This is a genomic window from Actinoplanes sp. NPDC051405 (assembly GCF_055586185.1).
The window spans coordinates 15,639-68,895 of record NZ_JBVJIR010000006.1 but is presented as its reverse complement, the minus strand read 5'-3'; the positions used below and the strand labels follow the sequence as shown (position 1 = coordinate 68,895).

The 53,257-nt window shown below is 73.2% G+C and carries 56 protein-coding genes and 2 pseudogenes (1 of these 58 running past the window's edge); 32 read left to right on the top strand and 26 right to left on the bottom strand.

What is annotated here, in order from left to right:
- Window positions 1-1,097, top strand: the 3' portion of a protein-coding gene (locus tag ACZ6S4_RS15020) for an ADP-dependent glucokinase/phosphofructokinase (RefSeq protein ID WP_465475476.1). Its footprint begins 106 nt before the window's first position; only the last 1,097 of its 1,203 coding nucleotides appear in the window; its start codon lies beyond the left edge, outside the window; its stop codon occupies window positions 1,095-1,097.
- Window positions 1,094-2,053, top strand: coding sequence for a class I mannose-6-phosphate isomerase (locus ACZ6S4_RS15015; protein WP_465475475.1), 960 nt, complete (start codon window positions 1,094-1,096; stop codon window positions 2,051-2,053). Before ACZ6S4_RS15020 ends, ACZ6S4_RS15015 begins: the two co-directional genes overlap by 4 nt.
- On the opposite strand, the gene ACZ6S4_RS15010 is transcribed toward ACZ6S4_RS15015, so the two are convergent.
- Entirely contained in the window at window positions 2,005-3,465 is a 1,461-nt protein-coding gene (locus ACZ6S4_RS15010; protein WP_465475474.1) for an MFS transporter, read from the bottom strand. The genes ACZ6S4_RS15015 and ACZ6S4_RS15010 overlap by 49 nt on opposite strands.
- Window positions 3,466-3,532: 67 nt before the next feature.
- Here ACZ6S4_RS15010 and ACZ6S4_RS15005 point away from each other — a divergent pair, with 67 nt between their 5' ends.
- Complete coding sequence (locus tag ACZ6S4_RS15005) at window positions 3,533-4,168, top strand: TetR/AcrR family transcriptional regulator (RefSeq protein ID WP_465475473.1); 636 nt, start codon at window positions 3,533-3,535, stop codon at window positions 4,166-4,168.
- A gap of 546 nt (window positions 4,169-4,714) precedes the next feature.
- Here ACZ6S4_RS15005 and ACZ6S4_RS15000 read toward each other — a convergent pair.
- Window positions 4,715-5,764, bottom strand: a complete 1,050-nt coding sequence (locus tag ACZ6S4_RS15000; protein WP_465475472.1) for a hypothetical protein — start codon at window positions 5,762-5,764, stop codon at window positions 4,715-4,717.
- A gap of 91 nt (window positions 5,765-5,855) precedes the next feature.
- Between ACZ6S4_RS15000 and ACZ6S4_RS14995 the strand changes: the two genes are divergently transcribed.
- From ACZ6S4_RS14995 to ACZ6S4_RS14975, 5 genes and pseudogenes are all read left to right on the top strand, one after another.
- Complete coding sequence (locus ACZ6S4_RS14995) at window positions 5,856-6,470, top strand: TetR/AcrR family transcriptional regulator (RefSeq protein WP_465475471.1); 615 nt, start codon at window positions 5,856-5,858, stop codon at window positions 6,468-6,470.
- Between the two features lie 55 nt (window positions 6,471-6,525).
- Window positions 6,526-7,464 (top strand): GlxA family transcriptional regulator, encoded by a 939-nt coding sequence (locus ACZ6S4_RS14990; RefSeq protein WP_433729357.1) that lies wholly within the window; start codon window positions 6,526-6,528, stop codon window positions 7,462-7,464.
- A gap of 77 nt (window positions 7,465-7,541) precedes the next feature.
- Window positions 7,542-8,546: a type I glyceraldehyde-3-phosphate dehydrogenase gene (gap, locus tag ACZ6S4_RS14985; RefSeq protein WP_465475470.1), complete on the top strand. Its 1,005-nt coding sequence runs from the start codon at window positions 7,542-7,544 to the stop codon at window positions 8,544-8,546.
- Window positions 8,547-8,559: 13 nt separating this feature from the next.
- Window positions 8,560-8,886, top strand: a complete 327-nt coding sequence (locus tag ACZ6S4_RS14980) for a hypothetical protein (protein WP_465475758.1) — start codon at window positions 8,560-8,562, stop codon at window positions 8,884-8,886.
- A pseudogene (locus ACZ6S4_RS14975) lies at window positions 8,808-9,319 on the top strand (MmyB family transcriptional regulator). Before ACZ6S4_RS14980 ends, ACZ6S4_RS14975 begins: the two are co-directional and overlap by 79 nt.
- Before the next feature lie 54 nt (window positions 9,320-9,373).
- Here the strand turns inward: ACZ6S4_RS14975 and ACZ6S4_RS14970 are convergent.
- Window positions 9,374-10,007, bottom strand: a pseudogene (locus ACZ6S4_RS14970) (alpha/beta hydrolase).
- Between the two features lie 165 nt (window positions 10,008-10,172).
- Here ACZ6S4_RS14970 and ACZ6S4_RS14965 point away from each other — a divergent pair.
- The gene (locus tag ACZ6S4_RS14965) at window positions 10,173-11,054 is read left to right on the top strand and encodes a hypothetical protein (protein WP_465475469.1); all 882 of its coding nucleotides are present in this window, start codon (window positions 10,173-10,175) and stop codon (window positions 11,052-11,054) included.
- Window positions 11,055-11,105: 51 nt separating this feature from the next.
- Here ACZ6S4_RS14965 and ACZ6S4_RS14960 read toward each other — a convergent pair whose 3' ends face one another.
- From ACZ6S4_RS14960 to ACZ6S4_RS14950, 3 genes are all read right to left on the bottom strand, one after another.
- The gene (locus ACZ6S4_RS14960) at window positions 11,106-12,554 is read right to left on the bottom strand and encodes an alpha/beta hydrolase (protein ID WP_465475468.1); all 1,449 of its coding nucleotides are present in this window, start codon (window positions 12,552-12,554) and stop codon (window positions 11,106-11,108) included.
- An 88-nt stretch (window positions 12,555-12,642) separates the two neighbouring features.
- Entirely contained in the window at window positions 12,643-13,104 is a 462-nt protein-coding gene (locus ACZ6S4_RS14955; RefSeq protein WP_465475467.1) for a VOC family protein, read from the bottom strand.
- On the bottom strand, window positions 13,101-13,688 hold the full coding sequence (locus ACZ6S4_RS14950) for a DinB family protein (protein ID WP_465475466.1): 588 nt from the start codon (window positions 13,686-13,688) through the stop codon (window positions 13,101-13,103). The genes ACZ6S4_RS14955 and ACZ6S4_RS14950 overlap by 4 nt, the downstream gene beginning before the upstream one ends.
- Window positions 13,689-13,750: 62 nt before the next feature.
- Here ACZ6S4_RS14950 and ACZ6S4_RS14945 point away from each other — a divergent pair, with 62 nt between their 5' ends.
- The gene (locus ACZ6S4_RS14945) at window positions 13,751-14,725 is read left to right on the top strand and encodes a helix-turn-helix transcriptional regulator (RefSeq protein WP_465475465.1); all 975 of its coding nucleotides are present in this window, start codon (window positions 13,751-13,753) and stop codon (window positions 14,723-14,725) included.
- A gap of 7 nt (window positions 14,726-14,732) precedes the next feature.
- On the opposite strand, the gene ACZ6S4_RS14940 is transcribed toward ACZ6S4_RS14945, so the two are convergent.
- Complete coding sequence (locus ACZ6S4_RS14940; protein WP_465475464.1) at window positions 14,733-15,086, bottom strand: hypothetical protein; 354 nt, start codon at window positions 15,084-15,086, stop codon at window positions 14,733-14,735.
- A gap of 187 nt (window positions 15,087-15,273) precedes the next feature.
- Here ACZ6S4_RS14940 and ACZ6S4_RS14935 point away from each other — a divergent pair, with 187 nt between their 5' ends.
- Genes ACZ6S4_RS14935 through ACZ6S4_RS14920 form a run of 4 tightly spaced genes read left to right on the top strand, consistent with a single transcriptional unit; the run spans window position 15,274 to window position 18,337 of the window.
- Window positions 15,274-16,080, top strand: a complete 807-nt coding sequence (locus ACZ6S4_RS14935) for a class I SAM-dependent methyltransferase (protein ID WP_465475463.1) — start codon at window positions 15,274-15,276, stop codon at window positions 16,078-16,080.
- A complete protein-coding gene (locus ACZ6S4_RS14930; protein ID WP_465475462.1) occupies window positions 16,080-17,084 on the top strand; it encodes an ABC transporter substrate-binding protein in 1,005 nt (334 codons plus the stop codon). The genes ACZ6S4_RS14935 and ACZ6S4_RS14930 overlap by 1 nt, the downstream gene beginning before the upstream one ends.
- Before the next feature lie 22 nt (window positions 17,085-17,106).
- On the top strand, window positions 17,107-17,871 hold the full coding sequence (locus tag ACZ6S4_RS14925; protein ID WP_465475461.1) for an ABC transporter permease: 765 nt from the start codon (window positions 17,107-17,109) through the stop codon (window positions 17,869-17,871).
- A gap of 10 nt (window positions 17,872-17,881) precedes the next feature.
- Complete coding sequence (locus tag ACZ6S4_RS14920) at window positions 17,882-18,337, top strand: GNAT family N-acetyltransferase (protein WP_465475460.1); 456 nt, start codon at window positions 17,882-17,884, stop codon at window positions 18,335-18,337.
- A 10-nt stretch (window positions 18,338-18,347) separates the two neighbouring features.
- On the opposite strand, the gene ACZ6S4_RS14915 is transcribed toward ACZ6S4_RS14920, so the two are convergent.
- The 4 genes from ACZ6S4_RS14915 to ACZ6S4_RS14900 form a co-directional block, all read right to left on the bottom strand.
- Complete coding sequence (locus ACZ6S4_RS14915; RefSeq protein ID WP_465475459.1) at window positions 18,348-19,331, bottom strand: methyltransferase; 984 nt, start codon at window positions 19,329-19,331, stop codon at window positions 18,348-18,350.
- A gap of 126 nt (window positions 19,332-19,457) precedes the next feature.
- A complete protein-coding gene (locus ACZ6S4_RS14910; RefSeq protein WP_465475458.1) occupies window positions 19,458-20,138 on the bottom strand; it encodes a lytic polysaccharide monooxygenase auxiliary activity family 9 protein in 681 nt (226 codons plus the stop codon).
- 123 nt (window positions 20,139-20,261) lie between these two features.
- On the bottom strand, window positions 20,262-20,747 hold the full coding sequence (locus ACZ6S4_RS14905; protein WP_465475457.1) for a methyltransferase family protein: 486 nt from the start codon (window positions 20,745-20,747) through the stop codon (window positions 20,262-20,264).
- Window positions 20,678-21,637 (bottom strand): LysR family transcriptional regulator, encoded by a 960-nt coding sequence (locus ACZ6S4_RS14900; RefSeq protein WP_465475456.1) that lies wholly within the window; start codon window positions 21,635-21,637, stop codon window positions 20,678-20,680. The genes ACZ6S4_RS14905 and ACZ6S4_RS14900 overlap by 70 nt, the downstream gene beginning before the upstream one ends.
- A 98-nt stretch (window positions 21,638-21,735) precedes the next feature.
- Here ACZ6S4_RS14900 and ACZ6S4_RS14895 point away from each other — a divergent pair, with 98 nt between their 5' ends.
- Window positions 21,736-22,356: a LysE family translocator gene (locus ACZ6S4_RS14895; protein WP_465475455.1), complete on the top strand. Its 621-nt coding sequence runs from the start codon at window positions 21,736-21,738 to the stop codon at window positions 22,354-22,356.
- A 297-nt stretch (window positions 22,357-22,653) separates the two neighbouring features.
- Here ACZ6S4_RS14895 and ACZ6S4_RS14890 read toward each other — a convergent pair whose 3' ends face one another.
- Genes ACZ6S4_RS14890 through ACZ6S4_RS14875 form a run of 4 tightly spaced genes read right to left on the bottom strand, consistent with a single transcriptional unit; the run spans window position 22,654 to window position 25,288 of the window.
- A complete protein-coding gene (locus ACZ6S4_RS14890) occupies window positions 22,654-23,808 on the bottom strand; it encodes a GDSL-type esterase/lipase family protein (RefSeq protein WP_465475746.1) in 1,155 nt (384 codons plus the stop codon).
- Complete coding sequence (locus ACZ6S4_RS14885; protein ID WP_465475454.1) at window positions 23,805-24,431, bottom strand: TetR/AcrR family transcriptional regulator; 627 nt, start codon at window positions 24,429-24,431, stop codon at window positions 23,805-23,807. The genes ACZ6S4_RS14890 and ACZ6S4_RS14885 overlap by 4 nt, the downstream gene beginning before the upstream one ends.
- Before the next feature lie 60 nt (window positions 24,432-24,491).
- Window positions 24,492-24,971: a zinc-binding dehydrogenase gene (locus ACZ6S4_RS14880; protein ID WP_465475453.1), complete on the bottom strand. Its 480-nt coding sequence runs from the start codon at window positions 24,969-24,971 to the stop codon at window positions 24,492-24,494.
- Complete coding sequence (locus tag ACZ6S4_RS14875; RefSeq protein ID WP_465475452.1) at window positions 24,890-25,288, bottom strand: hypothetical protein; 399 nt, start codon at window positions 25,286-25,288, stop codon at window positions 24,890-24,892. Before ACZ6S4_RS14875 ends, ACZ6S4_RS14880 begins: the two co-directional genes overlap by 82 nt.
- On the opposite strand from ACZ6S4_RS14875, the gene ACZ6S4_RS14870 reads away from it, so the two are divergent.
- The 3 genes from ACZ6S4_RS14870 to ACZ6S4_RS14860 all read left to right on the top strand — a co-directional run bounded on the left by ACZ6S4_RS14870 (window position 25,287) and on the right by ACZ6S4_RS14860 (window position 26,838).
- Window positions 25,287-25,496, top strand: a complete 210-nt coding sequence (locus ACZ6S4_RS14870) for a hypothetical protein (RefSeq protein ID WP_465475451.1) — start codon at window positions 25,287-25,289, stop codon at window positions 25,494-25,496. The genes ACZ6S4_RS14875 and ACZ6S4_RS14870 overlap by 2 nt on opposite strands.
- A gap of 57 nt (window positions 25,497-25,553) precedes the next feature.
- Window positions 25,554-25,733, top strand: a complete 180-nt coding sequence (locus tag ACZ6S4_RS14865) for a hypothetical protein (RefSeq protein WP_465475450.1) — start codon at window positions 25,554-25,556, stop codon at window positions 25,731-25,733.
- Between the two features lie 70 nt (window positions 25,734-25,803).
- Entirely contained in the window at window positions 25,804-26,838 is a 1,035-nt protein-coding gene (locus ACZ6S4_RS14860; protein WP_465475449.1) for an aminotransferase class V-fold PLP-dependent enzyme, read from the top strand.
- Here the strand turns inward: ACZ6S4_RS14860 and ACZ6S4_RS14855 are convergent.
- The 3 genes from ACZ6S4_RS14855 to ACZ6S4_RS14845 all read right to left on the bottom strand — a co-directional run bounded on the left by ACZ6S4_RS14855 (window position 26,787) and on the right by ACZ6S4_RS14845 (window position 29,580).
- Window positions 26,787-28,226, bottom strand: coding sequence for an MATE family efflux transporter (locus tag ACZ6S4_RS14855; RefSeq protein WP_465475448.1), 1,440 nt, complete (start codon window positions 28,224-28,226; stop codon window positions 26,787-26,789). The genes ACZ6S4_RS14860 and ACZ6S4_RS14855 overlap by 52 nt on opposite strands.
- A gap of 156 nt (window positions 28,227-28,382) precedes the next feature.
- Window positions 28,383-28,823: a MarR family winged helix-turn-helix transcriptional regulator gene (locus ACZ6S4_RS14850; protein WP_465475447.1), complete on the bottom strand. Its 441-nt coding sequence runs from the start codon at window positions 28,821-28,823 to the stop codon at window positions 28,383-28,385.
- A gap of 25 nt (window positions 28,824-28,848) precedes the next feature.
- Window positions 28,849-29,580 carry a helix-turn-helix domain-containing protein gene (locus ACZ6S4_RS14845; RefSeq protein ID WP_465475446.1) on the bottom strand — a complete coding sequence of 244 codons (732 nt, stop codon included), beginning with the start codon at window positions 29,578-29,580 and terminating at the stop codon, window positions 28,849-28,851.
- Window positions 29,581-29,809: 229 nt separating this feature from the next.
- Between ACZ6S4_RS14845 and ACZ6S4_RS14840 the strand changes: the two genes are divergently transcribed.
- From ACZ6S4_RS14840 to ACZ6S4_RS14820, 5 genes are read left to right on the top strand one after another with little or no spacing between them, the layout of a single operon-like run.
- The gene (locus ACZ6S4_RS14840; RefSeq protein ID WP_465475445.1) at window positions 29,810-30,475 is read left to right on the top strand and encodes a DUF4097 family beta strand repeat-containing protein; all 666 of its coding nucleotides are present in this window, start codon (window positions 29,810-29,812) and stop codon (window positions 30,473-30,475) included.
- Complete coding sequence (locus tag ACZ6S4_RS14835; RefSeq protein ID WP_465475444.1) at window positions 30,475-31,266, top strand: alpha/beta fold hydrolase; 792 nt, start codon at window positions 30,475-30,477, stop codon at window positions 31,264-31,266. The genes ACZ6S4_RS14840 and ACZ6S4_RS14835 overlap by 1 nt, the downstream gene beginning before the upstream one ends.
- 55 nt (window positions 31,267-31,321) lie before the next feature.
- Window positions 31,322-31,699 carry a DUF2089 domain-containing protein gene (locus ACZ6S4_RS14830; RefSeq protein WP_465475443.1) on the top strand — a complete coding sequence of 126 codons (378 nt, stop codon included), beginning with the start codon at window positions 31,322-31,324 and terminating at the stop codon, window positions 31,697-31,699.
- Window positions 31,699-31,956, top strand: coding sequence for a hypothetical protein (locus ACZ6S4_RS14825; RefSeq protein ID WP_465475442.1), 258 nt, complete (start codon window positions 31,699-31,701; stop codon window positions 31,954-31,956). Before ACZ6S4_RS14830 ends, ACZ6S4_RS14825 begins: the two co-directional genes overlap by 1 nt.
- Window positions 31,957-31,967: 11 nt before the next feature.
- Window positions 31,968-32,390, top strand: coding sequence for an SHOCT-like domain-containing protein (locus tag ACZ6S4_RS14820; RefSeq protein ID WP_465475441.1), 423 nt, complete (start codon window positions 31,968-31,970; stop codon window positions 32,388-32,390).
- A gap of 8 nt (window positions 32,391-32,398) precedes the next feature.
- On the opposite strand, the gene ACZ6S4_RS14815 is transcribed toward ACZ6S4_RS14820, so the two are convergent.
- Window positions 32,399-33,031: a DedA family protein gene (locus ACZ6S4_RS14815; protein ID WP_465475440.1), complete on the bottom strand. Its 633-nt coding sequence runs from the start codon at window positions 33,029-33,031 to the stop codon at window positions 32,399-32,401.
- A 135-nt stretch (window positions 33,032-33,166) separates the two neighbouring features.
- Between ACZ6S4_RS14815 and ACZ6S4_RS14810 the strand changes: the two genes are divergently transcribed.
- Window positions 33,167-34,534, top strand: a complete 1,368-nt coding sequence (locus ACZ6S4_RS14810) for a sensor histidine kinase (RefSeq protein WP_465475745.1) — start codon at window positions 33,167-33,169, stop codon at window positions 34,532-34,534.
- A complete protein-coding gene (locus ACZ6S4_RS14805; protein ID WP_465475439.1) occupies window positions 34,531-35,205 on the top strand; it encodes a response regulator in 675 nt (224 codons plus the stop codon). The genes ACZ6S4_RS14810 and ACZ6S4_RS14805 overlap by 4 nt, the downstream gene beginning before the upstream one ends.
- Window positions 35,206-35,215: 10 nt before the next feature.
- On the opposite strand, the gene ACZ6S4_RS14800 is transcribed toward ACZ6S4_RS14805, so the two are convergent.
- Window positions 35,216-36,028, bottom strand: a complete 813-nt coding sequence (locus ACZ6S4_RS14800; RefSeq protein WP_465475438.1) for an SAM-dependent methyltransferase — start codon at window positions 36,026-36,028, stop codon at window positions 35,216-35,218.
- 96 nt (window positions 36,029-36,124) lie between these two features.
- Between ACZ6S4_RS14800 and ACZ6S4_RS14795 the strand changes: the two genes are divergently transcribed.
- Window positions 36,125-37,336, top strand: coding sequence for a PP2C family protein-serine/threonine phosphatase (locus tag ACZ6S4_RS14795; protein WP_465475437.1), 1,212 nt, complete (start codon window positions 36,125-36,127; stop codon window positions 37,334-37,336).
- An 8-nt stretch (window positions 37,337-37,344) separates the two neighbouring features.
- On the opposite strand, the gene ACZ6S4_RS14790 is transcribed toward ACZ6S4_RS14795, so the two are convergent.
- A complete protein-coding gene (locus ACZ6S4_RS14790; protein WP_465475436.1) occupies window positions 37,345-37,743 on the bottom strand; it encodes an ATP-binding protein in 399 nt (132 codons plus the stop codon).
- A gap of 361 nt (window positions 37,744-38,104) precedes the next feature.
- Here ACZ6S4_RS14790 and ACZ6S4_RS14785 point away from each other — a divergent pair, with 361 nt between their 5' ends.
- Window positions 38,105-39,526 (top strand): sugar porter family MFS transporter, encoded by a 1,422-nt coding sequence (locus ACZ6S4_RS14785; RefSeq protein ID WP_465475435.1) that lies wholly within the window; start codon window positions 38,105-38,107, stop codon window positions 39,524-39,526.
- A 25-nt stretch (window positions 39,527-39,551) separates the two neighbouring features.
- Window positions 39,552-40,898 carry a DNA polymerase IV gene (locus ACZ6S4_RS14780; RefSeq protein ID WP_465475434.1) on the top strand — a complete coding sequence of 449 codons (1,347 nt, stop codon included), beginning with the start codon at window positions 39,552-39,554 and terminating at the stop codon, window positions 40,896-40,898.
- A gap of 6 nt (window positions 40,899-40,904) precedes the next feature.
- Here the strand turns inward: ACZ6S4_RS14780 and ACZ6S4_RS14775 are convergent, their stop codons facing one another.
- The gene (locus ACZ6S4_RS14775) at window positions 40,905-44,114 is read right to left on the bottom strand and encodes a BTAD domain-containing putative transcriptional regulator (protein ID WP_465475433.1); all 3,210 of its coding nucleotides are present in this window, start codon (window positions 44,112-44,114) and stop codon (window positions 40,905-40,907) included.
- A gap of 131 nt (window positions 44,115-44,245) precedes the next feature.
- Here ACZ6S4_RS14775 and ACZ6S4_RS14770 point away from each other — a divergent pair, with 131 nt between their 5' ends.
- The 3 genes from ACZ6S4_RS14770 to ACZ6S4_RS14760 all read left to right on the top strand — a co-directional run bounded on the left by ACZ6S4_RS14770 (window position 44,246) and on the right by ACZ6S4_RS14760 (window position 47,350).
- A complete protein-coding gene (locus tag ACZ6S4_RS14770; RefSeq protein ID WP_465475432.1) occupies window positions 44,246-45,436 on the top strand; it encodes an SGNH/GDSL hydrolase family protein in 1,191 nt (396 codons plus the stop codon).
- On the top strand, window positions 45,433-46,494 hold the full coding sequence (locus tag ACZ6S4_RS14765; RefSeq protein ID WP_465475431.1) for an FAD-dependent monooxygenase: 1,062 nt from the start codon (window positions 45,433-45,435) through the stop codon (window positions 46,492-46,494). Before ACZ6S4_RS14770 ends, ACZ6S4_RS14765 begins: the two co-directional genes overlap by 4 nt.
- Before the next feature lie 67 nt (window positions 46,495-46,561).
- Window positions 46,562-47,350, top strand: a complete 789-nt coding sequence (locus ACZ6S4_RS14760) for an SAM-dependent methyltransferase (RefSeq protein ID WP_465475430.1) — start codon at window positions 46,562-46,564, stop codon at window positions 47,348-47,350.
- 10 nt (window positions 47,351-47,360) lie between these two features.
- Here ACZ6S4_RS14760 and ACZ6S4_RS14755 read toward each other — a convergent pair whose 3' ends face one another.
- The 4 genes from ACZ6S4_RS14755 to ACZ6S4_RS14740 all read right to left on the bottom strand — a co-directional run bounded on the left by ACZ6S4_RS14755 (window position 47,361) and on the right by ACZ6S4_RS14740 (window position 52,774).
- Entirely contained in the window at window positions 47,361-48,116 is a 756-nt protein-coding gene (locus tag ACZ6S4_RS14755; RefSeq protein ID WP_465475429.1) for a cellulose binding domain-containing protein, read from the bottom strand.
- Window positions 48,117-48,201: 85 nt separating this feature from the next.
- A complete protein-coding gene (locus ACZ6S4_RS14750) occupies window positions 48,202-48,570 on the bottom strand; it encodes a DUF742 domain-containing protein (RefSeq protein WP_465475428.1) in 369 nt (122 codons plus the stop codon).
- Entirely contained in the window at window positions 48,567-50,282 is a 1,716-nt protein-coding gene (locus tag ACZ6S4_RS14745) for a sensor histidine kinase (RefSeq protein WP_465475427.1), read from the bottom strand. The genes ACZ6S4_RS14750 and ACZ6S4_RS14745 overlap by 4 nt, the downstream gene beginning before the upstream one ends.
- Window positions 50,279-52,774, bottom strand: a complete 2,496-nt coding sequence (locus ACZ6S4_RS14740; RefSeq protein ID WP_465475426.1) for a helix-turn-helix transcriptional regulator — start codon at window positions 52,772-52,774, stop codon at window positions 50,279-50,281. Before ACZ6S4_RS14740 ends, ACZ6S4_RS14745 begins: the two co-directional genes overlap by 4 nt.
- A gap of 200 nt (window positions 52,775-52,974) precedes the next feature.
- Here ACZ6S4_RS14740 and ACZ6S4_RS14735 point away from each other — a divergent pair.
- The coding region (locus ACZ6S4_RS14735) for a hypothetical protein (protein WP_465475425.1) at window positions 52,975-53,257 on the top strand (283 nt) is incomplete at its 3' end.

The following is a 53,257-nucleotide window of genomic DNA, read 5'->3' as shown; positions in this document are numbered from 1 at the left end:
CCGCCGCGGACCTGACGCCGCCCGCCGTGGTGAGTAGCGTTCGGGACCTCGTGGTGTCGATCCTCGGTTACGTGGCCCGGGGCGGGGGCGGCGAGCACTACGTCGCCTCCGCCCCGGCGCTCGAGAGCTTCGCCGCCCGGTTCCCGTACCGGCCGGCGCTGGGCGGGACCTCGGTGCGGGCCGGGATCCTGATGAGCCGGCTGGGCGTGCCGTCGACGCTGCACCTGGTCAGCGTCAACGACACCGTACGGCGGCTGCTGCCCCCGGACAGCGAGTACATCTCCAGCGGCGCCGAGGACACCTTCTACCCGCACCTGATCGTCCAGTACGACCGGGGCCTGCGGATCCGCACCGGCGACCTGGACATCACCGCGCCGTTCCCGAACCGGCTGATCTACGTCAACGATCCGGCCAACGGCGCCATGCTGCTCACCGCCGATCTGGGTGACCGGCTGGGTAAGGCGGAGGTGTTCCTGATCTCGGGGTTCAACGCCATGCGTTCCGCGGCCGAGCTCGATCGCCGGCTCGCCGAGCTGCGCGCGCACATGCGGCAGCTGCCGCCGGCGGCGGTGACCTACTTCGAGGACGCGGCGTACCACGAGCCGGCGTTCAGCCGCCGGGTCCGCGACGCGTTGCTCGACCGGATCGACGTGTACGGGCTGAACGAGGACGAGCTGCAGGCGTACCTCGGACACCCGGTCGATCTCCTCTCGGCGCCGGCGGTGGCGGATGCCCTGACCGCGGTGCAGGCGCTCATTCCGGTGCCGGCGCTGGTGCTGCACACCAAGTACTGGGCCCTGGTCCTGGGCTCCCGTGCCGCGGCCTACGCCGACGCCCTCGACACCGGCACACTCATGGCGGCTACCCGCTACTGCCACGGCGACGACTTCACCGACGAGGACGTCGACCGCCTGCGCCGGCAACCGCGGCGGCCCGAGTCGGTGGCCTTCGCCGCCGAGCTGAGCGAGCGGATGGGCGACGTGGTCCACTGTGTTCCCGGCTTCGCGCTGGACGTCGGGAACCCCACCACCGTCGGGCTCGGCGACACGTTCGTCGGTGGCTTCCTCACCGCGGTCGCCCGGAGGGAGTCCCGATGACCGTCCAGGCCCTGCCGGCCAACCAGCCCGAGACCTTCTACCGCGGCGCCGGGCGGATCGCGGAGTTCCGCAACGGGCCGGCGCTGCCGGATCGGCCCGAGGACTGGGTCGCCTCGGTGACCACGCGCTTCGGGCTGGCCCCGTCCGGCCTGTCCACCCTGCCCGACGGCCGGGTGCTCGCCGAGGCGATCGAGGCCGACCGGCGCCACTGGCTCGGACCGGACCGGGCCGACACCGGGATCCTGGTGAAACTGCTCGATGCGGGACAGCGGCTGCCGTTGCACGTGCACCCGGACCGCCGCTTCGCGACCGCGCATCTCGCTTCGCCGTACGGGAAGACCGAAGCCTGGGTGATCGTCTCGGCCCGCCCGGACGCCCATGTCCATCTCGGCTTCGCCCGCGACGTGGCGGCCGAGGAGCTGGCCGGCTGGGTGACCGCGCAGCGGACCGGGCCGATGCTGGCGGCCACCAACCGGATCCCGGTGGCGGCCGGGGACGCCGTTCTGTGTCCGGCCGGGCTGCCGCACGCGATCGGCGACGGCATCCTGCTGGTCGAGATCCAGGAACCGACCGACTTCTCGGTGCTGCTGGAGTACGAGGGCTTCGGGCTCGCTGACGGGCACCTGGGACTCGGCTACGAGCAGGCGTTGCAGTGCGTCGACCGCGGTGCGTGGACGCCGGAACGCCTCGACACGCTGCGGGGCGGGCCGCGGCTGCTGCCCGAGGCCGCGGATGAGTTCTTCTCCGCTCGGCGTTTGCGCGGCGGTGACCGCCTGGAACAGGGCTTCAGCGTGCTGGTCGTGGTGCGCGGCGAGGGCCGGCTGACCGGCGAGAAGGACGATCTGTCGCTGCGGCGGGGGGACACGCTGCTGGTGCCGTACGCCGCCGGCCCGCTCCGGGTGGACGGTCAGGTTGAGATGATCAGGCTGGCGCCCGCCTCACTGTCCCGGGCGTAGCGGCGGGTGCGCAGGATCGCCCATCCGACCAGCACCGCCGCCACCGCCGTCAGCGTGAGGCCGGAGATGGTGGCGGCCTGCTCGAACTGGGCAGTCTGCCGGCCGGTCCAGGCCGAGACGGCGATGGTGCCGGTGAACATCGCCGCGAGGATGGTGCCGGTGACCGCGACACCGGCCCCGGAGGTGACCTCGGAAGCGGTGTCGACCAGGGCCGCGCCGATCGTGGTCCGGTCCTTCGGCAGGCCACGCAACACGTTGACGCCGGCGACCACGCCGACCACGCGCATTCCCGCCGCCACCAGCACCAGGGCGACCGCGATCCACGCGTACCCGAAGGTGCCCAGCAGGCCGTAGACGCCGAGCCCGGCCACCACCGCCGTGGCGCTGAGCCACGCGGCCCGCTCCAGGCCGGCCCACCGCACGAACGGATCGACCAGCGCGCCACCAACGACCAGCACGACGACCTGGGGCAGCATTCCGGCGGCGGCCAGCGCGGGCGACCACCCCCAGTCCAGCTGCAGTTGCAGCGTCACCAGATAACCGAGGCCGGCGGTTGCCAGCCCGGCTGCCGCTTTGTAAGCCAGGCCGCCGGCGACCAGGGGATGGGCCACGAGTCGCAGGTCGAGCAGCGGGTGCCGCGCCGCACGCTCGCGCAGCACGAAGAAGATCCCGCCCGCGACGGCCGCCGCGGTGGCCGTCCACGGCGCCCACGAGCCGCTGCCCTCGTCGACGAAGAGCGTCGGTGCGACCAGCGCGAGCACGATCGTCGCGGTGCCGAGCACCGCCCCGAGGACGTCCATCGGGTCCCGATGGAGATCGGCCGCCTCGTCCGCGGCGATGCCGGTGCGCACGCCGACGCCGGCGAGCGCGGCGATCGGCACGTTGACCAGCAGCAGCACCTGCCACGGGGCGATCGCCAGCACCAGGCCGCCGGCCGTCGGGCCGATCGCCAGCCCGATCAGGCCCACGGTCGAGATGAGGGTCATCGCCCGCACCCGCAGGCTGTCCTGCTCGAACAGCCGGAAGGCCAGCGCCATGGAGCCCGGTGTCGTCATCGCGGCCGCGACGCCCATCAGCACGCGCACGACGATCAGCTGCTCCGCGGTGGTGACGAACGCGGTGGCCAGGCTGGCCGCGCCGAGCAGCAGCAGCCCGATGAGCATGATCCGCCGGCGACCGAACCGGTCGGCTGTCGCGCCGAACAGCAGCATCAGCCCGCCGAACACCACTGCGTACGCGCCCGTCACCCACTGCAGCGCGACCGTCGAGGCGTGCAGCTCGCGGCCGATGGTGGGCAGCGCGACGTTCAGGATCGAGTTGTCCAGCATCTCGAACAGGAACACCGCGGACAGTCCGGCGAGGGCCACCCGGGCCTCCCGCAGGGACCGGGGCGCGGGTGCTGTGATCGTCATGCCCGGAACCGTAACGCTAACGGTTAGTGTTTTGCAACGGTTAGTGTTTTGCTGCTAGGCTGCGGTCGTGACCGAGCCGCCCGGACGACGTGAACGCAAGAAGGCCGCCACCCGCAAGGCCATCGCCGACACGGCGCTGCGCATGTTCCTGGAGCGCGGTTACGACGCGGTGGGGATCCGCGAGATCGCGGCGGCGGCCGATGTGGCGATCACGACGCTGTTCGCCCACTTCCCGTCCAAGGAGGCGCTGGTCTTCGACGAGGACCCCAAGCGGGAGCAGCGGCTCATCCGGGCGGTGACCGAGCGAGAGCCGGGCCGGTCGGTTCCCGATGCGTTGCGCCGGCATCTGCACGAGGCCGTCCGGGAGTCGGCCACGCCCGGCTCGGTGGCCTTCTGGCAGCTCGTCGACAGCTCACCCGCCCTGCGGGAGTACGCGACGACGATGTGGTTGCGCCACGAGGCCGCGCTGGCCACCGCGCTCGCCGCCGACCTCGGCCGGCCGGAGCCGTCGACGCTCTGCCGCGCGTTCGCCCGCTTCGTGCTCGGCGTGCATCCGCTCGCTCGTGAGGCGGCGGATCCGGCGGCCGCGGTCGACGAGATCTTCGACCTCATCACCCCGGGCTGGGACGCCGCGGTCGCCGCCGGGCCCCGCACCAGCGCCCGCGTCGTCGCGGCCGCGGCCGAGCCGGCCCGGGGGATCTGAGCGCCGGCCGCGACCGACCGGCGCTCAGTGTCCTCGGTGCCGGCCGCGACCGGCCGGCGAAGGGTCGTCACCGCCGGCCGCGACCGGCCGGCGAAAGGTCGTCAGTGCCGGCGGCCGATCCGCAGCCCCGGAACTTCACCGTCGACAAGGCGCCCGACGGCTTCTTCATCCAGAACGACGACGAGGGTGGCCTGACCATCGCGCCCGTCGCGGTCCAGCACCCCGGCCCCGGCGTCGACCCCCTCGCAGCATCCGATGTACGACCCGCGGGACCCGACCGGCAAGATCGGTATCTATCTGGAGACCGAGGAGTACCGCGGCGAGCTGACCGGCGAGAAGCTCACCGGGGCCGGCCACGAGTCCGTCGTGCGCTCGGTCGGCCGGACCCGGCAGCTCGTCATGTCGGTGTCGCGCGAGGTGTACGCCACCGTCCAGGTCGACGTGCCGCTGAGCCGCGAGCAGATCCTCGGGCTCGGCGCCGGGCTGCATGTGCACCGGGAGGCCATCGAGCGACCGGGTCGGCAGCGGCCGACCCGGTCCGGTGTCTCACACTGTCGCGGGCATCTGCGGCTGTGCCGCCGCGTCGCTGGTCGCCGGGCCGGTGGTACGGCGGGCACGCAGCCCGCTGATCAGGCACAACGCGACGCCGAGCGTGACCCACGCCGCCAGCACGACGACAGGCCGGGTGGCGCTGTGGCCGTCGAAGAAGGCGGTCGAGCGCAGCAGCTGGCTGCCGGCACCGGGCGGGAGCAACTGGCCGAGGGCGCCGGACCAGCCGGGCAGCATCTCCGGGGCGGTGGCGGTGCCGGAGAGCGGGTTGCCGACGAGCATCATGGTGGCAGCGCCGAGGCCCAGTCCGGCCGCGCCGAGCAGCGACTCCAGGCCGAGGACGGTCAAGGCGGTGGCCGCGATGGTCAGGCCGACGGCGCCCGCGTTGGCCAGGTAGGCACCGTCGAGGGAGCCGAGCCAGAACTGCAGGATCGCCGCCATGGCGAGGCCACCGGTGATCGCGAAGGCGAGCGCGCCGGCGACCCGGCGGCCGGTGCCGCGTACCAGGCTGGTGAGCAGTGCCGCGGCGAGCAGGCCGCCGATGACCAGCGGCAGGGCGCCGGCTGTCAGTCCGGCACCGCGCGGGTCGTCGGCGGGCAGCGCGACGATGTCGCGGACGGCCACCGCGGGGGTCTGTCCCTGGGCCCGCGCCTGGGCGAGCGCGGTGGCGACGCCCTGCAAGGTCTGGGCGACCGGGGTGCTGGCGGCGGAGGCGGTGATCACCTGCGGGGTGCCGGTGCTGACGTCGATGGCGCCGTAGACCTCGCGGTCGCGGATCAGCCGAACGGCTGCGGCCGTGGTGTCGACCCGGGTGATCTCGAAGGCGTCCGGGAGACGTTGGTCGAGGGCGGCGCTGACCTGGCCGGCGGCGGCGCTGGGCCCGACCACGGCGATGGGCACGTCGTGCACCGAGGACCGCACCGACGGCCAGGCGAAGGCGGTCAGCAGCACGCTGATGATGAGGGTCAGCAGGGCGACCGCCCCGGCCACCCGCGCCCACGGTGACGGTGCCGAGGTGTCTGCTGCTGAGGAGGCCCGCGTGGCCATGTCTACTCCTTAAGAGAACGGATGTTCGCTTTTTATGGTGCGCGCCGGGCGCCCGCTTGTCAAGAACGAACGTTCGCTTTACTGTCGGCTCATGCCTCGCGTCTCCGAGCAGTACCGCACCAACCGCCGCGCCGAGATCCTGGTCGCGGCGGCCCGGCTCTTCGCCACCAACGGCTTCCACAACACGTCGATGGCCGACATCATCGGTGCGTCCGGGTTGTCGGCCGGCGCGGTCTACCGGTACTTCCGGAGCAAGGAAGAACTCATCGGGGCCGTGGCGGAGCAGGCGCTGTCGGCCGCCGACGAGGTGTTCGGCGACCTGCTCGCCGACGGCGCCACGCCGTCACCCGACCGCGCCCTGACCGCGATCCTGGAAGCGATCAGCGGCCGGATAGCCGACAACCCGGCCATCGGCGCGGACATCACCCGGATCGGGGTGCAGGTCTGGGCCGAGGCGCTGCGCAACCCCGAGCTGGCCGCCCGCGCGAACACGGTGTACGAGCGGCTGCGGGGTCATTTCGCCGAGGTCGCCCGCCGCTGGCAGGCCGCGGGTCACCTGGCCGCCGACGCGGTGCCGCAGCAGGTGGGCGCCGCCCTGCTCAGCCTGGTGCAGGGTTTCGTGCTGCAACGTCTCCTGGTGAAGGGCACCGACACGGCCGGCTACCTCGCCGGCGTACGAGCCCTGCTGGCCGCCGCCACGCCGTGAGGTGAGCACGCGCGGCAGGTGGCGGGATCCTTGCGGCCGGTGCCATCGTGGCTTCATGAATCATCGGGTCGTGGTGCTCGTGCTGGAGGGCGCCAAGCCGCTGGACGTCGGCATCCCCGCGCAGGTGTTCGCCAACCGGCCGACGATGCCGTACCAGGTGTTCGTGTGCGGGGCCGCGCCCGGACCGGTGGCCGGCGGGGACGGGCTGTCGTACCACGTGGCCGAGGGGATCGACGCCTTCGCGCACGCGGACACCATCTTCATCCCGGGCTACCGGCAGCCCGCCACCACCGAACCGCCGGCCGCGGTCGTCGCGGCGCTGCAGGCCGCCCACCGGCGCGGCACCCGGCTCGCGGCGATCTCCACGGGCGCGTTCGCGCTCGCGGCGACCGGCCTGCTGGACGGCAAGCGGGCCACCACCCACTGGCACTACACGCGGGCCCTCGCGGAGAAGCACCCCCAGGTACGGGTCGACGAGAACGTGCTGTTCGTGGACGAGGGTGACGTGCTGACCTCGGCCGGCGCGGCGTCCGGCATCGACCTGTGCCTGCACCTGGTACGCCGCGACCACGGCGTCGGACTGTCCAACATCGTGGCCCGGCGGCTGGTCGCGGCGCCGTACCGCAGCGGCGGCCAGGCCCAGTACGTGCCCCGCAGCGTCCCCGAACCGCTGGGCGACGTGTTCGCCGGCACCCGCGAGTGGGCGCTGGCCCGGCTGGACGAGCCGCTCACCCTGGAAGCGCTGGCCCGCAACGCCCGGGTGTCGGCACGCACCTTCTCCCGGCGGTTCGTGGAGGACACCGGATACACACCGATGCAGTGGGTGCTGCGGGCCCGCGTCGACCTCGCCCGCGAGCTGCTCGAGGTGACCGGGCTCGGCGTGGAGCAGATCGCCGCCCGGGTCGGTCTCGGCACCGCGGCCAACCTGCGCCTGCATTTTCAGCGCATCCTCGGCACCTCCCCGACGGAGTACCGCAACACGTTCTCTTCCTGATCTTGATGGCGAGATCCTTGCGCATGGTGGCTCCCCGGCCACTGTCGCCGCGCCGGTGGGTCGCCGACGATGAAGCCATGACTCGCATCGCCGTCAATGGCTTCGGACGCATCGGACGCAACACCCTGCGGGCCCTGCTGCAGCGCGACAGCAAGCTCGAGGTGGTGGCGATCAACGACCTCGCCGCCCCGGAGACCCTCGCCCATCTGCTCAAGTACGACAGCGCGCTGGGACGCCTCGGCCGCCCGGTCGAGCTCGACGGCACCGATCTCACCGTCGACGGCCACCGCATCCGGTTGTACGCCGAACGGGACCCGGCCGCCCTGCCCTGGGCCGATCTCGACGTCGACATCGTGCTGGAGTCCACCGGCCGCTTCACCGCGGCCAAGGCGGCCCGGGCCCACCTCGAGGCCGGCGCGCGCCGGGTGCTGGTGAGTGCGCCCTCCGACGGTGCCGACGTCACTCTCGCCTTCGGCGTCAACACCGATGCGTACGACCCCGAGCGGCATCTCATCGTCTCCAACGCGTCCTGCACCACGAACGCGCTGGCCCCGCTGGCGTCGGTGCTGGACGACCTGGCCGTCATCGAGCACGGCTTCATGACGACCGTGCACGCGTACACGCAGGAGCAGAACCTGCAGGACGGGCCGCACCGTGATCTGCGCCGGGCCCGGGCGGCGGCGGTGAACATCGCCCCCACGACGACCGGTGCCGCCAAGGCGATCGGCAAGGTCCTGCCCCGCCTGGACGGCAGGCTCACCGGCGACTCGATCCGGGTGCCGGTGCCGGTGGGCTCGCTGGTGGAGCTCAACACCACGGTCGAGCGGGCGGTGAGCCGCAACGAGGTGCTGGCGGCGTACCGGGCCGCGGCCGGCGGCGCGCTGCACGGCGTCCTGGAGTACACCGACGACCCGCTGGTCTCCAGCGACATCACCGGCAACCCGGCCTCGGCGGTCTTCGACGCCGCGCTGACCCGGGTGGACGGCCGGCACGTCAAGGTGGTGGCCTGGTACGACAACGAGTGGGGTTTCGCCAACCGCGTCATCGACACGCTGGAGCTGATGGCCGGGGCGTCCCGCTGACAGGTTCCCCCGGGTGTCCATCACGACCCAGCGCACCTGGCGGCACGACCTCGGTGACTTCCTGCGCCGGCGGCGGGAGTCCATCCCGCCGGCGGCGGTCGGGCTGCCCGCGAGCGGACGGCGGCGGACGCCGGGACTGCGCCGGGACGAGATCGCGGCCCTGGCCACCATGTCCACTGTCTACTACGAGCGCCTGGAGCAGGGCAGGGGCCGCCGGCGGCACCCGAGCCGGCCGGCTACGTCGATCCCTCCCTGCTCGCCGTGCTGCAGGCGGCCGCCGCCACCGCGCCCGGGTTCATCTCCGACGAGCTGGGCACGGTCGTGGCCCGGAATCCGCTGAACATCGCGCTGTTCGGCCGGTTCGCCGGCCGGCCCGGACGTCAGGCCAACCTGATCTGGCTGTGGTTCACCTCCGCCGAGTGGCGCCGCACCCTGGAGCCGGAGAGCCAGCACGAGCAGACCGGCCGGGCGTACGTGGCCGACCTGCGCTCGGTCACCGACCCCGGGCCGCCGCGCTGGTCGCCGAGCTGCGCGCGGTCAGCCGCGAGTTCGCGGACCTGTGGGACGAGCATGAGGTGTCCGTGCTGCACTGCGCCACGAAACGGGTCGTGCACGGGGAGGTCGGTCGCTTCGACCTCGACTGCTCGGTGACGTTGAGCCCGTTGTCCCGGCAACGGATGCTGCTGCACCCGGTACCGGGCACGGGGACCGAGGAGCGGCTGGCCCAGCTCCTCGCTTCGCTGAGTGAGCCGAGCGCCGAGGTCAGGCGATGACCGGCGCCGGCCGGTGGCGCCGGTAGGCCGCGCCGAGCGACCCCGGTCCGGGGCTCAAGCCGTGACCGGCGCCGGCCGGTGGGCCCGGTAAGTCGTGGCGAGCACTTCGGCGAGCGCTTCCGGAACGGACAGGAACGGCGAGTGCGACGTCGCCAGCTCGACGACCCGGGTCGGGTGGGCCGACACGGCGTCGATCTCCGTGACGAAGCGGCGTTGCAGCGCGGGGGGCACGGCCCGGTCCCCGGTGCAGACGACGTAGGTGTGCGGCACTGATCCGTACCGTTGCGGGGTGATGCTGAGCGTCTCACCCGCGATGCCGTCCGGGCCGAGCAGCCCGATAGCCGCGTCGGCGAGGTGCTCGTCGACGTCGTGGTAGAAGGTCTCCCGCACGGAGGCGTGCCGGGACCGGTCGCCGGGGTCGAGGCGCAGCGCGCCGACCCACGCACGGCCGGCCGCCGCCGGCCCGCCGGATCTGCGCGGCGAGCGTGGCGCCGGCCGAGGAGGCGGTCACGGCGGCCGAGGGCGCGGACTCGGTGGCGAAGGCGGCCGGATCGAACGGCCGGGACCAGCGGGCCGACGGCGAGCGCCCGGCCAGGCCGTGCCCGTCCAGGTCGAAAGCAACGGAGGGTACGCCATACGCGGCCAGCGGCCCGGTCAGCAGGCTCCAGCACCAGCTGCCGTGCCACATCCCGTGCACCAGCACGATCGGGGTGAACGCGGTCATGATCAGCACCGTAGGCGGCGGTCCGGCGGCGAGCCACGCACGAACAGTACGAGGCTTGCGGCACCTCCCTACACTCCCTCCTTTGTGGACTGCTTCCGGCGGTCCCACGGGGGACGAGAGGAAGTTCAGATGAACCGCACCATCCGCCGCACGCTCGTGGCGGCCCTGCTCGGCGCGACCACCGCGCTGACCGGGGTGAGCGCAGCCGTCGCCGCACCGGCCGCCCGCACCGGGCCGCTGGCGATCACCGCCACCGACGTGGTCTACGGCCAGCCGGACCTCTCCGGCACACGCACCGGCACCAACACGGTGACCATCACCAACCGCAGTGGCGACACCATTCCGGCGCCGCTGCTGACCCTGCCCTACTCGAGTCTGCTGAACATCGACCACGGCGCCCTGAACGGGTGCCCGCAGGCCCAGCTGGGCGGAGGGACGTTCCGCTGCTGGGCGTACCCGTTGGCGCCGGGCGAGACCCGCGACTTCGAGCTCGGCTGGCTGACCCGTGACCGCGGCCCGGGCGCCACGGTGCAGACCAAGGTCGAGGTGGCCCGTGAGGTCGGTGGTGCGGCGGTTCCGCGTACCGCGGCCAGGACCAGCTGGCGGGTGTCGTTCGCGCCGCTCACCGGCACCTTCGACATCGCGGCCACCGAGCTGCGGCTCGCCCAGGAGGCCGACGGCGTGTGGCGTGGCACCGTGGGGGTCACGGTGACCAACATCAGTGCCGAGCCGGTGCCGTACCCGGTGGTGCGTTTCTTCACCCCGAGCGAGGAGACGCAGGCCTGGACCGACTGCGTGTCGGTGCTGGCCGGACCGGAGGTCCCGGCCTGCCTGCTGGCGCCGCTGGCGGCGGGGGAGACCCGTCAGGTGTCGCTGGTCTGGGCGTCGCCGTGGGGCCAGCCGGGCGTCGACCCGACCGTGCGCGTCGATGCGGCCCCGGACGCGACCGGCACCGCCGTCATCGAGGGCACCGGCGCGGGCACCGAGGTCCGCGTCGTCCCGGTGGGCTGACCACCCGGCCGGGTGGTCCTGTCCGGCGGGGACGGGACCACCCGGCCGTGTCTAGGCTCCGGGGACGCGCGGGGGTGCGGCGCACGTGGCGCCCCGGGGCGGCAGCACGAGGTCGATCAGATACCGGTCGACCACCGCCTCCGTGCACGGCGTCGTCCCGTACGCGCCGTGGCCCCAGCCCTCGTAGGTGACCAGCCGGCCGTGCCGGCCCAGCTGCGCGGCGACGTGGGTGGCCCATTCGTAGCCGGTGCGCGGGTCGTGGCGGGCGTTGAGCAGCAGCAGCGGGGTCCTGGTGTGGACCCGCGGCACGTGGATCGGGTTGCGCACCGGCGTCGGCCAGCCGAGGCACGTACCGACGGCGAGCAGGCCCGCGCCGTAGCGCACGTCGGGGGCCGCGGCCGCGGCCGTCCTGACCAGCTCGGCGTACTCGTCGTAGTCGCGTACCGGCACCGGCCAGTCGTTGCAGAACACAGCGGTGCTGATCGGCGGGATGGCGGCCGGCACCGGGGTGCCTTCGGACAGCGAGCTCACCGCCCCGGCGAAGCCGGGCCAGTCTGGGCGGGCCAGGGCGCCGACCGGGATCGCGGCGATGTCGAAGGCGGTGTACGGCCCGTACTCGCCGCGGTCGGCCCGGGCCAGCACGTCGGCCCAGATCCCGCGCACGTCCTTGCCGTGCAGCACGCACGCGGTGCTCGTGTCGCACCACGCGACGAACTCGTCGAACGAGTCCTGCGCCGCGATCGCCGCGGTACGCACGAATTCCCGTACGCCGAGGCTGTGGTCGAACACGCTCTCCAGCACGACGGCCCGGACCCGGCCGGGATACCGCTCGGCGTACTGCGCGCCGAGCAGGGTGCCGTACGAGCTGCCGTGGAAGGTCAGCTTCGGCTCACCCAGAGCACGGCGCAATGCCTCCAGGTCGCGAACAGTGCTGAGCGTGTCCGCGTGGTCGAACACCGGGCTGGTCGGGCGGCAGGCGTCCCACAGCGCCCGGTTGTAGGCGATCAACGCGTCGAAGTCGCGCTGACCGGCCGGCAGCATCGGCGGCTTGGGGACAGCGGGGTCGGGAGCGCAGCTCGGTGCACCGCTGCGGGCCACGCCACGCGGGTCGAAGCTCACCGTGTCGAACTTGTCGAGGATCTCGGGGCTGAACCGGTTGCCCTGGCGGATCCGGTTCACCCCGGAGTCGCCCGGGCCGCCCGGGCCGAACACGAGGGTGCCGGCCCGCTGCCCGGCCACGCGGGCCGGGCGGCGGGCCACCCACAGCTCGAACGTCGCCCCGTGCGGCCGTGCCCAGTCGACCGGCAGGCGCAGGGTCGCGCACCGTACCGGATCGTCCGGCTTGAGTGGCAGCTCCTTGATGTCGTCCGGGCAGGTCTGCCAGGCGAGCGCCGGTGCCGGTCGCCCGGTGCCGGCGGCCGGGGGAGCGAGCGCGAACACGGCGGCCATGGCGACGGCGGCGGTGCCGGCCACGGCTCGTACGGTGATGCTGCGGGTCATCGCACTTCCCTTCGATGGACCCACAGCATCGACGCGTGTCGACAGTGGCCGGTATCCGGAAACACCCTGAGACAGCCCTGAACTGTCCTCAGTCGAGGCAGAACTCGTTGCCCTCGGGATCGGCCATCACGATGAAGCCGAAGCTCATCGGGGGTTCGGGCTCGGAGCGGCTCACCCGGCGGGCGCCGAGCGCGACGAGCCGGTCGCACTCGGCCTCCAGCGCCGCCATCCGCTCGTCGCCCTGCAACCCCGGGGCTGCCCGGACGTCGAGATGGACCCGGTTCTTGGCCACCTTGTCCTCCGGCACCTGCTGGAAGAACAGCCGCGGCCCGCGCCCGTCCGGGTCCTCGATGGCCGACCGCGTGTTGCGCTCCTCCTTGGGCACGCCGACGCGCTCGAGGAACTCCTCCCACGCCGCCAGCGGGTCGGCGCCCTCGGGCAGCTCGACGCCGGGCGGGCCGGGGTGGACGTAGCCGAGGGCGTCGCGCCAGAAGGACGACAGCGCCGCCGGGTCGTGGGCGTCGAAGGTCACCTGGATCTCGCGGCTCATCGGGTAGCTCCATTCTGGGTGGTTGTCGTGTGCAGACAGAGGTCGCGCAGCAGGCAGACCTCGGACAGATGGTGGATCAGCTCGCGGTGGATGTGCAGCACCAGGTCGGCCATGCTCGCCTCCGGGTACGGCTCCTTCGCGCCGACCCTGGTCCGCAGCCCGGTCTCGCCGAGCTCGCGGACACCGGCCAGCCAGACGCCGAGCTGGGTCTCGAGCTGGTCGAGTGCGGTGCGCGCGTCGGCGGCGTACTCCCAGGACTCGTACGACGCCGGCGGCGCGCCGAAGTGCGCCGCGTTGCGGGCGGCCAGCACGCCGACGATGACATGACCGAGCCGCCAGGCGATCGTGGTGAACGCGGCGGGCACCGGCTCCGGGAACGCGTAGTCGATCGTGAAAGCTCCGGCGCCGACCTGCACGGGCGCCGTCGAGCTGCCGCGTGGCCGCACGCTCCAGGCGTCCGGGACCGGCGACCAGAAATACTCGTCGTCGGTGAGGCCGTCGAGCCGGGCGCGCAGCTGATGCTCCCAGTGGTGCTCCCACTGCCCCCGCAGTGTGGCATTCCAGTCGAGTTCGTCTGGTTCCATGCCGCCCACCCTGCCACCCATGGCGGACAGTATCGGTCCGCTATCTCTGACAAAGTGGTGGCATGGATCTGGTGGGCGGCGGGGAGCGGGGCACGACCGAACGGGTGCTCACCCTGCTCGGCCTGCTGCAACAGCGGCAGGTCTGGACCGGCCCCGAACTCGCCGGCCGCCTCGGAGTCACCCCGCGCACGGTGCGCCGCGACGTCGAGCGGCTGCGCGCGCTGGGCTATCCCGTGCACGCCAGCCAGGGCGTCGGCGGCGGTTACCAGCTCGGCCCCGGACAGCACCTGCCGCCGCTGCTGCTCGACGACGAGGAGGCCATCGCCACCGCCGTCTCCCTGCTCGCCGGTGCGGGCGGTGAGGTCGCGGGGGCCGGGGAGGCCGCACTGCGGGCGCTGACCAAGCTCGACCAGGTGCTGCCCCTGCGGCTGCGGCACGACGTCCGCGCGCTCGCCGGCTCGGTGGAGTCCTTCGGCGGTGGCCGTACCCCGGTCGACCCCGACGTGCTCATGACGCTGGCCCGGGCCTGCCGCGACCAGGTCGAAGCCGGCTTCGGCTATCCGTCGGGCAATGAGGTACGCCGCCGGCGGGTCGAGCCGTACCGCCTGGTCGCCTCGGACCGACGCTGGTACCTGTTCGCCTACGACCTGGACCGCGACGACTGGCGCAGCTTCCGCGCCGACCGGATGACCGAGGTGGCCGCCCGCACCTGGCACTTCCGCCCGCGCCCGGCCCCCGACGCGGCGACGCACGTGCAGGAGGGCGTGGCGAGCCGGGTCTACAAGCACCAGGCCCGGTTCCTGGTGCACGCGCCGGCCGACACCGTCCGCGCTCAGGTCCCGGCGTCCGCGGCCGTCGTCCGGCCGCGCGGGAGCCGGCGCTGCGAGGTGCTCAGCGGTGCCGGCAGCCTGGACTTCGTCCTCATGCACATGGTCCTGCTGGGCCACGACTTCGAGGTGCTCGACCCACCGGAGCTCGTGGGACGCTGCCGCGCGCTGGCCGAACGCCTGCTCTCAGCCGGCGCGGCCGCGGAGTAGCCCCCGCTCAGCCGTGCCCGAGCTCGGCGCGGAGCCGTTCCATCTTCTTGTCGAGGTTGCCCGCCACCGTCGCGGCCTCCTGCAGCTCCTCGACCAGGCCGGCCGGGATGTCACCGCGGTACTTGTAGCGGATCTTGTGCTCCAGCCCGGCCCGGAAGTCCATCGCCGCGGTCCGGATCTGCACCTCGACCGGGACCAGCTCGACCCGGTCGGAGAGGTGCTCGCGGGCTCCGGGCCGTACCCCTTGCGCAGCACCTTCTCGGCGATGCTGCCCAGCTCGGCCCCCCGCTCGAAGGGATTGGCCCGCGGCTCGCGCCGCACCGGTCGCTGGGTGAGCTGGTCTGCCTCGATCATGCTTCATGGTTGCCCGCGGCCGCGTACCGGCACATCCACCAGCCGCAGGCTTCCACGCCGGCCGCCGTACACCAGCTGCGGTATCCGGCCGGCTAGACATATCGATGGATGTCATTCCGATCAAGGGGTTCGTTCGCTAACGTCCCTTGGGCAACCGCTTTCCTCGCCCGTCGCCACGACGTCAGGAGCGACGCATGACCGCGGTCACGGAGTCTGATTCCCCGTACGCGTTCGACAACGACGAGCCCACCGCCGCCGCCCTGCTCGGCGCGCTCGCCGCCACCCTGGACCGGTTCACCACCGCACGCCTGCGTGAAGCCGGTGTCACCCCCGGCATGCGCTGCCTGGAGATCGGCGCCGGCGCGGGCACGATCGCGGTGTGGCTCGCCGAGCAGGTCGGTCCGGCCGGGTCGGTCCTCGCCACGGATCTCAAGCCGCAGCACGTGCCTTCCCGCCCGGGCCTGACCACCATCCGGCATGACGTGGTCACCGAGCCGTTGCCCGGCGGCCCCTTCGACGTCGTGCATGCCCGGGCGGTGTTGCAGCACCTGCCGCAGCGCCGGGAAGTGCTGGCCAAGCTCGCCGATGCGCTGACGCCCGGTGGTGTGCTGGTCGTGGAGGAGCTGGAAGCGGGCTGGAGCCGATCGGTACTGGCGACCCCGGACCCTCGTGCCTTCGACGTCTTCGCCGAGTACGAGAAGGCCTTGACCCGGGTGCTGGCGGCCGGCGGCAACGACCAGACGTGGAACCGCCTGAAGCACGCGGCGATGCTCGACCTCGGGCTCGAGGACGTCGACACCCAGGGCTGGCAGGGCTCGTTCGCCGGCGGCACGGGTGTGTGCCTGCTCGCCCACTCCGGTTCCACGGAGCTGCACGACCGGCTCGTCGAGGCCGGCATGCGACCCGATGACCTGGAGTTCCTGCGGCGGATCGCCCTGGATCCACGCCTGGTGCTGCGGGGCATCATGCTGCTGTCCACCGCCGGCCGCAGGCCCCGCTGATGCCGGCCCCGCTGACCCGCCTGCTCGGCGTCGTCGCAGCGGTCGCCGCCATCGTGCTGAGCGCCGGCTGCACCGGTGCCGAGCAGGACCCGGGCGCCGCCGAGAAGGTCTCGTATCTCACCGGCGCGAGCATCCTGGGGCGCGAGGCGTTCGCCTTTGTGGCGATGGACAAGGGCTATTTCCGGGAGGCCGGCTTTGATGTCGAGGTGCAGGCGGGCAAGGGCACCAACGCCAACCTGCAGCTCCTGCAGAGCGGCAAGGTGGATTTCGCGGCCCTCGACATCACCGCGGCGCTGATCGAGTACGGCAAGGGCACGTTCCGGGACTTCACCATCGTCAACGCCGTCCAGCAGCGCAACATGCAGTGCATCATGGCGCTGGCCGGCAGTGGCATCAGCGGCCCGAAGGACCTGGCCGGCAAGAAGATCGCCTATCTGCCCGGAGGCGTCGCCAAGCAGCTGTTCCCGGCCTACGCCAAGCTCGCCGGCATCGACCAGTCAGGCATCCGGTGGGTCAACATCCCGCTGGAGCAGCACCCGCAGAACCTGGGTGCGGGCACCGTCGACGCGGCCACCCAGTTCGCGGTGGGCCGGCCGGGCATCGACCGGGTGGCCAAGGGTCGCGAGGTGGTCGTGCTGCCGTACGCCGACGTGCTGCCCGACCTGTACGGCGTCGGGCTCGGCGTCACCCGGAGGGCGAAGAGCGAGGATCCCGAACGGGTCCGCCGGTTCAGCGACGCATTACTCAAGGGACTGCGGGACGCGGTGCGGGACCCGGCTGAGGCCGGCCGGATCTACGCGAAGCACCAGAAGATCCAGCCGGAGCCGGTCGCGGCCGCCGAGAACACGCTGATGGCCCCGTACGTGCAGGCCGCCGGTACGACGGTCGGCGCGCTGGACACCCAGCGCGTCGCCCGGGCGATCAACGTCCTCCGCGGCGCCGGGGCCGTCCCGTCCGCCTTCGCACCCGAGGACGTCATCTCCTTCGACCTGGCGCCGGACTGAACACGACGGACGGACGGCTCGGATGCGGGGCAGTGGTGGGCCGGTCGCGGCGACGGCGTTGGCTGTCGGCGGCGGTGCTGTCAGTGTGGGGCTCTGGTGGCTCGCCATCGTCGTGTTCGATATCGCCTCCTACACGGCGCCGACGCCGCCCGAGGTGGTCGCGGCGTTCAGCCGGATGCCGCGCTACCTCTTCGAGAGTGCCTGGATCAGTCTGCTGACGACAGTGCAGGGCTTCGCCGTCGCCGTTGTGCTCGGGGTGGCCGTCGGTGCTCTGCTGGGCAGTTCCCGCACCTTGGAGCGGGCGTTCATGCCGTCGTTGGTGGCGCTCAACGCCGTACCCAAAATGGCTTTCGGTCCTCTCCTGCTGGTGTGGCTGGGCGTCGGGCGGACGTCGAGCGTCGTGATGGCCGTGCTGCTGTGCTTCTTTCCCGTGGTGCTCTCGGTCGCGACCGGCCTGGCCCGGACACCCGCCGATCTGATCGAGCTCGCCCGGTCACTGTCGGCGGGCCGCTGGCAGACCTTCGCCCGGGTGCGGCTGCCCAGTGCGTTGCCGCAGGTCTTCGTGGGCTTGAAGGTGGGGCTGCCGCTGGCCGTGATCGGCGCGCTGCTCGGCGAACTCTTCGGCGCCGGTGCCGGGCTGGGCTACGTCATCACGACCGCCGGCTCGGACACCGGGCTGGCGTTCGCGGCCATCGCGCTGGTGGCCGCGCTGAGCATCGTCCTGTACTACCTGCTGGTCCTGGTGGAGACGCTGCTGCTGCCGTGGGTCCGGGAGACCACTGGGTAGGTTGGCGGTCATGACGGAGGTGCGGCTGGAGCCGATGACCGAGGACCAGTACAAGCCGTGGCGGGCCGAGGCCGAGGCGCACTACGCGCGCAGCGTCGCCGCGACCGGCCTGTCGCCGCAGGCCGCGGCCCGCGACGCCGCCGACACCTACGCGCGGCTGCTTCCCGACGAGTTCGCCACCCCCGACCACCACTTCTGGTACGCCCACGACGGCGAGCGCCGCGTCGGTTTCCTCTGGATCAAAGTCACCCGTGACACCGCCTTCGTCTACAACGTCGCGGTCGAGCCCGGCCTGCGCCGCCGGGGCTACGGCCGGGCGATCATGCTGGCCGCCGAGCGCTGGTGCCGGGCCCAAGGGCTGACCAGCATCGGGCTGCGCGTCTTCGCCCACAACGACGGCGCCCGGGCCCTCTACGAGCAGCTCGGCTTCGTCGAGACCAGCCGCAACATGGCCAAGGACCTCTGAACGAGGGCACTCAGTCCGGGACGGCCACCAGCACACCGGACGGCGGCGGCAACTCGGTGAGACCGGTCCATCTCCAGCCGGTCCCGGCCAGCCAGCCGGTCACCTCGTCGACCTGGTAGAGGTCACCGCCGCTGATGATGAGGAACTCGCCGGCGCCGAAGCGGGCCGACGGGTGCGGTGCCTGGTCGGTGCGCCACCAGTCGACGAGCAGCAGCGTGGCGTCGGGCGCGGCGGCTGCACGCAGGCGCCGGAACAGCTCGATGATCCGGTCCGGGGGCAGCAGGTGCACGAGGTTCGCGACCAGGATGACGTCGTGCCCGGGCGGCAACGGCGACTCGAAGACGTCGGCGCCGATCGCGGTCAGGCGGGGGATCGCCTGACCGGCGACCGCCGCGGCCACCTCGGGCAGGTCGATCAGGGTGACGCTGAGATTCTCGTACGCGGACAGGATCGGCCGGGCGAACGTGCCGTAGCCGCCGCCCACGTCGAGCAACCGCCGGTGCCGGCCGAAGTCGTACGTGCGGGCCAGGTCGGCCGCGGTCTCGGCGGTGACGAGCGCGACCGTCGACTCGTACGCATCGGTCTGGGCCTCGTCGAGCACCGGGCGCACGCCGCGCCGGGTGCGGAACGCCTCGATCGCGTTGCCCCAGGCCGGATAGCTCACCGTGGCCCAGTAGCGGGCCATCGGCCGCAGGTCGGCCGGTCCGCGTCCGGTCAGGAACGCCTCGGCGTCCGGCGCGGTGCGGAAGGCGCCACCCTGACGCTCCAGCAGGCCGGCGTCGGCGAGCAGGTCGGCCATCGCCCGCGCGCTGCGTTCCGGGATGTCGCAGCGTTCGGCCAACTGGACCGGGGTGGCGGGCTCGGGTCCGGCCGCGGCGAACAGGCCGGTCTCCACGGCCGCGAACAACGTCTGGGAGATCATGTAGCCGCAGTACAGGTCGATGATGCGCGCCGGGCCGGGCGGACCGTCCGGCGACTCGAACACTCGGGACATCGCGGCACCTCCTCGCGTTCCGGTCACATTGTTGCCCATCGATGAGATCCCGTGGGGGCGGCGTCGCCGGGAAAGAGTCCGGCCCGGGACGGTGGTGTCCCGGGCCGGGTGGTGCGGTGCTGCGGCTCAGCCGAAGTTCACGTCACTGCACCACATGTAGGCCTGGTCGAGGTGCGAGGCCTGCCAGATGACGAACAGGATGTGGTGTCCGGTGTAGCCGGAGGTCGAGATGTTGAACGTGATGTTCTGCGCCGGGGCGTACCGTCCGGTCTGCGTGAGGAAGTCGAGGTTGCCCCACCCGAGGCTCTGGGTGGCCGGGTTGAACCCGTTCCTGCTCACGTAGACGCGGAAGAAATCGGCGCCGTGGCTGGCCTGGTCGTACAGCCGGACCGAGAAGTTGTTGCTGACCCGGGTCTGCTTCCAGGCCCCGGGCTGGTTCAGGCTGTTGTTCCTGGCGAGGCCGTTGCTGCACAGCTGGCCGTCGGGCGTACGGGCCTGGTACTGCCCGCCGAGGCCGTCCCGCAGCGCGCTCATCCAGTTCCACATGGTGTCGGAGTTGGCCTGGAAGGCCTGCCAGCACATGGGGTCCTGTTGCTGCATGGCCGGGTTGGTGTGGTTGGTGCCCCAGGCCTGCCAGCACTGGTAGGCCCGGGACGCCGGGTCGACGATGGTGCCGTGGGCCTGCGCCGCGCCGGCCCACGGCAGCATGCCGGCCATGATGGCGAGGAGCAGGACGAGTGCCCGGAGAGGCTGGCGGACGGCTGAGGAGGATCGCCTGCCGGATTGCCCGAGCTTGGGGGAACTCATGGATCATCTCCGTTCATCGACGTGAGGTTCCATATGGGAGCGCTCCCAGTATTGCATCGAGCAACATGAATTTCAACAATTGGTCAGCTTTGGTGGCGCTGTGTGGCGAGTTGGCCGGAGTCGCTACCGTGCGGGCCGGCTCCCACCGAGCCTCGGCACGAATCGCGGCGTGCGCCGCGCGTACGCCTGGTAGTCCGGGAACCGCGCCCGCATCTGGCCCTCTTCCCATCCGGCTTTGACGACGAGCAAGGCACACAGCGCAGCCGCGGCGACCGGCCGGACCCGGCCGCCGGCCGTCACACCGCGGACGGCGGATGCCGTCATCACGCCCGTGTAGACCGGGTGCCGGACCAGCGCGTACACGCCATGGGTGCGCAACTGGCTGCCCTCGCGGGGCACTGGCATCGGGGTGAGGTCCGAACCGAGCTCGCGGAGGCCGGCCACCGCCACGGCGGCACCGGTTCCGATGGCGAGGCCGGTGACCGCTCGGAGCGTGCGCGGACCCGCCGCACCGTGTGCACGTCGGCGCGGCGCGAAGATCAAGGCGAACAGGACTGACTGGGCGACGACGAAGGCGTACCCCAGCAGTCGTTCTTCTCTGTCCCGCATGGCTGGCTCGCTTCCGTTCGGAGGTGGATGTGCGCGGCCTCGGTGAGGGCGGCGACGAGCGCGGCGGTGGCGGGCGGGTCCGGTGGCTCGCCGTAGGTGGCGGCGTGGATCCGGCGCAGCGGTACGGGCAGCGGCGTGGCCGTGATCGCCGGGTGGCGGTGGGCCCGCAGCGCCAGTCCCGGGATCGTGGTGACGCCCATGCCCGCGGCGACCAGGCTCTGCATCACCACCATGTCGTCGGTGGTGTACGCCAGGCGCGGGGTGAAACCGGCCCGTTCGCACATCTCCACCAGATGGCGGCGGCACCGTTCGCAGCCGGCGATCCACGGCGTACGCGCGTGGTCGGCCAGGGTGGTGCCACCGCCGGTGGTGAGCAGGTACAGCGGGTCGTCGAGCAGATGGGTCAGCCGGATGCCGTCGTCCTCCGGGGCGGTGTCGTCGTACCGGAAGATCACCGCGACCTCGACCTGACCGGTGCGCAGCTGGTGCAGGGCCTCTTCCGGATGGGTGTCGGCCAGGCCGAGCTCCAGGCCGGGATGGCGCCGGGCCAGGATGGTGGCCGCCTGCGGGACCAGCGAGCTCATGGCCGAGCCGAAGCCGGCCAGCCGGACCCGTCCCGTGCTCAGCCCGACCAGCGCGGAGAGCTCCGCGGTGGCCGCGTCGACCCGGCCGATGATCTCGGCTGCCCGGTCCGCGAGCAGGCGGCCGGCCGGGGTGAGCCGGATCCCGCGCCCGGCCCGCTGCACCAGCCCGGCTCCGAGCTGAGCCTCCAGCCTGGACAGCTGATGGCTGATCGCGGGCTGGGTGTAGCGCAGCTCCTTGGCGGCCGCGGTCACCGACCCGAGCCGGGCGACGGCGGCGATCACGCGCAACTGCACCAGGGTCACCATTCATGAATTCTAGTCATGGGACCGCCCGAGAACTGGCATTGGACGTATGGATCGGTCGGCGGCATCGTCAATCGGACCGACGGAACGAGGAGACGGCGATGCTGACGTTCGCGATAACGGCCCTGGTGCTGATCATGCTGCCGGGCCCGGACCAGGCCCTGATGACCCGCAACGCGCTGGTCGGCGGCCGGGCCGGGGGAGTGCTGAGCCTGGTCGGCGGCGTGCTGGGAGTGGGGGTGCACGCGGGCGCCGCCGCGCTCGGGTTGTCGGCGCTGCTGCTCGCCTCGGCGACGGCGTTCACCGTGCTGAAGGTCGCCGGGGCGGTGTACCTGCTGTGGCTCGCGGCGCAGATGCTGTGGTCGGCCGCGCGGTCACCACGCTCGCCGGTCACCGGGCAGGCGGACGTGGTGCCGGTGCGGCGGTCGGCGTACCTGCGGCAGGGGTTCCTGTCGAACGCGCTGAACCCGAAGGTGGCGCTGTTCTTCGTCACCTTCCTGCCGCAGTTCCTCACCGTCGGCAGCGGCTCACCGCGGGCCGAGGCTCTGCTGCTGTCGGCGATCTTCGCCGGGCTCTACCTGAGCTGGTTCGGGCTCTACGTCGCCGCCGTGGACCGGCTCGGCCGCTGGCTGCGCCGCCCGCGGGTCAAGGCGCGCATCGAGCAGGTCACCGGGCTGGTCCTGGCCACCGTGGCCGTCCGTCTGCTCGTCACCAGCCACTGATCCCCGGAGACGGCGCACCCGTCAAGTCAACGAAAGTCTGATCCGGTCCCGGTGCGCGCCAGTCGTTCCGCAGACGCGGGCACGGGCCCGGATCGGCCTGGTCGTCTCCGCCTACCTCACCCGCCGCGCCCGCGTCCTGGCCGCCGGCCGGGTGTTCGCCAAGCTGGACCGCGACAACCGGGTGCGGGCCGCGACGCTCGCCCAGCGGGCCGGCCTGCTCGGCTGAGGATGAGGACCGGCCGGTCGTCAGGCGTCGCGGGCGTCGCGAGGGCGCCGCCCGCGAAGCCCGGCCGGTCGTCAGGCGTCGCGGCCCGCGGCGAAGGCGCCGCCGCCCGCGAAGACCAGCTTCGCGAAGCGGTCGCCGATGAGGCGGTGGGTGGCCGCGTCCGGGTGCAGCCGGTCGGGCAGCGGCAGCTCGGCGAAGTCGGCCTCGCCGTAGAGGTCGAGCCCGCTCAGGTGATGCAGGTGCGGGTCGCCGGCGGCGCGTTGCGCCACGATGCGGGCCAGCTCGTCGCGGATCACCCGCAGCGTGAGCTTGCCAGCGGCGCGCTCGGCCGGATCGCCGGTGGCGACGAACTTGACCTGACCCTCGCGCAGCGCGTCGAGGTCGAAGGCGCCCGGCCCGGGGGTGTCCTCGTGGATCGGGCAGTAGATCGGGGAGACGACCAGCAGGGGAGTGCTGGGGTGCCCCTCCCGGATGGTGTCGAGGAAGCCGTGCACGGCCGGGATGAAGGCGCGCAGCCGCATCAGGTCGGCGTTCACCAGGTTGATGCCGAGCTTGACGCTGATCAGGTCGGCCGGGGTGTCCCGCAGGGTGCGCGCGGTGAACGGGTCGAGCAGGGCGCTGCCGCCGAGACCCAGGTTGATCAGCTCCACGCCGCCGCGGGCGGCGGCGAGCGCCGGCCAGGTGGTGGACGGGCTCGCGGCGTCGGAGCCGTGGCTGATCGAGCTGCCGTGGTGCAGCCACACCGGCCGGTCGCCGTGGGCGGCGGGCAAGACCGGTGCATCGGTACGCAGGGCGACGAGCTCGGTGGCCTCGTTGTGCGGCAGCCAGATCTCGACGTCCTTGTCGGTGTCCGGCAGGCCGGTGAACGACACGGTGCCCACCGCGCCCGGCCGGTGCTCGGTGCTGCCGGTCGCCATGTCGATGGTCAGGGTGGCGCCGCCGGGGACGCTGCCCTGCCCGGCCAACCGGCCGTCGACGAGCAGGTCGTACACGCCGTGCGGGCGGGGCGGCAGGCCGGCGTAGGTGCGCCGGGTGGCCAGGGCGTCGAGCTCGACGGCGGTGGCGCGGGTGCGGAAGCCGATCCGTACGCCCGAGGGCTGCGCCTCGACCATGGCCAGCTGCGGGTCCGGGGTCTGCGCCCGGGCCCAGGCCGGCAGCCGGTGCGGCCGCAGGCCGTGCTCCGTGCGCTCCAGCTCGGCGGCACCGCGGAAGAGCTCGGCGGTCAGGGGTGTGGTGATCCAGGTGTTGATGACGCCACCTCGGGTCGAAGGGGTAGGGGCTGTTCCGCGGGCCAGTTGCGCAGCAGCGAGTCGAGGGCGTCCATGATGCGGGTCCAGGACTGCTGCGAGTCGGGGCTGCTGTGGTCGAAACCGCCGGCCAGCTCCAGGCTGAGGTAACCGTGGAAGGTGCTGCCGATCAGCCGTACGGCATGGGTCTGGTCCGTCTCGCTCAGCTGATAGCCGCGGAGGATCGCGCGCAGCAGCTGCGCGTGCCGCGGCCCGGCGCTCGCCGCGGCGGTCGCCGGGTCGAGCCGCATGCGGGTCGCGGCATACCGGCCGGGGTGGGCGCGGGCGTAGTCGCGGTAGACGTCGCCCAGCGCGCTCAGGGCGGCCTTGCCCGCCCGGCCGGCCAGAGCCGCCGCACTGAGATCGGCGAGCTCGTCGAGGGCGAGGAGAGCGATCCGGGTCTTGAGGTCGCGCGAGCCCTCGACGTGGGCATACAGGCTCGGCACCTTGACGTCGAACTGCCGGGCCAGCGCGGACACGGTGACCTGGTCGAAACCGACCTCGTCGGCCAGATCCGCCCCGGCCCGCACCAGCCGCTCCGGCGTCACTCCCGCTCGCGACACGACCGCCCCCCTTTTCCTAAAGCAACTATGCATTTACCTAATGGTCTTAGGCAAGGTGATTCACGGCACGAAGACGATGCGGTCGTCGGTCCGGATCGCCCAGGCCTGCGAGACCTCGGCGAGCGGCACGGTGTGCGGCCGTACGTCGATCGCGCCGTTCGCCACCGCGGCGGCCAGTTCCGGCAGTTCCGCGGGTAAGTCGCGCGCGGGGACGGAGCCGATGCCGCTGCCGATCTGCAGCCTCGCCCCGCGCAGGGCCACGGACGGCACGACCGTCCCGCCGGCGACCGAGCCGATCTGGATCCAGCTCAGCGGCGCACTCCGGTCGGCGCGCGCGGTCAGCAGCGCCGTCATGGCGCGGGCGGACGGCTCACCCCGGACGTGGTCGACGACGACGTCGACATCCGCCGCGCGATCGACGTCGTCGCAGGTGACTGTCTCGTCCGCGCCGAGGGCGGTCAGACCGGTTGGCCGCGCGGTGTCGCGGCCGCAGCCGATGACGTGCGCGGCGCCGAACTGCTTGGCGATCCGGACCGCCATCCGCCCGGCGTTGCCGGTGGCGCCGAGCACGAGGACACGCCGGCCGCGCGGAAGGAGATGCGCCGGCGCAGTGCCACCCAGGAGGACATCGCGGGGTTCATCGCCGCGGCGATCCGGACCGGGTCGATGTCGTCGGGCAGCGGCACGCTGCGGCGGACGTCGATCACGGTGCGGTCGGCGAACGTGCCCAGGGCGGTGTCGTCCAGCACCGCGTAGCGCAGGCGCCCGGCGGGATCCAGATGGTGCAGGCCCGCCGCGAGCAGGACTTCCGACGCCGTCGTGGACGACGCCCTGGTCCGCAGTGCCTTCCGGGTCATGGGAGTGCTCACCCGGGCCGGGGCTGCGCACGACCTGTCCCTGACCCAGCTGCGGGTCCTCGGCATCCTGTTCATCACCCCGGCCGGCCTCGAACTGGCCGACCGGGTGCAGGCCGAGATCCAGCGGGACCTGGCCCCGGCGACCGGCCGGCTCGACCCCCGCCAGCGCGAACAGCTCGCCGGACTGCTCGAGCTCGTCCTGGCTTGAGGTGGGGGTGGAGAATGGAGAGTCCGAGTCCGGTGAGCTCGACCAGGGAGGCCCGCGATGAGTGGCGATCAGGAGCAAGTCGAGCCCCGTACGGAGGAGGAGCTCGCCCACCTGCGGCAGACCAGGTTCGGTCACCTGCCCGCGCGGGTCCGTCCGGAGGATCTGGTCGAGTCCGAGGACGCCGAGCCGGTGCACGAGGAGCCGGCCGAGCCCATGGTGCGCCGGGAGTGGGGCTGATCCGCCACGGGGGCCACGACGCCCCGATTGGCTGCTTCGGCCCGGCGGCTGCGCTGACACACTCGGCCGAGTGGATATCAGGGAAGCTCAGCAGCTCTGGAGTGCACTGCCCGGCTGGTTGAACACCGCGGGCTACGGCTTGCCGCCGCAGCCTGCGTGGGACGCGCTGCAGGCCGCGCTCGGCGACTGGCGGGTCGGCGCGACCTTCGCCACCGAGTGGGACGGTGCCACCGGACTCGCCCGCGCCCGCTTCGCCCGCCTGCTCGGGGTGCCCGAGGCCGACGTCGCGGTCGGCGCGCAGGCATCCCAGCTGATCGCCCCGGTCGCCACCGCCGTCGCGGACGGGTCGCGGGTGGTGGTGCCGGAGATCGAGTTCACGTCGAACCTGTTCCCCTGGCTGGTGCACAGCGACCGGCTGAAGGTGCTCACGGTGCCGACCGACCGGCTGATCGAGACGGTGGCCGCGGGCTGCGACGTGGTGGCGTTCTCGCTGGTGCAGTCGGCCACCGGGGAGGTCGCCCCGTACGAGCGGATCGTCGCGGCCGCCCGCGAGGTGGGGGCCACGGTGGTCGTCGACGCCAGCCAGGGGTGCGGGTGGCTGCCGTTCGATGCCGAGCTGGCGGACGTGGTGGTCGTCAGCGCGTACAAGTGGCTGATGTGTCCGCGGGGCGCGGCGTTCGCCTATCTGAGTCCGCGGATCCGTGACCGGGTCCGGCCGATCGCCGCGGGCTGGTTCGCCGGTGCCGACCTGAGCGACTCCTACTACGGCCCGGAGATGCGGCTGGCCGGCGACGCGCGGCGCTTCGACGTGTCACCGGCGTGGTTCAGCTGGATCGGGGCCGCGCCGGCGCTCGGCGTGGTGGAGCGGATCGGCATCGCGGCGATCCACGACTACGACGTGGCGCTGGCCAACCGCTTCCTCGCCGGGCTGGGCCGACCGGCCGGGGACAGCGCGATCGTCACCTTCGAGGCGCGCGACGCCGGGGCCGTCCTCGCGGCGGCCGGCATCCGCGTGGCCCAGCGGGCCGGCCGGCTCCGCGCGGCGTTCCACATCTACAACACCGAGGCCGATGTGGACCGGGCGCTGGACGTGCTGACCGGCTGATCCGGTTCCGGGCTGCCCGCGGCCAGGCCGCGGTCGATCGCGTGGCGGGACGCGAGCCACAGGACGCCGCCGGCGACGAACACGACGACCTCGGTGACGGTCAGCGCCCAGATGATGCCGGCCAGCCCGAACCAGAGGTTGCCCAGCAGCACGATCGGCAGGAACAGCACGCCCTGGGTCACCGACATCACGGTCGCGGCCACCGCCCGGCCCGTCGCCTGGAACAGCGAGGTGATCAGGCCGGTGAAGCCGTTCGCGACCATCGCCACGAGCTGCGCGGTGAGGATCGTGACGCCGGTCGCGAGGACCGTGGGGTCGGCCACGAACGCGGAGAACACCTGCTCGCGGAACAGGAACACCGCCAGCGAGAAGGTCAGCGCGATGCCCCCCACGGCGATCGCGGAGCCGCGCAGCGCTGCCAGCAGCCGGGTCCGGTCGCCCTTGCCGTAGGAGTAGGCGAGCAGCGGCAGGACGCCGAACGTCACGCCCATGACCAGGAACTCCGGCACCTGCGCGATGCGTACGGCGACGCCCATGGCCGCGAGCGGGCCGTCGCCGTACGCGGCCGCGAGATTGTTGAGCACCAGCGAGGTGACGATCAGGAACGCGGACTGCAGCAGCGTGCCGACCCCCACGCCGAGGACGGGCTTGAGCACGGCGGGGGAGAGCGTGAACCAGCGCGGCGCCAGACTCAGGTGCTCGCTGTGCCGGGCCAGCCAGACGGCGAAGTACGCGACCACACCGAGGTTGGCCAGACCCATCGACAGCGCGGCGCCGGCGACACCCCGGTGCAGCACGAGGATGAACAGGACGTCGAACACGACGTTGCCGGCCGCCGAGGCGATCAACCCGATCATCACCTGCCGAGCGGCACCCTCGGCCCGGACGAGCTGCTCGAGACACACCGCCGCGGCGAGCACGGGCACGAAGGCCAGCATGACGGCGACGAACGCCCTGGTCGCGGGCACAGCGGCGGCATCGGCGCCGAGCACTGAGACGAGCGGGTGCAGCAGGAACAGCCCGGTGCCGCCGAGCACGGCCCCGACGATCACCGAACCCCAGACGGCGAACGACGAGACGCGCCTGATCTCGCGTGCCTTCGCGGGGTCGCGTTCCGCGGCGCCGAGCAGCCGCGAGACGAGCGCGCCGCCGCCGACGCCGAAGACGTTGCCGACCGCCATGACCAGGCCCAGGATGGGCGCCCCGAAGGTGATCGCGGCGAGCAGCGCGGTGTCGTGCAACGAGCCGATGAAACCGGCGTTGATGAGGTTGTAGATCGCGCCGACGATCATCGCGGCCGCCATCGGCACGCAGAGGTGCAGCAGGGCGCGGGTGATCGGTGCGGCCGACAGGTACCAGCGGTTCGTGCCGTCGACGTCGGTGGTCATGACTTCTCCTTCGGGCAGGGTCGAGCGCGCGCCGGCGGAAGCCGGCACGGCGGTATTCGGGCAGGTTGAAGGCAGCGGCGGCGAGTGCCGACGCTGGTCGTTCGGAGGGCAGGTTTCAGCTACGCGCCGGCGTCCGCCGGAGCCGCGCGTCCGCGGTTACGACCGCGTGGGTTGCGGCAGTTCCGCGGTGATCTTGGTGAGCAGGGCGTGCAGGGTGGCCCGTTCGGCCTCGTCCAGCGGGGCGAGGATGGTCTCATCGGCGGCGGCCATGGCGGTGTCGAAGCCGGCGATGAGCTCGGCGCCGGCCGGCGTCGCGTAGACCCGTTTGCTGCGCTCGTTGCCGGCCTCCGTGCGCCGCTCCACCAGGCCGCTGCGCTCGAGTCCCTGCAGCAGGCTCGAGACGCTGGCCGGGGTCGTGCGGCTCACCTGGGCGATGTCGCGCTGGATGGACCCGGGATGCTGCACCAGGTAGCCCAGCACGAAGGCCTGCTCGTGGCTGAGCTCGCGGGCCCGGATCCAGTCCTCGCCGGCCTTGCGCTGGGCCCAGCCGATCCAGCGGACCAGTTCCAGGCTGGTGGTGAGCTTCGGTGCATCCATGATGAGAAAGCTAACTGTTTGGACTCTAACTGTCAATGCTCGAACTGACTGGCGGCGTGTGTAGTACCTCGCGGGCCTGTTCGGCGGCCCGCGTGATGCTCTCGCTGATGAAGTCGAGGAAACGGGCGATGTTCTCCAGGCGGGTGGCGGCGGCGGTATTCGGTCCGAGGACGGCCACGCCCCGGCGCGCGGTCTCGACGAGCTGGTCGTTGGCCCGGGCGCTGGCGATCGTCGCCTGGTAGAAGAGCTCGTCGTCGACGATGTAGCGGTCACGGCGGCGGTCGTCGCGTTCCCGGCGGACCAGGCTCTGGCTCTCCAGGAAGGCGATCGCCTTGGAGATTGAGGCCGGGCTGACCTGGACGCGCCGGGCCAGCTCGGCGGCGGTGAGGCTGCCCGCGTCCGTGGTGAACAGGCAGGTCAGCACGCGGGCCGACATCTTGCTCACGCCGGAGGCCATGAGGACCGTGGTCAGCGTCTCCTCGTACTCGGCCACGGCCTCGGCGTCGCGTCCGTGCGCCTGGGGGGCCGGCTGCGCCCCTCGGGAGGCGGCGGGCCGGCGTCGGTGGGCGCGGCGCTCGGTGGCGCGGTGGGCCAGGTCGGCCCGGTACGCGGTGGGGCCGCCGTTGCGCATCACCTCCCGCGTGATCGTCGACGTCGGGCGATCGAGGCGCCGGGCGATCTCGGCGTAGGGCAGGCCGTCGGCCAGTCCCAGTGCGATCTGCTGCCGTTCCTGCTGGGTGAGCCTGCCTCCCGGCATCGCGATCTCCTCGGTCCGTGGCTGTTCCGCGCCGCCACCATAGCGTTCACTTCTTGTCCATTGCAATGAAGGCACGCGCACGTTGCATTACGCGACATCATCATTGCAATGAATTTGTCCGGCTGAGCTGCGAAGTTGCCGCCCCAGTGCAACAACGGCGTTGCCGACTCCGGAAAGGCAACGTAGCGTTTCGCACATCGGAAACACCTAACGAGCTCAGGAGAACACGATGCCGAACTTCGACACCCCCGCCCCGATCGCCGCCGTCCTCGACATCCCCGCCGGGCGCATCCAGGTCATCGCCGCCGACCGCGCCGACACCGTCGTCGAGGTGCGGCCGGCCGATCCCGCCAAGAGCCGCGACCTCGAGGCCGCGGAGCAGACCACCGTCTCCTACGCCGACGGTGTCCTGCGGATCCAGGCCGCCACGCCCAAGAGTCAGCTGCTCGGCTCCGCCGGCTCCGTGGAGGTCACCGTCCAGCTGCCCGCCGGCTCGCGGATCGAGGCCACGTCGGCCGCTGCCGAGCTGCGGGGTGTCGGCCGGCTCGGCGACATCACGGTCGAGGGCGCGTACCGCCAGATCAAGATCGACGAAGCGGGGAGCGTCCGCCTGACCGCGGTCGACGGCGACGTCGAGGTCGGCCGGCTCAACGGCCCGGCGGAGATCAGCACCACCCGGGGCGCCATCCGGATCGCGGAGGCGGTGAGCGGCACCGTCGTCCTGCGTACCCAGTCCGGCGACATCTCGGTCGCTGCCGCCGCCGGGGTCTCGGCGGTCCTGGACGCCGGCACCGGCCACGGCCGGATCAGCAACACCCTCAAGAACGACGGCACCGCGGAGCTCGACATCCGCGCCACCACCGCACACGGCGACATCGCCGCCCGGAGCCTCTGATGGAGCTGACCATGAACGAGAACACCACCTGGACCGGCATGGTGCCGGTCGAGGACACGGCACTGGCCGTCACCGACACCGGCGGTCCCGGCATCCCCGTGGTCTACCTCAACGGCCAGTTCGCCACCCAGGGATACTGGCGCCGCGTCATCGCGGATCTGGGGACGGGCCGGCGGCACATCACCTACGACGAGCGGGCCCGCGGCAAGTCGAAGCGGTCGGCCGACTATTCGTTCGAGGCGGCCGTCCGGGACGTCGACGCGGTCCTGGCGGCCCGCGGCGTGGGCCGGGCGCTGCTGGTGGGCTGGTCCTACGGGGCGGTCGTCGCAGCGCACTGGGCCCACCGGAATCCGGAGCGCGCTGTGGGCGCGGTCCTGGTTGACGGCGCGTTCCCGCACGACTGGCTGGACGAGGCCATGGAGCTGCGGATCCGCAAGCTGTTCCGGCGGATGAGCTGGTTCCTGCCGCTGCTGCGCCCGACCGGCCTGGCCCCGAGGATGAACGCCGGCCAGCAGGCGGACAGCAACATCGAGCTCGGCCGGCTCTCCCGCGAGCGGGAGCTGGGCCCGGTGCTGGACGGCATCACCGTCCCGGTGCGCTACGTCGTCGCGTCGGGGACGTCCTTCGGCAGCCGCGGTGACGAGCAGGAGAAGATCCGCGCCGGCCTGGACGCGGTGACCGGGCGCAACCCGAACATCCGGATCGCGGCGAAGGTCACCAGCAACCACGGGGCGATCCTCAAGAAGGACCACGCGGCCGTCGCCGACGCCGTCCGCGCGATCACTGATTAAGAAAATCAAGATCGACATCGTAAAAGTGAAGCTGTCGCGGTGTAAAACTAGAGATATGACAGAGCAGGCGATGGACTGGCAGGAGCTGACGGGCCTGACCGGGGGCCGGCCATTCGTGGTCGAGCGGGTCCGCCTGACCGGCGGCGACATCGCGATCGAGGGTGCGTTCGAGCCGCCGCAACTGGCTCAGCTCACCGTCGAGGACCAGGTCTTCGTCACGGCGTTCGTGCGGTGCCACGGCTCGATCAAGGAGATGGAACGGATCTTCGGGGTCAGCTACCCGACGATCAAGTCCCGGCTCAACCGGATCACCCAGCTGCTCGGCTTCGTCGAGACCGATCCGGCGCCGTCCCGGGCCGAGGTCATCGACCGGCTGCGCCGCGGCGAGATCACCGCTCGGCAGGCACTGTCCGAGCTGGACGGTGACACGTGATGCCGCAGCTGGTGACCGTACGGGTGAACAGCCCGCGCGGCCGCCGCATCCGGATCTGGGTCCCGGTCCTGCCCGTGGTGCTCGTCCTCCTGCCGGTCCTGGTCCTCGCCGTCCTGGCGGCGGCCGTGGCCTGTCTCGTCCACCGCGTCAGCGTGGCGCGGGCCCTCGGCACCGGGTGGCGCACCGTCTCGGCGTTGCCCGGCACCCGGGTCGACATCGAGCAGGGCCGCACGGCCGTGCTCGTCACCGTCCGATAGGAGAGCTCGCGATGAACGAACAGCGCAGGGACATCCTCGACCTGCTGGCCGAGGGCAGCATCACCGCCGAGGAGGCCGAGCAGCTCATCGCCGCGCTCGACCGGAACCGGCCGGCGTCGGCGCCGGGCCCCGAGGTCCGGCCCCACGGCAAGGTGAAGTATCTGCGGGTGGTGGTGGACTCCGTGGAGAACGGCGAGCCCGGCCGGGTCAACGTGCGGGTGCCGTTGCAACTGCTGCGCGCCGGGGTCCGGCTGGCCGCCCTGATCCCGCCGCAGGCCCTGGGCCGGGCCAATGCCGAGCTGAGCAAGGCGGGCGTGCCGTTCGACCTCACCCAGCTCAAACCGGAACAGCTCGAGGCGCTCGTGGACCACCTCGACGACATGACCGTCGAGGTGGACCAGCCCGACGCCAAAGTGCGGGTCTTCTGCGAGTAGGCCGCGCATCACCCGGCGCGCACCGGGAGCGTCTTGACGCGGTGGCGGGTGTGCGACTTGCGATGGCTGATCCGGCGGCGGACCAGTTCGATGACGCCACCGAACGCGAACGACAGCCCCAGACCCACGCCGAGACCCAGCAGCGGGTTCTCGACGAACGCCGCGCCGCCCACGAAGCCCAGCCCCGCCGTGTACGCGGCCCAGGCCAGCGCCGCTGTCGCCGAGGCGGGGCTGAACCTGGACAGCGGCAGCCGGGCCGTGCCGCAGGCCAGGTTCATCGTCACCCGGCCGCCCGGCAGGAACCGCGACATCACGATCAGCAGGCCGGGACGCCGGTCGAGCTGCCGGCCCGCCGCCGCGACGGCCCGGCTGACGTGCCGGGAGCGGTTGATCAGCCGGGGGCCGAGGACGCTGCGGCTGAGGCCGTACGCGAGGTGGTCGCCACTGAAAACGCCCAGCGCGGTGGCCAGCACGACCAGCACCAGGCTCGGCGTGCCCGCGTGGGCGAAGACGCCGGACGCCAGCACCGCGGCCTCGGAGGGGATCATCGGCACCACGCCGTCCAGGCTGCACAGGCCCGCGAGCAGCGGGTAGAGCAGCGGAGACGTCATCACCGGGCCGACCAGAGGAATCAGATCCATGGGCCGAAGCGTGGGCGCGGGGTACCGCGGCGGGCGTCGATCTCCGGTACCGGCGGGCGTCATCCCCGGGTAGGGGGTCGGATACCTCTGCGGTTGGACGCCGCGCGTGACCGGTCTCGGTAGTGTCGCTGCGTGATGGCGCGTGCGGAAACGGAGCAGGAGCACAGCCCGGCGGCGCCCGGCCGGCGCCGGCTCCTGCTCTCGCGTCTGCCGCGGGCGGTGATGGCGATCCTGCACGCGCTCGGGGCTCTCCGCCCCGTCATCGCCAGGGTCGGCGGGCCGGCCGCCGATTCCGTGGCGGCCCTGGGCCGGCGTAACCGCCCGGTGCTGAAGTGGCTGCTGCCCTGGCTGATCGCCGGCTTCCTCGCGTTCACGCTGCTACCGCTCAATGTGACGCTGGCGGTCACCGAGTTCGACGTGTTCCCGCTGATCGCGTTCGTGGCGGGCATCGCGCAGAGCGCCGCGCTGGTGCTGATCCTGCTGCGGCCCCGGGCGGCGACCGTGCTGCAGTTCGTGGCCGTCGCGGTGTTCGCGACGGCCATCCCGCCCGACTCCGGGTCGACCTGGCCGCTCACCGTGACCGGCCTGTTCACGCTGGTCGCGCACATCGCGCTGGTCGCCGCCTGGGCCGGCCGGCGGACGGCGCTGGTGACCTGGTCGGGCAGCGTGCTGCTGCTCACCGTGGTGGCGCTGCTCGATCCGCGGGGCCGGACCCTCACGGACGGGCTGACGATGATGATCCTCTACCCGATCCTGTCGACGCTCGCCCTCGGCGCCGTGCTGATGATCCGCGGCTGGCGGGAGGTCCGCCGGGAGCTGGCCGACGCGCGGCACGACGTCGAGGTCGAGCAGAGCCAGCGGGCGGTCGCGGAGGAACGCACCCGGATCGCCCGCGAGCTGCACGACGTCGTCGCGCACAGCATGTCGGTGATCCACATGCAGGCCACCTCGGCGTCGTACCGGATCAAGGACCTGGATCCGGAGAGCAAGGCCGAGTTCGCCCGGATCGCCGCCGGCGCCCGGTCGACCATGCGCGAGATGCGCCAGCTGCTGGCCGTGCTGCGCGACGAGAGCGCCGACCCCGAGCTCACGCCGGTGCCCGGGCTGGGCCGGCTGCCGGAGCTGATCGAGTCGGCCGGTCGCGCGGGCGTGCCGGTCGAGCTGCGCGAGGCCGGGACGGTACGCGAGGCAGCACTCCCGGAGAGCGTCGCCCTCGCGGCATACCGGATCATCCAGGAGTCGCTGAGCAACGTCATCCGGCATGCGCCCGGCGCCCGTACCACGATCTGTCTCGACGTCGAAGGCCCTGATCTTGTGCTCACGGTGGTGAACGACGCGGCGGCGCAGCCGGCGCAGCCGATGGAGGCGCCCGGCCGGGTCAGTCACGGGTTGCCCGGGATGCGCGAGCGGGTCCGGCTGGCCGGCGGTTCCCTGGCGGCCGGCCCGCGCGCCGAGGGCGGTTACCGGGTCGAGGCGAAGCTGCCGATCGGGGGCGACGAGTGATCCGCACGCTGATCGTGGACGACCAGTCGATGATCCGGGTCGGCATCCGCGCGATCCTCGAGGCGCAGGACGACATCACGGTTGTCGGCGAGGCGGAGAACGGCCGGCTCGGCGTGCAGCGCTCGCGCAGCCTGCGCCCGGACGTCGTGCTGATGGACGTCCGGATGCCGGTGCTGGACGGGCTGGCCGCGACCCAGGAGCTGCTCGGCCCGGACCGCACCGAGGGGCACACGCCGCGGGTGCTGATGCTGACGACGTTCGACCTCGACGACTACATCTATGCCGCGTTGCAGGCCGGCGCGAGCGGCTTCCTGCTCAAGGACAGCGAGCCCGAGGACCTGCTGCGGGCCGTCCGCGTGGTGGCCGGCGGCGAGGCGTTGCTGGCGCCGAGCATCACCCGCCGGCTCATCGAGAACTTCGTCTCCGCCCGGCCGCGGCGCCCGGCCGGCGCCACGGCGCTCAACGGCCTCACCGACCGGGAACGGGAGGTCCTGCGCCTGCTCGCGCTGGGCCGGTCGAACGCCGAGATCGCCGCGTCGCTGTTCATCGCCGAGCAGACCACCAAGACCCACGTGAGCCGGATCCTGCAGAAGCTGGGCCTGCGCGACCGTGTCCAGGCCGTGGTCTTCGGCTACGAGACCGGCCTGGTCACCCCCGGTGGCCAGGGCTGAGGCGGTGCCGTCAGCCCTTGCGGCCCACCGCGGCCCACAGGTTGATGTCCGAATTCACGGGGATGTGGGCGCCCGGCTCCGGCCGCCACTCGCTGGCCGGCACCACGCCCGGCTCGACCAGCTCCAGTCCCTCGAAGAGCTCGCTGAACTCCGCCCGGCTCCGGGTCCAGACGTCGGACTTGCCCTGCTCGACCAGCTGCTGATAGAGCGCCTGCTGCTCGGGGGTGCCGAAGTCGGAGGTGGCGTGCGTGGCGACCAGGTAGCTGCCCGGCGGCAGCGCGTCGACCAGCCGGCGCACGATCGGCCGGGCCGCACCGTGGCCGTGGATGAAGTGCAGGACGGCGATCAGCATCAGGCCGACCGGCTGCGTCAGGTCGAGCGTCTCGTGCAGGACCTGGTCGCCGAGGATCGCGTCCGGATCGTTGAGATCGGCCTCGATGTAGGCGGTCCGGCCCTCGGGGCTGCTGTCGAGCAGGGCCCGGGCGTGCACCATGACGAGCGGGTCGTTGTCGACGTAGACGATCCGGCTGTCGGGGGCGTGCCGCTGGGCCACCTGGTGGGTGTTGTCCGCGGTCGGCAGGCCGGTGCCGATGTCGAGGAACTGCCGGATCCCGGTCTCCGCGGCGAGGAACCGGGTGGCCCGCTGCAGCAGCGACCGGTTGGCCAGCGCGCCGAGGCGTACCTTCGGGAACAGCCGTTCGAGCTCGTCGCCGGAGGCCCGGTCGGCGGCGAAGTTGTCCTTGCCGCCGAGCCAGTAGTTGTAGCGCCGGGCGGGATGCGCCTTGGTCGGGTCGATGCCAGGGGTCGCTGCGCTCGTGTCCACGGCAGAACGATATCGCCGGGCCCGTCGCGCCGCGCCGACGGTCCACCCCGTGGGTGCCTGGTACGTGAGCCGGTCGCGGGGCTCTAGGCTGCTCGTGTGGTGGAGGCCGAGGGCATCAAGGACACCGAGCGGTTGCGCCGGCTCGAGGCCGTCACCGACATGGCCCTGTCCCGGATGGCCGCCGCCGACCTGCTCGACGAGCTCCTCGACCGGGTCCGCGATCTGCTCGGCGTCGACACCGCGGTGATCCTGCTGGTGGACGCCCACTCCCGTCATCTCGTCGCCACCGCTGCGAAGGGCCTCGAGGAGGAGGTGGAGCAGGGCTTCCGGGTGGCGATCGGCCGCGGTTTCGCCGGCCGGGTCGCGCACACCCGGCAGCCGGTGGCCATCGACGATGTCACCCCCGACGACGTCGTGAATCCCATCCTGCTCGACAAGGGCGTCAGATCGCTGCTGGGTGTCCCGATCCTCGCCGGTGACGAGGTGGTCGGTGTCCTGCACATCGGCAGCCTCACCCCGCGGGTGTTCACCGCCGACGACGTGCACCTGTTGCAACTCGTCGCGGACCGCGCCAGCCGGGCCGGGCAGATCCGGTCCAACAAGCTCGACCAGGCGGCCGCGCTGGCCCTGCAACGCAGTCTGCTGCCCACCCTCCTGCCGGGAGCCGCTGGCGTGGACATGGCCGCCCGCTACGTGCCGGGGCACGACTTCGGCATCGGCGGGGACTGGTACGACGTCTTCGCGCTCCCGTCCGGCTGGCTGGGCGTGGTCATCGGGGACGTGTCCGGGCACGGCCTGGCCTCGGCGGTCGTGATGGGCCGGGTCCGTAGTGCCCTGCGCGCGTACGCCCTGATCTCCGATGATCCGGCCGAGGTCCTCACGTTGCTGGACCGCAAAGTTCATCACTTCGAGACCGGCAACCTCACCACCGCGCTGTACGCGATGATCAGCCCCGATCGCACCGCCGTGCACATCTCGCTGGCCGGGCACCTGCCACCGATCCTGGCCGCACCGGGACAACCGGCCGGCGTGCCGTACATACCCGTCGGCCCGCCGCTGGGCATCGGCCGCCCGGCCCGGGTCCGCACCACCACGATCATCGACTTCCCGCCCGGTGCGGTCCTGGTCAGCTACACCGACGGGCTGGTCGAACACCGCGGGGAGATCATCGACGTGGGGATCAAGCGGCTGGCCGACGCGATCCGGCCCGCCGCCGCCGAGGCGGTCTGCGACGCGATCATGGCGAGCACCGGGACCGAACGACCCACCGACGACATCGCCGTGCTGGTCGTCCGCCGCTGCCTCTGAAACCTTCGTCAGCGGGTCGCGGCCGCTGTGCCGGGCTGGTCGGTCAGCGGCACCTCGGCCCAGACGACCTTGCCGTGGTCGCTGGGGCGGGCCCCCCAGGCCCGGGCCAACGCCCCGACCAGCAGCAACCCTCGTCCGCCGATGCGGCGAGGATCCGGCCCGTAGGCGCGGGGCAGCTCGGAGCTGGTGTCGGTGACCTCGATCCGGACGGCGTCGGCGCGCCGGTGCAGCAGCAGCTCGCCGCCGTCGCCGGTGTGCTGCACGACGTTCTCCACCAGCTCGGTGATCACCAGCAGGGTGTCGTCGACCAGCTCGGGGGTCTGCCACTGGCCGAGGACCTTCCGGGCGTGCTGCCGCACAGCCGCGTAGTCGGTGCGGTGAGCGAACGACAGCCGCATCGGGTCCATGACAGCTTTCTACCCTCCGTGACGCCGATTACGCCCGCCGGGGGTCCGCACGGTCGGTCATGAATGCGACTCACTCCGGTCGCGGTGGGGCAAACGCGCGACGACGCCGGTGCGTGGGGATCTGGGACATCCTGATCGACGTTGGCAAGCGTGGCCGGGCCTCGGGCACGCGGCCATGATTCTCGGCGAGCGATACGCCCGGGCGCAGGGCGCGCACACGCTCGGCCTCAGCATCTACTCGGCTGAGGTTCGGCGACGTTCGTGAGCGGCGCAAGCCTCCCGGCATTGATGATGTTAGTTCCGGTTCTCCCGGGGCACTGCCGGGCCCACAGGTGAATGGTGACTGCGCCGGGAGGCCGAGATGAGCCAGACCGATCAGGACGGGCCGGGGACGCAGCTGTCGCCGCCGAGGCGCGAGGACCGGCTGACGGGCTCGGTGATCGTGGTCGCGCTCGTCTCCGCCGTCTCGGGCCTGCTCTACGGCTACGACACCGGCATCATCTCCGGCGCCCTGCTGCAGATCGGCGAGGACTTCGGCATCGGCCACCTGTGGGAGCAGGTGATCGCCGCGTCGATCCTGGTGGGCGCGGTCATCGGGGCGCTGACCTGCAGCCGGCTGGCCGAGCGCCGGGGCCGGCACGGCACGCTGCTGCTGATCGGCATCGTCTTCGTCGTCGGGTCGCTCGCCGCCTCGCTCTCCCCGGATCCGGTCACCCTGTCGCTGAGCCGCCTGGTCCTGGGCTTCGCGGTCGGCGGCGCCACGCAGACCGCCCCGGTGTACGTCGCCGAGCTCGCGCCGACCGCCTACCGGGGCCGGCTGGTGCTGTTCTTCCAGATCGCGATCGGCGTCGGCATCGTCATCGCCACCGTCGTCGGTGCGGCCCGGGTCATCGACTGGCGCGTGGCGATCGGGATGGCCGCCGTGCCCGCCGCGATCATGTTCGCCCTGATGCTGCGGCTGCCGGAGAGCCCGCGCTGGCTCGCCCGGGAGGGCCACATCGACCGGGCGCGGGAGGCACTCACGCGGGTCAGGCACCCGGACGCCGACCTGTCCGGGGAGCTTCAGGAGATCAAGGACAACGTACGCGCCGAGAAGCAGGCCAGTACCCGCGGCTGGGCCGGGCTACGGGCCGCTTGGGTGCGGCCGGCGCTCGTGGTCGGCTGCGGGCTGGCGATCTTCACCCAGCTGTCCGGCATCGAGATGATCGTCTACTACACGCCCACGATCCTCACCGACAACGGCTTCTCCGACTCCACGGCGCTGCGGGTGTCCGTCGCGCTGGGTCTGACGTACCTGATCGCCCAGCTCATCGGGCTGGTCATCATCGACCGGGTCGGCCGCCGGCGGCTGACCCTGCTGACCCTGCCCTGCTCCGCGGCCGCGCTCGTCGTGCTGGGCTGGTTCTTCGTCTCCGGCAACGACGGCAAGTCGATGATCCCGTGGATCGTCGCGACGCTGATCGCCTTCATGGCCTTCACCGCCGGTGGCATCCAGCTCATGGGGTGGCTGACCGGGTCGGAGATCTATCCGCTGGCCACCCGGGCGGCGGGCGCCGCGGCCCAGTCCGCGTCGCTGTGGGGCACCAACGTGCTGATCACCCTGACCCTGCTCAGCACGATGAAGGCGATCGGCACGGGACAGACCTTCTGGATGTACGCGGCGTTCAACGTCATCGCCTTCTTCTTCCTGTACCGCAAGATGCCCGAGCTGACCGGGCGCAGCCTCGAGCAGATCGAGGATCACCTGGCCAAGGGGAAGTTCAAGCCCGCGGACTTCGCCTGACCCCGGCCCGGTCGACACTGGGAGGGTGAGACGTGAGCCGAGCATTCTGCATGTGGATCTCGATGCGATGTTCGCCGCCGTCGAGCAGCGCGACAAGGTGTCCCTGCGGGGCCGGCCGGTCATCGTCGGTGGTGTCGCCGGGCGTGGGGTAGTGGCGACCGCCTCCTACGAGGCCCGCGCGTACGGCGCCCGGTCCGCGATGCCCACCGCGGAGGCCCGGCGGCGGTGCCCGCCCGGTACGGCGTTCCTGGCACCTCGTTTCGGCGCGTACCGCCGCACCAGTGAGGTCTTCATGGCGTTGCTGGCTGACGTGTCGCCCGTGGTGGAGCAGGTCTCCATCGATGAGGCGTACGTCGATCTCGCCGCCGGTGACCACGACCTCTCCACCGCCGGGGTCACCGCGATCGCGCGGCGGCTGAAGGCCGCCGTCGCGGCGGCGACCGGCGGGATCACCGGCTCGGTCGGCGCCGCCTCCTCCAAACTCCTCGCCAAGATCGGTTCCGACCTCCGCAAACCCGACGGGCTGCTGGTCGTCGCGGCCGGCGCGGAACGCGCGGTGCTGCACCCGCTGCCGGTCGGGCGGCTGCCGGGCGTCGGGCCCACGACCCAGGAACGGTTGCGCCGCGCGCAGGTCCACACGGTCGGTCAGCTCGCCGCGGTGGCCCTGCCCGACCTGATCGAGTGGTTCGGCCAGGCCCATGGCGCCGGGCTGTACCGGCTGGCCCGCGCCGACGACGACCGCGCCGTGGTGACCGAACGGGAGGCGAAGTCGGTGTCCGCCGAGGAGACCTTCGACGTCGACGTCGCCGACCGGGCCCGGCTGGTCCGGGAGCTGGACCTGCTCGCCGCCCGGGTCGGCGGCCGGTTGCGGGCCGGCGGGATCTCCGGGCGGACCGTCACCGTCAAGATCCGGCACCACGACTTCACCACGATCACCCGGTCGCTGACCCGGGACCAGCCCACCGACGATCCCCGGCTGGTCGCCGAGCTGGCCCGGCGGCTGCTCGCCGACGTCGACACCGCGGCCGGCATCCGGCTGCTCGGGGTCGGGATGACCACGCTGACCGACTTCGCGCAGGACGACCTGTTCAGCTCTTCCGCCCCCGCCGCGCCGGACGTCGATGCGGCCATTGCGGTGCCGGAGCTGGTGAAGCCGTCCGTGCCCGCCGAGCCGCTGTCGGCGCAGTGGCGGCCCGGGCAGGACGTCCGGCACGACGAGCACGGACCGGGCTGGGTCTGGGGCAGCGGGCTGGGCCGGGTCACCGTCCGCTTCGAGGGTCCCACCACGCCGCCGGGACCCGTGCGGACGTTCGCGGTCGACGACCCGGAGCTGCATCCGGCCGAGCCGCCGGACTGGACCGCACCCGCCTGAGGCCGGTCACCGGCCGAGCCGGCCCGGGTCGACGGTGGTCACGGCCGTCTGCGCGTCCAGCTCCCAGCCTTTCCCGTACGCCGCGGCGAAATCGTCCACGCCCAGCGCGGCCCGGCCCCGGCGGCTCAGCTCGCGTACCTGCCGGTCGGTGCGGTCATGCGCGCCACGCAGCCGGGAGGCGGCGCCGAGCAGGACAGCCGACTCGTGATGGTCCCCGTACGCCTCGGCGAGAGCGGCGATGTGCACCGCCACCTGGGCCAGGATCGGCAGGTCGCCGGTTCGCAACGCGGACGCGTACGCCTGCGCCAGCGCTCGTTTCGCGCCGGTCCGGTCACCGGCGGCCAGCAGCAGCCCGGCGCGCACGCTGCCGACCATCGTGCGCGCGTCGTCACCGGGGAACGGAGAGTCGCCGCGCAGACCCTCTTCGGCGGCGTCGAGCAGCTCCCGCGCCCGGTCCGGGTCGCCCAGCCGCAGCCGAAAGCCGGCCTCCCACGCGTCGACCAGGAACAGCAGCTCCGGTGCCCGCGCGCGGACAGCCCGCTCCCGGGCCGAGCCGATCGTCGCGAGCGCCGGGCCGGTGTCGCCGCGGCGCAGGTGCAGATCGATCCAGCGCAGGTCGAGGAACACCTCGTCACCCCGGCTGAGCGAGCCGAACGCGCCGGCCAGCGACCGGGCCTCGCGCAGGTCGGCCAGCGCGCCGTCGAGGTCGTCGTCGTACTGGCGCAGCTGGGCGCGCATCGGCAGCACGGTCGCCTGGCCCCAGCGGTCGCCGGCCTGCCGGAAACCGGCCAGGGCCGCGGTGATGTCGGTACGCACCTCGTCGAGCCGGCCCGCGTTCTCGGCGAACTCGGCCCGGAACATCCGGGCCAGCCCGGCCAGCCACCCGTCGGCGCCGGCCGCCATCCGCTCGATGAGCGTCAGCGCGGCCTGCTCCTCCCGCAGGAAGGCGAGGGCGAGGGCGGCGAGCGCGCCGGCCGGTCCGGGCAGTTCCGGGTACGCGAGCAGCCGGCCGGCCGTCCCGCGCAGCTGTGCGGCGGTCTCCCCGGCTGTCGTCCCCGGCCCGGTGTCGAGGCGGTTGAACAGGTGGATCGCCCGGGCGCAGTCGCGTTCGGGCGTGGGGCCGCCACCGGGCACCGCCAGGGCCTCACCCAGCCAGTACGCGGCGTCGGGGCGCCGGCCCAGCATGTGCCAGTACCAGGTCAGGTGCAGAGCCAGAGTGACCGCGCCGGGGCTGTCGCCGGTGTCGCAGCGCCGGCGCAGGGCGGCCAGGGTGTTGTCGTACTCGGCGCTGATGAGCCGCAGGGCGGCCGGCTGTCCGGGCCCGCGCAGCTGCGGATCGGACCGGGCCAGCAGCGCCGCGAAATGGTCGGCGGCCAGGTCGCGGGCGGTGCCCAGCGCGCCCGTCGTGGCCAGGCGGTCGATGCCGTACTCGCGCAGCGTCTCCAGCATGCGGTAGCGGCCGGGCTCGGGCGCGAGCTGCAGCAGTGACCGGTCGACCAGGCTTGCGAGCAGCTCGGGGAGCTCGTCGGCGGGCACCGCGGTGCCCGCGCAGACCGCGGCGGCCGAGGCCGGTGTGACACCGCCGGGCAGGATCGAGACGCGCTCGGCGACCGTCCGTTCGGGTTCGCTGAGCAGCTCCCAGCTCCAGGCGATGACCGCGCGCAGCGTGCGGTGCCGGGGGAGCGCGGCGCGGCTGCCGGTGGACAGCAGCCGGAGGCGGTCGGTGAGCCCGGCGGCCAGCTGGGGCAGCGACAACGTCCGCAGCCGGGCCGCCGCCAGTTCGAGGGCCAGCGGCATCCCGTCCAGGCCGCGGACCACCTGCACGACCTCGGCCAGTGTGGACTCGTCGACGCGGAAGCCGGGGCGGACGGCCGTGGCCCGCTCGGTGAACAGGCGCACCGCCGCCGTCTGCCGTGCCGCCTCGACGCTGTCGTCCGCCGCGGGCAGGGCGAGCGGGCCGAGCGGCACCAGGGTCTCGCCGTCGACCGCGAGGGGTTCGCGGCTGGTGGCCAGCACCCGCAGCCCGGCGCAGCGGGCCAGCAGCGCCGCGGCCAGCTGCGCGACGGCGTCGATGAGGTGCTCGCAGTTGTCGACCAGCAGCAGGCTCTCCCGGCCGCCGAGCTGCTCGGCGAGCACCTCCAGCTCGTCGCCCTCGACCCGGGCACGTGCCTCGAACATCGCGCCGCCGCGCAGCCCGGCCCCGGCGAGCACGGCGGCACCGACCTTGGCCGGCTCGGTGACCGAGGCGAGGTCGATGAGCCAGGCGCCGTCGCGGAAGTCGTGCTGGTGGCGGCGGGCGGCCTCGACGGCGAGGCGGGTCTTGCCGGCACCGCCCGGGCCGAGCACGGTGACCAGCCGTCCGGCGGCGAGCAGGGTGCCGATCCGGGCGAGGTCCTCCTCGCGGCCGATGAAGCTGGTCAGCGGCGCGGGCAGGTTGCCGGGCCGGGCCCGTGCCGTGCCGGCGGCGGGGGCCCGCAGCAGGCGCAGGTGGCGTTCGTGCAGGGCGGCGCCCGGGTCGGTGCCCAGTGCCTCGGCCAGGGCCTGCCGCGTCTGTTCGTACCGGGCGAGGGCGTCGCCCTGGCGGCCCTGCGCGGCGAGCGCGTCCATGAGGAGCGCGGCCGCCCGCTCGTTGACAGGTTGCTCGGCGAGCAGCGCGGTCAGGCGGGTGGCGGCCACGTCGGCGCGGCCCAGCATCAGCTCGGCCTCGGCCAGGTCGGCGACGGCCTCGACCGAGATGTGGGCCAGGCGGGTCGCGGCTGCGGGTGCTACCGCGGCGACAGCGGCCGGCTCGGCGCCGGGACGTTCGCCCCACAGCGCCACGGCCCCGTCGAGCAGGGCCGCCGCGGCGTGCGGGTCGCCGGCGCGCAGGCGGTCACGGCCGGCGGCGGCGAGCTGCTCGAACCGCAGCGCGTCCACGTCGGCCGGGTCGAGGGCCAGCCGGTAACCGCCCGCGACCTGCGCGAGGTCACCGGCCGCGCCGAGGATCCGGCGCAACCGCGAGACCAGGGCCTGCAAGGCGTGCGCGGCGCCGGCCGGCGGGTCCTCGGCCCAGATCGCGTCGACCAGGACACCGGGCTCGACCGACCGTCCGCCGGCGAGCGCCAGCCGGACCACGAGTGCTTGCAACCGCGCGCCCGCGATCGGCAGCGCGGCGTCCCCGTGGGACAGCCGGAAGGCGCCGAGCAGCGCGACGCGAAGCCCCCCGCCCTCGTCCATCACCTGATCTTCGCGCGGGCACCGGGAAGTCCCCAAATCAGTGCGTGTGAGCGCCGTGTGCGCCCGGTGTGAGCGCCCGGCCGTTGTCTCGGTCCCGGACGGATCACCACCACGAACGACGGAGGCACCGGATGAGCCAGATGAACACCACGGACCAGGGCTGGGTCCGGACCTGGAGCGCCTCGCCCCAGGCGCCCGACGCGTCGGTCTCGGCCCTCGAGCCCTTCGCCGACACCACCCTGCGCCAGGTGGTGCGGCTCAGCGGCGGCGGGCGCCGGGTGCGCGTCCGCTTCACCAACGAGTACGGAACCACCCCGCTGACCATCGGCGCGGCGCGGCTGGGCCGGGCGGCTCCCGGCGGGGCGATCGAGCCGGGTAGCGACCGGGAGCTGACCTTCGCCGGGCGGCCGGCCGTCGACGTCCCGGCGGGCGCCCCGGCCCTCAGCGACCCGGTGGACCTGCCCGTGGCGGCTCTCGCCCACCTGGCCATCAGCCTGTACCTGCCCGGCCGGGTGGAGACCTGCACCACCCACGGCTCGGACCTGGACGGCGGCTGGTCCATCCCTGGTGACGCCGTGGCCGCCCCCGCCCTGCCCGGCGGTGCCGTGCCGCTGCCGGCGCAAGGTCTGCTCTCGGCGGTCGAGGTGCTTCCCGACGGGCCGGCCACGGCCGTCGTCACGCTCGGCGATTCCCTCACCGACGGCGCCGGCTCGACCCCCGGCGCCGGCCACCGGTGGCCGGACCTGCTGGCCGGGCGTCTCGCCGGGCGGGACGGGCCCGCTGTCCACGTCTGCAACCAGGGCATCAGCGGGAACCGGGTGCTCAACGACGGGTTCGGGGCCTCGGCCCTGGCCCGCTTCGACCGTGACGTGCTGGCGACACCGGGCCTCGGCCACGTGGTGGTGCTCGAGGGCTCCAACGACCTCGCCATCTCCTTCGCCCCGCGCGACGACGGGCCGATGGGCGAGTTCCTGATGATGTTCCCCGGTGCGCCGGTGACCGCGGACGACCTCATCGCGGGCTACTGCCAGCTCATCGCCCGAGCACACAGCCGCGGCGTGAAGATCTACGGTGCGACGCTCACGCCGTACGGGGGCTCGGATGTCTTCGCCCCGGCGGGGGAGAGCGCGCGGCAGGCGGTCAACGCCTGGATCCGTACCGGTGGTGGTTTTGACGCCGTGCTGGACTTCGATGCCGTCTGGCGGGATCCGGCCGATCCGGCCCGGCTCCGGGACGAGTTCGACGCGGGCGACCACCTGCACGGCAACGACGCCGGCTACCGGGCCCTGGCCGACTCCGTCGACCTGGCGCTGTTCGCATGAGGCGCGCCGTGCACGACGTCGTGATCGCGGGCGCCGGCCCGGTCGGTCTGTTCCTCGCGTGCGAGCTGGGCGTCGCGGGCTGCTCGGTCCTGGTGCTCGAACGTGATCCGGAGCCGGACTCGCCGTGGAAGGCGATGCCGCTGGGCATGCGGGGACTGTCCGTCACGTCGGTCGAGGCCTTCTACCGGCGCGGGATGGCGGTACCCGGGCACCTCGGCATGATGGACGTCGACGACGGCGCGTTCGATCGTTCCCGGACACCGGCCCGGGAGCATCTGCAGGCGGTGCTGCGCCGGGTCTCCGGCACCGAAGTGACGCTGAGCAACGTGTGGTTCGCCTCCACCTTCACCGACCGGGCGATGCAGGCGACGACCTACCGCCGGGGACGGATCCTGCTCGCCGGCGACGCCGCGCACATCCATTCGCCGCTGGGCGCACAGGGCCTCAACCTGGGCCTCGGCGACGCCCTGAACCTGGGGTGGAAGCTGGCCGCGACCGTGCACGGGCACGCGCCGGACGGGCTGCTCGACACCTACGCCCGCGAGCGTCACCCGATCGGCGCCGCGGCGCTCGACTGGACCCGCGCCCAGGCGGCGGCCATGCGGCCGGACCCGCACGGCCAGGCGGTCCAGGCGTTGATCCGCGACCTGATCGCGACCCGGGACGGGACGACCTACGTGTACGGCAAGCTGTCGGGCTCGGCCATCCGCTACGACCTCGGCAGCGATCAGCCGCTGGTCGGCCACAACGCCCCGGAGTTCCGGCTCCGGGACGGCGCCCGCCTCGGCGACCTGCTGCGCGACGGACACGGCGCCGTACTCGCTTTCAGCCCCGGCCGATCCCTGGCCGAGCCGGCGCACCGCTGGCGGAGCCGGCTGCGCTATGCGGCCGGGCCGGCGCACAACGATCTCGGCCTCGGTGCCGTGCTCGTCCGGCCCGACGGCACCGTCGCCTGGACGGGTGATCGCGACCCCGGCCGGGCGGCGTTCGAGCGGGCGGCGTTCGAGCGGGCCGCGACCCGCTGGTTCGGGACCCCGGCGAACGGAGCCGCGCGGTAGCGTGGACGCGGCAGTCTAGGCTGGCGCGGACCTGCCGACCAGTACCGTCCGATTCGGAGAGTGGCACGTGGCGAGCGACGAGCAGCAGCACCCCAAACTGGACACTTCCGTTCCCCAGACCGCCCGGATCTGGAACTATCTGCTGGGCGGCAAGGACAACTTCGCCGTGGACCGGGCGGTCGGCGACCAGATCCTCGTCGGCCAGCCCGCGCTCGCCGAGAACGCCCGGCTCAGCCGCGCGTTCCTGGCCCGGGCGGTGCGCTACCTGGCCGGCGAGGCCGGGGTGCGCCAGTTCCTCGACGTCGGCACGGGCCTGCCCACCGCCAACAACACCCACGAGGTGGCCCAGTCGGTCGCCCCGGACAGCCGCATCGTCTACGTCGACAACGATCCGCTGGTGCTCGCGCACGCCCGGGCCCTGCTCACCAGCAAGCCCGAGGGCGTCACCAGCTACCTCGACGCCGACATGCACGACATGGACCTGGTGCTGCGCGAGGCGGCCAAGACGCTGGACTTCTCCCAGCCGGTCGCGGTCCTGTTCATGGGCGTGCTCGGCCACGTCGAGGACGACGCCGAGGCGCAGTCCATGGTCAGCAAGGCGCTGGCCGCGGTGCCGTCGGGCAGCTACCTCGCCCTGTACGACGGCACCGACATCAGCGCCGAGGTCGTCGAGGCGGCGCGGCTCTGGAACCAGTCCGCCGCGTTGCCGTACCACCTGCGCAGCCCGGCCCGCCTGGCCCAGCTCTTCGACGGCCTGGAGCTGGTCGAGCCGGGCCTGGTCTCGGTCACCCGGTGGCGGCCGGAAGCCGAGTCCCCCGAGATCGACCAGTACGGCGCGGTCGGCCGCAAGCCGTAAGGTCCGGCGTTCAGTCCCCGCAGCGGTTGCCGTCGATGCGGCAGTCCTGCGGGGTCGCGTCGATCAGCGTCGCGCCGTGCACCTCGAAGGCCAGCTCGACCGAGCCGCCCGCCGGCACCCGGGAGGTCGCGGCGTCCGGCGTGAAGGTCCACACCGAGCCGTCCTGCGCCGCGGTCGCGCCGCTGACCCCGGAGACCCGCAGCGTCGACCGGGGCAGCGTCACCGTCACCGTCCAGCCGTCCTTCGCGCTCGTCCCGGGGTTGGCCACCGTGACCGCCATCCGGTAGCCGAGCAGCCCGGCCGTGACCGACGACGTCCGGTACGACGCGGTCAGCGGGACCGGAGCGTTCTCGGTGATCGGCACCTTGGCCGACACCGACGGCGCCGGCCTGGTCGCCGCCGTGGTGGGACCGCTCCGGGCGTCGCTCGGGGTCGCGGTTGTGCCCACCGCCTCGGGAGTCGTCGTCACGTCCACGCTCGGCTGCGCCGTCCGGGACGCCAGGCCGGGCAGGGCGGCCGCCCGGTCGGGTGGCGGCGTGCCGCCGTCGGGCGCCCGCACCAGCATCACGACCAGCAGGGCGGTGCCGGCCAGCGCGGCCACCACCCCGGCCACCAGCAGATAGCGTCCGACGCCGCGCCGTTCGCCGGCCTCGCGGACCTTGGGGGTCGGCGTCGCGCCGGAGTGGACGGCCGCGACCAGCCGCAGCACCCCGTCCAGGAGCACCACCACCAGCGAGCGCGGCGGCCGCGAATCGGTGTCGTTCATCTCAAGCCTTCGTGGATCGGGAGCCGGCTGTGCGCCGGGACGTCGAAGGTGCTTCGGAAGCCGACAGTGTCCAGGAACGCGATCATCACAGTGAGCGCAGCCCGCTGAGGAGCCGCTGGAGCACGGCGGGGGAGGAGTCGCGCTTGCCCTCGGCCGGCCCGCCGGTGCTGATGAGGCCCGCCGCGCGCAGCTCGCCGAGCAGCAGCCGGGTCGGCCCGAGCGGCAGGCCCAGGTGCACGGCCATCTCGGGCAGCGCGATCGGCCGCCGGGACAGCCGCAGTGCTGCCTGCTGGTCGGCCGACAGCCCGTCCGGGGCGGTGACGCCGGGAGCACAGTGGATCATCGTGCTCAGTTCGAAATCGTGCGGCACGGTGGACCGGCCGCCGACCCGGGCGTACAGGCGGACCAGCGGGCCGGCGTCCTCGTCGTACCACGCCTCGTCGGAGATCGTCACGATTGCATCACCGGCTCCAGGTCGTCGAGCGTCGGTTCCTCACCGGTCACCTGCTCCTCCGGGTCGGCTGGGGCCGGACTGATCAAGGCGGGTGGGACGGTCACCTCGGCGGCCAGGCCACCGTCGGCGCCGTTGTGCAGCTCCACCGCGATGCCGTTGCGGGCGGCGAACCGGCCCACCGCGTACAGGCCCCACCAGGTGCCACCGGCCGGCGGATCCTCCCCGGCCATCACCTGAGCCGCCGTGACCAGGTCGTCCTCGTCCATCCCGGGCCCGACGTCGGTCACCGTGAGGCGATAACCGGACTCCTGCGCCGAGCCGGTCACCCGTACCCGGGTCTCGGCCGGCGCGAACATCGTCCCGTTCTCGATCAGCTCGGCCAGCAGGTGCATCAGGTCGGTCACCGCGGCCCCGGCCAGCAGGACCGGCTCGACCTGGGAGGTGGACACCCGGCCGTACTCGCTGATCTCGGACGCGGCACCGCGCACCACCTCGCCGATCGGCACCGGGTTGCGCCAGCGGCGGGCCGGCGTTCCCCCGGCCAGCGTGATCGACTTCTCCAGGTTGCGGCGCATCCGGTTGGCCAGGTGGTCGGCGCGGAACATCTCACCCAGCGTCTCGTCGTCCGACTCCCGCCGGGCCAGCGTGTCGAGCAGCCGCAACTGCCGGTGCAGCAGGCCCTGGTTGCGGCGTTCGAGGTCGCGCAGCAGCGGTTCGAGCCGGGACGACGGATCCCCGGCCGCCCGGTCGGTGCCCGGCCGGCGTTCGCCGCCGGAAGCGGTGGCCCGGCTGCGCGACCGGCGCGCCACCAGGAGTACGGCGATGACCGCGATCAGCCCGACCCCGCCGACCAGCCCCGCCCGCACCACGGTCACGACCGCATGCCCGGTGGCCGCGTCCGCCGCCGCCCGGGTCCCGCTCGCCTGCAGTTCCCACAGCCCGGTGTTGACCTGGTTGTACGCCGCCGACCAGTCCGGCGCGCCACCGGTGCCCGCCAGCAGCCGGCTCTCGGCCGCGGCCAGCCGGGTGTCCGCGGCGAGCTGCTGATACTGCGTCGCCGTGGCGGCGGGCAGGTCACTGCCGGCCGCCACGAACAGGCTCCGCCGCGCGCCGGACAGGGTGGACAGCCGTACCCGGTCGGCCTCGGTGAGCCCGCCCCGGCGCCCGGCCGTCGCGACCAGCTGGGCATCCTCCTCGGCCAGCAGCTCGCGGGAACGGCTCAGCGCGGACAACCCGGCGGAGGACCCGGCCAGCTGGTCGGGGAAGACCGTCGGCGTCCGCAGACCCGCCGGGTCGATCAGCGCGGTGTACGAGTCGACCGCCCGCTCACGCACCACCTGACCACCGTCCACCGCGGCCCGTACGGCCGGCAGCCGGTCGGTGTGCTCCAGCAGCGCGTCGGTCTGCCGGGTGGCGTCCGTGTCGGCCAGCCACGTGATCCAACTGTCCCGGGTGGTCCGCAGCTCCTGCCGGCTCCGATCGGTACGGGCCCGCTGGGCAGCCAGCTCCGGGCCCGCGGGCGACTCACCGGCCGACAGCCGGCGTTCCGCCTCCAGGGCGAGCACCAGTGTGCCGAGCGGCCGGCTCAGGTGGTTCGCGGTGAGCCGGGCCGACATCACCTGCACCGCCTCGGTGACGGCGGGCACGGCGGCTGCCGCCCAGAGCGCGACCAGCAGCGCCAGGCCGGTGATCACCTTTGTCAGCGTGCTCATCGCTGCTCCCCCGTACCGATCAGGGCGCGCAGCCGGGTCAGCAGGGCCTGCCGGTCGGTGACCCCGAGACGTTGCCGGATGCGGGCCATGTGATGCTCCACGGTCTTGGCCGAGAGGTAGAGCCGCTCGGCCACCTGCTTGTAGGTCAGTCCCTCCAGGACCAGGGCGGCGACCTCACGCTCGCGTTCACTGAGCAGTTGCGGGCCGCCCTCGCCGGCCCGCGAGCGGGTGCCCACGGCCGGGGCGGACTCGTGCGGCCCGGCGATCCGCTCCTGCAACGCGCGGGCACAGTCGAGCAGCAGCGTCATCGCCTTGCGGTCGGCGGTCCGGATCGCCGCCTGACCCACCAGCCGGGCGCCGTCCCCGGCCAGCCCGAGTGCGCTCAGCCCGCGGGCCGCGGCGACCACCGCGTCCGGGTCGGCGGTGTCGGTCAGGACGTCGACCCACTGCGCGGCGGCTGCCGCGACCGCCTCCGTGTACGGGCTGAAGCCGCGCATGCCGGCCAGGGACTGCGCGTGCCGGGTGGCCGCGTCGTGGTCCTCGACGAGAACCGCGGCGTGCAACCGGCTCCAGTGCAGCGGCGCGCTCCACAGGGGTGGATCGCCCAGCGCGGACAGCAGCAGGTCGGCCTCGGCCAGCTGCCCGGCGACCCGGTGCTGCTCACCGAGCCGGGCGGCGGCCACCGCGAGCTCGCCCAGCGGCAGCAGGGTGAACAGGTCGACCGGCTGGCCGATCAACGTGTGACAGGCGTCCGGCCAGGCACTGCGCAGCCCGACCAGGTCGCTGGCCCGGCGGCTCAGCCCGACCTGCAACGCGGAGGCGAACAGGCGATCGCGTCCCCGCCGCCCGGGCAGCAACGCCGCGCGCGCCTCGCCGATCCGGCCGCGCAGCAGCATCGTCCAGGCCTGCAACAGCCGGTGCCGGTCGGCCAGCAAGGTGCCGCCGGTCGCCGCTTGGACCGCGCGGGCCAGCAGCGCGTCCGCGGTGTCCAGCTCGGCGCTGTGCAGGGCGATCGTCGCACCGAGCGCGGCCGGGCTGTCCGGCAGCAGCACGGCCGGACCGGCCGGCTCGATCATGGTGGCCGCCTGCACCAGCGCCGACAGCGCCGCGGTCGGAGTGCCCCGGACCGATTCGGCCATGCCGCGGGCCATCAGCGCCGCGGTCGCGCTGAGCGAGGTCGGCGGCTCGCCGGTGCCCGACGCGTCCAGGGCCTCGGCGTCGGCCGGCCGTCCGACACCGATCAGGGCGACCGCGCCGAAGCCGGCCGTGACGGTGGACGGCGACCACTGGTACAGGGCGGCGGCCTGGGCGGTCTGCCCACGGTGGGTGAGCACGGCCGCGGCGACGTACGCGGCCTCGGCGCGTTGCTCCGGCGTGCCCGCCGCCAGCGCCTGATCGGCCAGCCGGGACGCCTCGTCGAGGTCCCCGGCCAGTGCCGTGGCCAGCGCCCGGCGGGCGGCGGTGGTGCGGCCGGCGCCGGCCGCCGCGGCGAACAACCGGGCGGCCAGCTCGGGGTCGTCGCCCAAAGCCTCCTCGCCGGCGGCCTCGTAGACCTTGCCGAGCCCGGTGCCGGCCGTACCGGGGACCAGGGCGCCCCTGCTGTCGCCGGCGTCGCGCAGCAGGGGCCGGACCAGCGGCAGGACCGGCCCGCCGCGTTCCAGCTGCAGCCCGGCCAGCCGCTGCCGCACGTCGATCCGGTGCCCGATCGAGCCGAGCGCGGCGATCGCCTGCCGGGCCAATGGCACCAGCGTGCCGTCCGCGGCCAGCAACCCGGTGGCCCGGCCCGCGTCGACCAGCCCGGCCACGGTCTCGGCGTCCCGCTCGAGCAGCGCCGCGACCAGCTCGAAGGAGAGCCCGGCGCCGGCCTCCACGGCCAGCAGCAGGGTGCGCAGGTCCGGATCGAGCTCATCCAGGTCGGCCGCGAACGCACTGAGCGCGGCGACCGGCACCCGGCGCGCGGCGGCGTCGGCCTGGGTGAGCGCGTCGGCCACCCGGGCGACGTAGCGCGGCACCCCGCCGGTTCGTTCGGCGACGAAGGCCACCAGGTCGGGGGACGGGTCCGGGACGACGGCGGCCAGCCGGGAGTGGATCTCCCCGGCGGTCAGCGCGGGCAGCTGCACCGGGCGCCGCGCCCGGCGCAGCGCATCGACCAGGGCCGGCAGGCCGGCCGGGCGAGGCCATGGACGGTACGCGACAACGATGCGCGCCTCCGGCCGTTCCGCGTACGCCCGCAGCTCGTCGAGCCGGGCCGCGGGCAGCCGGTGCGCGTCGTCGGCCAGCAGCACCTGGTCACCGCTGGCGTCGACGGGCCGCCACGGGGTGACGACCGTGACCCCGGCCCGCTGCCAGAGCCCGGCCAGCTCCCGCAGCAGCACGGTCTTGCCGAAGCCGCCCGGCGCGCCGACCACGGCCTGCAACGGCGCGAACGGGTCGGCGGCGACCTCGGCGAGCAGGTCGGCGGCGGGGGAGCCGGCCACGGAACCGGTCAACATGGGTGTGCTCATCGCGCGTTCGCCCGCACCGCGGCGACATCGACCGGCGGGCGCGAGGGCCGGTCCTGCGCCCGGGTGTCCCGGCTGATCTCCGGCCACGACGCGGTCGCCGGACCGCCCGCCACGCCCGGCTGCCCCGCTGCGTCCAGCAGGCCCGCCACACCCGTGAGCCGGCCGCCCGGGAGGTGCGCGTCGGGCAGTTGGCCGTCCAGCAGCTGATAGCCCGCAGGCTGTCCGGCCGCCGACTGACCGCCCGGCAGTTGACCGCCCGGCAGTTGACCGCCCGGCAGCGGGCCGCCCGGCAGCGGGACGCCCTGCAGCGGGACGCCCTGCAGCGGGACGCCCTGCAGCGGGACGCCCTGCAGCGGGACGCCCTGCAGTTGGCCGCCCTGCAGTTGGCCGCCCTGCAGTTGGCCGCCCTGCAGTTGGCCGCCCTGCAGTTGGCCGCCCTGCAGTTGGCCGCCCTGCAGTTGGCCGCCCTGC

Excerpts from the sequence above, each read along its gene's own strand:
- ACZ6S4_RS14855 (WP_465475448.1), bottom strand. The coding sequence starts at position 28,226 with ATGACCACCGACGTCGACGGCACGAACCGCTGGTACCTGTCGGCCGCA.
- ACZ6S4_RS14880 (WP_465475453.1), bottom strand. The coding sequence starts at position 24,971 with ATGGCGGTCCGGATCGCCAAGCAGTTCGGCGCCGCGCACGTCATCGGC.
- ACZ6S4_RS14895 (WP_465475455.1), top strand. The coding sequence starts at position 21,736 with ATGCTGACGTTCGCGATAACGGCCCTGGTGCTGATCATGCTGCCGGGC.
- ACZ6S4_RS14955 (WP_465475467.1), bottom strand. The coding sequence starts at position 13,104 with ATGAGCCGCGAGATCCAGGTGACCTTCGACGCCCACGACCCGGCGGCG.
- ACZ6S4_RS14875 (WP_465475452.1), bottom strand. The coding sequence starts at position 25,288 with ATGACCCGGAAGGCACTGCGGACCAGGGCGTCGTCCACGACGGCGTCG.
- ACZ6S4_RS14850 (WP_465475447.1), bottom strand. The coding sequence starts at position 28,823 with ATGGATGCACCGAAGCTCACCACCAGCCTGGAACTGGTCCGCTGGATC.
- ACZ6S4_RS14925 (WP_465475461.1), top strand. The coding sequence starts at position 17,107 with ATGCGGGGCAGTGGTGGGCCGGTCGCGGCGACGGCGTTGGCTGTCGGC.
- gap (WP_465475470.1), top strand. The coding sequence starts at position 7,542 with ATGACTCGCATCGCCGTCAATGGCTTCGGACGCATCGGACGCAACACC.
- ACZ6S4_RS14950 (WP_465475466.1), bottom strand. The coding sequence starts at position 13,688 with ATGGAACCAGACGAACTCGACTGGAATGCCACACTGCGGGGGCAGTGG.
- ACZ6S4_RS14915 (WP_465475459.1), bottom strand. The coding sequence starts at position 19,331 with ATGTCCCGAGTGTTCGAGTCGCCGGACGGTCCGCCCGGCCCGGCGCGC.
- ACZ6S4_RS14770 (WP_465475432.1), top strand. The coding sequence starts at position 44,246 with ATGAGCCAGATGAACACCACGGACCAGGGCTGGGTCCGGACCTGGAGC.
- ACZ6S4_RS14930 (WP_465475462.1), top strand. The coding sequence starts at position 16,080 with ATGCCGGCCCCGCTGACCCGCCTGCTCGGCGTCGTCGCAGCGGTCGCC.
- ACZ6S4_RS14940 (WP_465475464.1), bottom strand. The coding sequence starts at position 15,086 with ATGAAGCATGATCGAGGCAGACCAGCTCACCCAGCGACCGGTGCGGCG.
- ACZ6S4_RS15000 (WP_465475472.1), bottom strand. The coding sequence starts at position 5,764 with ATGGCCACGCGGGCCTCCTCAGCAGCAGACACCTCGGCACCGTCACCG.
- ACZ6S4_RS14945 (WP_465475465.1), top strand. The coding sequence starts at position 13,751 with ATGGATCTGGTGGGCGGCGGGGAGCGGGGCACGACCGAACGGGTGCTC.
- ACZ6S4_RS14920 (WP_465475460.1), top strand. The coding sequence starts at position 17,882 with ATGACGGAGGTGCGGCTGGAGCCGATGACCGAGGACCAGTACAAGCCG.
- ACZ6S4_RS14990 (WP_433729357.1), top strand. The coding sequence starts at position 6,526 with ATGAATCATCGGGTCGTGGTGCTCGTGCTGGAGGGCGCCAAGCCGCTG.
- ACZ6S4_RS14755 (WP_465475429.1), bottom strand. The coding sequence starts at position 48,116 with ATGAACGACACCGATTCGCGGCCGCCGCGCTCGCTGGTGGTGGTGCTC.
- ACZ6S4_RS15015 (WP_465475475.1), top strand. The coding sequence starts at position 1,094 with ATGACCGTCCAGGCCCTGCCGGCCAACCAGCCCGAGACCTTCTACCGC.
- ACZ6S4_RS14785 (WP_465475435.1), top strand. The coding sequence starts at position 38,105 with ATGAGCCAGACCGATCAGGACGGGCCGGGGACGCAGCTGTCGCCGCCG.
- ACZ6S4_RS14820 (WP_465475441.1), top strand. The coding sequence starts at position 31,968 with ATGAACGAACAGCGCAGGGACATCCTCGACCTGCTGGCCGAGGGCAGC.
- ACZ6S4_RS14745 (WP_465475427.1), bottom strand. The coding sequence starts at position 50,282 with ATGAGCACGCTGACAAAGGTGATCACCGGCCTGGCGCTGCTGGTCGCG.
- ACZ6S4_RS14825 (WP_465475442.1), top strand. The coding sequence starts at position 31,699 with ATGCCGCAGCTGGTGACCGTACGGGTGAACAGCCCGCGCGGCCGCCGC.
- ACZ6S4_RS14790 (WP_465475436.1), bottom strand. The coding sequence starts at position 37,743 with ATGGACCCGATGCGGCTGTCGTTCGCTCACCGCACCGACTACGCGGCT.
- ACZ6S4_RS14900 (WP_465475456.1), bottom strand. The coding sequence starts at position 21,637 with ATGGTGACCCTGGTGCAGTTGCGCGTGATCGCCGCCGTCGCCCGGCTC.
- ACZ6S4_RS14740 (WP_465475426.1), bottom strand. The coding sequence starts at position 52,774 with ATGTTGACCGGTTCCGTGGCCGGCTCCCCCGCCGCCGACCTGCTCGCC.
- ACZ6S4_RS14865 (WP_465475450.1), top strand. The coding sequence starts at position 25,554 with ATGAGTGGCGATCAGGAGCAAGTCGAGCCCCGTACGGAGGAGGAGCTC.
- ACZ6S4_RS15010 (WP_465475474.1), bottom strand. The coding sequence starts at position 3,465 with ATGACGATCACAGCACCCGCGCCCCGGTCCCTGCGGGAGGCCCGGGTG.
- ACZ6S4_RS14840 (WP_465475445.1), top strand. The coding sequence starts at position 29,810 with ATGCCGAACTTCGACACCCCCGCCCCGATCGCCGCCGTCCTCGACATC.
- ACZ6S4_RS14830 (WP_465475443.1), top strand. The coding sequence starts at position 31,322 with ATGACAGAGCAGGCGATGGACTGGCAGGAGCTGACGGGCCTGACCGGG.
- ACZ6S4_RS14835 (WP_465475444.1), top strand. The coding sequence starts at position 30,475 with ATGGAGCTGACCATGAACGAGAACACCACCTGGACCGGCATGGTGCCG.
- ACZ6S4_RS14995 (WP_465475471.1), top strand. The coding sequence starts at position 5,856 with ATGCCTCGCGTCTCCGAGCAGTACCGCACCAACCGCCGCGCCGAGATC.
- ACZ6S4_RS14845 (WP_465475446.1), bottom strand. The coding sequence starts at position 29,580 with ATGCCGGGAGGCAGGCTCACCCAGCAGGAACGGCAGCAGATCGCACTG.
- ACZ6S4_RS14775 (WP_465475433.1), bottom strand. The coding sequence starts at position 44,114 with ATGGACGAGGGCGGGGGGCTTCGCGTCGCGCTGCTCGGCGCCTTCCGG.
- ACZ6S4_RS14935 (WP_465475463.1), top strand. The coding sequence starts at position 15,274 with ATGACCGCGGTCACGGAGTCTGATTCCCCGTACGCGTTCGACAACGAC.
- ACZ6S4_RS14765 (WP_465475431.1), top strand. The coding sequence starts at position 45,433 with ATGAGGCGCGCCGTGCACGACGTCGTGATCGCGGGCGCCGGCCCGGTC.
- ACZ6S4_RS14910 (WP_465475458.1), bottom strand. The coding sequence starts at position 20,138 with ATGAGTTCCCCCAAGCTCGGGCAATCCGGCAGGCGATCCTCCTCAGCC.
- ACZ6S4_RS14960 (WP_465475468.1), bottom strand. The coding sequence starts at position 12,554 with ATGACCCGCAGCATCACCGTACGAGCCGTGGCCGGCACCGCCGCCGTC.
- ACZ6S4_RS14905 (WP_465475457.1), bottom strand. The coding sequence starts at position 20,747 with ATGCGGGACAGAGAAGAACGACTGCTGGGGTACGCCTTCGTCGTCGCC.
- ACZ6S4_RS14815 (WP_465475440.1), bottom strand. The coding sequence starts at position 33,031 with ATGGATCTGATTCCTCTGGTCGGCCCGGTGATGACGTCTCCGCTGCTC.
- ACZ6S4_RS14965 (WP_465475469.1), top strand. The coding sequence starts at position 10,173 with ATGAACCGCACCATCCGCCGCACGCTCGTGGCGGCCCTGCTCGGCGCG.
- ACZ6S4_RS14810 (WP_465475745.1), top strand. The coding sequence starts at position 33,167 with ATGGCGCGTGCGGAAACGGAGCAGGAGCACAGCCCGGCGGCGCCCGGC.
- ACZ6S4_RS14870 (WP_465475451.1), top strand. The coding sequence starts at position 25,287 with ATGGGAGTGCTCACCCGGGCCGGGGCTGCGCACGACCTGTCCCTGACC.